The organism is Marinobacter sediminicola, assembly GCF_031157525.1.
In the GTDB taxonomy this organism is placed as follows: Bacteria; Pseudomonadota; Gammaproteobacteria; order Pseudomonadales; family Oleiphilaceae; genus Marinobacter; species Marinobacter sediminicola.
This window is the reverse complement of sequence record NZ_JAVIXR010000003.1, coordinates 57,672-115,342: the sequence shown is the minus strand read 5'-3', so window position 1 is coordinate 115,342 and position 57,671 is coordinate 57,672. Positions and strand designations below refer to the sequence as shown.

Sequence of the window (57,671 nt, the reverse complement as noted above, 5' to 3'; positions counted from 1 at the left end):
GTTGCTGCCCTAACCGTCGTGCCAGGGCGCCAACCACCAATAGCAGAATTGCAGCCGTCATAGCGAAGGTCACCCACATACCCGCGAGGTGCAGTTGGGCCAGATTGGCATCGTGATGTTCATGGGTAATGGGGGTGTGCCAGATAATCAGAGTCGTATAAACGCCGATTCCTGCCAGGGTCAGGGCCATACTCTGGCTCAGGGGAACCAGAATGATCGCGACCGCTATAGGTAGCAGCAACAGGGACACAAGAGGATTGGTGTAGCCGCCGGTGAGGAAAAGCCATCCGCCAATCAAAACCAGGTCAAGAGCAAGGCCAGCGCTTACACTTATGGCGGATTGCGGTGGCCGACGAGTAAACCAAAGCCAGCCAAGAACCGCGAGAACCCCATAAAACAGGCACAGTATGAGTGCTTCTGCCCCGTACGCCAGGGCAATAACGGTCTCTGCTACCGCCAGCGCGACAAGCTGAAGACCGGCAACGGCCAAACGCATGCCCAGCAGGTAGCGGGCAGCTTGTTGAAAACCGGTTTGAGAGTGCGTGAGCCATTCCATGGGCTGGATTCTAGCAGGGCCAGGTGGGCAGCGGGGCTGCGGTCAGGTGCTTTTGTTGAAATAGTTGATAGGTATCAAACCGGGTAGTAACAGGCCAGGTCCTGGCTGATCACGTCGCCGGTCAGCTGCAGCGGATTCTCGCGCAGGTCAAAGCTCTGAATCGCGGCCTCAGGTGAGCTCCCTTGCCTGTGTGTGTTTGTGCCGGGAAGTCGATCTGGTTGGTAAACACTGTTCCGGCCATTGGGGAAAAGAGCCGCGTAGGCGATACCGGCTTCTACCAGGTCCTGGAAAAAATGTGAGCCGTAAGAAAGATCCGGCACCATATCGCCGTCCATTTCTGCCACTTCAACCAGCACGGCCACGCCCGCGATGTCCGCAAAACGAACGGGTACGCCCAGCTCGGGGCTGCTGGTGCCCCAGCGGCCGGGGCCAATAAGCATGGTTTTGCCCTTGTCCATACGCACCAGCTCGCCTACGAGGTTGGCAACGTCGTAACGTTGGCTCACGCTAAGCTGCCTATAAACGGAAGCATCCACCCGGATAACGCGCTGGATTCCCAGGTTGATATTGCCCCCCATAAAGTGTCCCTGGGTGCGAAACAGAAGGTTCTGTGCCGGTATTTCCTCGGGTATTGCAACGGCCGTGGTTTCGCCGATAGTTGCCAGCGGCCTGCATTGCACCAGGTTAAAGGCCGGTTCTCCGGCACTGTTCAGATGCAGGGTAAATTCCACGTCCACCGGGTGGTTATAGCCTGCTTCGAGGGTTTTCAACAAGCTGGAGAGACGGTCCACAAAAAGACCATTGCGCACCAGGGGTGCAAAAGTCAGGCGCCATACCGGTGTTGGCAAGTTCAGCTCCCGAGCTCGCCTGCTGGCGGGCTGGTCTATTTCGCCCAAGTGGCTCAACGGCAGGTCGGAAACCTCCTGTGTGAGCTGGCTTAACGGGCGGGTGGCTAATTCGCCTTCTCGCAGATCCAGTACATCCAGCAGGTGCTGGGAGAACTTGTAGCTTTCATCCTGATTGCGGAAGGGCTGGCGGCGAGGGTAGTCCAACGCCATCACGCAAGCGTGGTCGCCTTCGATCCGATCAACGGCACGGGTGCCCAGCCCCATAACCAGCCGAACCATGCCAGCAGCCGGGTCCATATCGGTATCCCAGGCAAAGGTATTGCGAGAAACACCAACGCCCGCGGCATCTGGCAGGTAGTAGCGGCCATGGAAGCGACCATTGACTCGCTGGATCAGCAGAGCCATGGGTTCTTCCCGCTGGTCGAGACCGCGTTGCTTGCGGTATACCAAGGCATCTTCGCTCATGGTAGAGGCATAAACCTGGCGGATGGCGTGCTCCAGAGCGTCAAGCCTATGCTCTGGAGCACCCTGGTTGATCACAAAAACGCTGTCGTACTTGCCGGCAAACGCGTTGCCAAACCCATCTTCCTGCAGGCTGCTTGAGCGCACCAGAATCGGATATTGCCCGTAGTGATCCAGTAGCCGTTCCAGTTCACTTCGGATTTCCGGTGGGAATTCGCCTTCCAGTAAGCCCTGGCGCAAGGTCGCCGCTTCACTGAAGTACCCCTCGGGTGCACGCTGGCGCATGATTGCTGGCCACAGCCCATTGTGTACGAGAAAGGCGTAATAGGCGTCTGAGCCAAGATAGCGGGAGTCATGAGGCTCCAGGCTTTCCTGCCAGATAGCTGGCTGATTGGTAAGCAGAATGCTGCGGGCGATCAACATGCCAGCGGCCTTTCCACCAATGTACCCGCTGCCGATCATTCGCGCGCGTATCGCGAGCAAGTCTTCAAGATTCAGATAGTTTCTGGCCAAATCCAGTATGCGCGAATCCCGGCTGATCAGTACATTCAGCACGCGTTCGTGAATAGCGGCAGCCTGGTCTTGATCATCATCTTGCATGGCACTGGTAACCTGCATGAACAGACGGTCCCAGTAATCCAGAAGCGGTTGTCGATGTAGCTGCGCCACTTCCAGGCCAGCTTGTAGTCGGGTGGCATCGCTGCTGTCGGAGACCGGCAGAAAACGACCATCGCGCTCTCGATGTGGCAAAAACATGGTGGGGGATTGGCGACACCAGGCTTTGATCGGCTGAACCTGTACATCGTCCTCCAGGCGGTGCACATCCACCATTACCTGGGTTGTCTGCCGGATGCGATCCAGCGTGGTGCGGGAGTGCCGATCCGGGTAAAGAGCAAACCAGGCGACGGTATCCAGTTCAAAGAGGAAGGGGCAGACCACCCGGAAAAAATTGCCTACCATGGCGTCGGTGGCCCAGGCGTTGAGTAGATCACTCAGGCAATCGCACACATAGAATGCGCCGCGCCCATGTTCTTCAATCAGGCGCCATACTCTGCCGGTGAAAGCTTCAAAGCCATCCAGAGCATCGACGTTTTCGGTGTGGATATTGGTGTTTGCGGGCACCAGCGGAGGATGCTGGCCAAAACGCAAATAAATGATACGGCGCCCGGCGGACGCCGCAGACTCGATAAATGGAGTAACGAATCGGCGGTAGTCGTCCAGATCGCTGACTCTCCAGACCACATTGTCGCCAATTCTCAGGCCATCAAGAACGTCATCCAGCCCCGGGAGGCCGGTGGAAACCCGGTTGTTATCCTGTGAGTTTCCGCCGTTCCCGCTCATGAGGCCTACTCCATAATCAGATAACGCCCATAGACTGCATGGCGCGGGCTACCTTGATAAAGCCGGTTACGTTGGCTCCCAGTACATAGTTACCTTCGGAGCCAAACTCAGCTGAGGTTTCATAGCAGCTCTTGTGGATATCAATCATGATGTCTTCAAGGCGCTTCTGGGTGTAGTCGAAGGACCATGAATCACGGCTGGCATTCTGTTGCATTTCCAGAGCAGACGTTGCCACACCGCCGGCATTGGCTGCCTTGCCCGGGCCGTACATAATCTTGGCCTGCTGGAAGATGGCAATCCCTTCCGGCGTGGTGGGCATGTTGGCGCCTTCAGCAACTGCAATACAACCATTCTCAACCAGCGTTTTGGCATCGTTGGCATTCAGCTCGTTCTGGGTGGCGCAGGGCAGTGCGATATCGCAAGGAATCGACCAAATGCTGCCGCCCTTGACGTATTTTGCGTCTTTGTGGAACTCGGTGTAGGCGCTGAGGCGACGACGATCCACTTCCTTGATCTGCTTCAGAGCGGCCAGGTCGAGACCTTTTTCATCCACGATGATGCCGCTGGAGTCGGAGCAGGCAATAACCTTGGCACCCAGTTCGTGGGCTTTGGCAATGGCGTAGATGGCGACGTTACCGGAGCCGGAAACAACCACTTTTTTGCCTTCCATGGAGTCGCCACGGGCTTTCAGCATCTCATGTGTGAAGAACACAGTGCCGTAACCCGTTGCTTCGGTACGTGCACGGCTGCCGCCCCAGTCGAGGCCTTTGCCGGTGAGTACGCCAGACTCATAGCGGTTAGTGATGCGCTTGTACTGGCCAAACATGTAGCCAATTTCGCGCCCGCCCACGCCAATGTCGCCGGCAGGTACATCTGTGTACTCACCAATGTGACGATACAGCTCCGTCATCAGGCTCTGGCAGAAGCGCATGATTTCGTCGTCTGAACGACCTTTGGGGTCAAAGTCACTGCCGCCTTTGCCGCCGCCGATAGGCAGGCCGGTCAGGGCGTTTTTAAAGATCTGCTCGAAGCCCAGGAATTTGATAATGCCCAGGTACACGGATGGGTGAAAACGCATGCCGCCCTTGTAGGGGCCCAAGGCACTGTTGAATTCCACGCGGAAGGCGCGGTTGATGTGGATCTCGCCTTTATCGTCCTGCCAGGGCACGCGGAAAATAATCTGGCGCTCTGGTTCGCAGATGCGCTGAATAATCTTCTTCTCGGCAAATTCCGGATATTTCACCAGAACGGGCCCCAGAGTCTCCAGAACTTCGTGTACAGCTTGGTGGAACTCGTTTTCACCCGGGTTGCGGTGCAGAACGTCTTGGTAAATCAGTTCCAGTTTCTCATCAAGTCGGGCGGTCATAGAGTATTCCTCATTTCGGTTCTTGCTTATTGCAGGAAAATGAAAAGGATGGCGGAAAAATGGGGCGGTGATTTGACCATATTGCGGCAGGTTTGGCAAGCGAGCCCCTGCGGCAGGGGGCTGAAGGCATACCCCCATAGAGATGCGGCATTGTGTCTCACGCGCTGCGGCGGCTGCCTGTTTATCATGCCCGGGCACATTTGTTCTACAGCTTAATAGGCGGAAACGCCCCCGGGGAAGCAGTTGCATGAAAGAACCAGTATTTGCGAAATGCGCATGGATCGCGGCTTTAGGGCTCTCAGGAATACCTGCTCTTGCACTGGCGCAAGCCTCCGGAGATAGCCTTGTTATCCGGGTAACTGAGGGGCAGGTAGCTGATAAGGCTTCTACGGTGCTGGCAAGTGAGCCGGTCAATCGGCTGGCCTCAGACCCCGCGGTCTCACTCTCCCGCATGGGCGGTCGCGGTCTGGAGCCTGTAGTGCGCGGGCAAAGCCAGGAAAGAGTGGATGTGTTGCTCGATGGCATTCGGGTAGAAGGCGCTTGTCCCAACCGCATGGATCCACCAACGAGTCGCCTGAGCAGCGCGCTGGCACCGGCTCTGGAAGTGCGAACCAATAACCGAACCCTGCGTTGGGGCCCCATTGCCGGCGGGCAGGTGATTGCCACTACCGCAGAGCCTCGGTTCAATGGCAGCGCGACCACCGGCCAGGTAACGCTTGGTGGTTCAGACAATGGAAACGGCAGGCTGGTGAATGCGGCAGCGGCCGTGGGCAGTGAGGCGGCGTGGTTGAGGCTGTCTGGAGGATATGACGAAGCGAACGATTACGAAGACGGTGATGGCAACAAAGTACGCAGCGCCTACGAAAATGCTGAAGGCCGCGCCGACGCTACCTGGACGGCAGAGACTGGTTTCTTCATCAAGGCCATGGTGAGCCGGCAGGAAGAAAGCGATGTGAAATACGCGGGTTCCGGGATGGATGCACCGCAAACCGACACAGATATTTACCGCATGGAGATCGGCTCTCCGGTAGCAAAGGGCGAGTGGAGCCTGCTGGCCTGGCAGGCAGATGTGGATCACACCATGGACAACTTCAGCCTGCGCCCGGCCGGCATGATGAAGATGCAGACGGACTCCATTACCGAAACCCGAGGCGTGCGCTTCACGCTCGATCAAAGCCCGAATAGCGTAACTGATTGGGCCATGGGCGCTGACTTGGAGACCAACGACTGGGATGCCACCCTGTTCAACGTCAGTAACCCTATGCCAATGACGGTGTCGCTGATGTGGCCGGGGGTGGAGCGTGAGCGAGCGGGGCTTTTTGCGGAGGGTTTTCGGCGCATTGCCCGTGACATAAAAGTGGGTGCCGGCCTGCGGTATGACCGTGTGAAAATGAATGCCACCAAAGCGGACGACGTGGCGAGCATGGGTATGACTCCGGCCATGCTTTACCAGAGTGCTTACGGTACGGCGGATGTAGACGTTGAAGATAACAACGTGAGTGGGTTCGTATCGGGTGAATGGCGCCTGCCACAGAACCAGGCGTTAACCCTGACTGGCAGCCGCAGTGTGCGCAGTCCCAGCGTTACGGAGCGCTACCTGGCGCGCAATACCATGGGCGATAGCTGGATTGGCAACCCGGATCTGAATACCGAGAAACATTACAAATTGGAGCTGGCCCTGAGTGGCAGCAAGAATCAGTGGAGCTGGAAGCCCGTTGTCTGGGTCGATCAGGTGGATGACTTTGTGTTGCGTTACAAAGAAACGCAGGCTCAGTGCAGCAAGGCCAACGGCTGCACTCGCTACAAGAACATAGATGCCCGCTTGTTGGGTGTTGAGGCAATGATTGGGTGGACCGATGGCACCTGGAGTAGCAGCAGTGCCTTGGCGTCGGTTCGCGGCGAAAACCGTGATGATGATAAAGCCCTGCCGCAGATTCCTCCGGTTCAATTTGTACAAACTCTGGGCTGGCAGGCGATGGGCCATAGTATTGAGGCTGAATGGCAGCTTGCCCGCCGTCAGGATCACATCGATCCGCAATCGGGGCTGGATGCGGGGGTTTCACCCGGGTATGGCGTGTTCAACCTTTCCGGTAGCCATCCGTTAATGGAGTATCTCACCTTTAATTGGGCTCTGGATAACCTGTTTGATAACACCTGGGCGCCCCACGTGAGCCGCGCAAACACCGATCCGTTCAATCCTGGTGCGATTCGGGTGAACGAGCCGGGCCGCATGCTACGGGCAGCTTTGACGGCCAGGTGGTAGACCTTGTAATGGCGGTTGCCCGCTTCTCATAGCCGGCGGGTAACACTTTGCCCCATGGGGGATGAACTCCCGGCATGGGGTTTTTTATTCTCAGGAGCCCGGGACTGAAGCGTTAGCTGCCCGTCCAGTAACGCTGCATTTTCATGAACAGGAACGAAGCGCTCCAGGTAATCAGTACCAACCCTGTGAGCCCTTCGATTCCGGTCAGAAAACGCAGCGCGCCCAAGGGTTCGATATCACCATATCCAACGGTGGTGAAGGTGCTGAAAGAAAAATAAACGCAGTCCAGAAAACTGCCATTGAAGTTGCCGGCCAGCGAGCCCCATGCATCGGCGTGGTGCATGAAATAAAAGGCTGCTGCAAATACCCACACCTGTGCGGTGTGAGCGATCAGAACGCCAAGAACAGCAGCAACCAAGCGAAAGTGATGATGGGAATGCATGTTTTTTAACAGGCGGCTGAGGAGGACAAGCGCCTCGCGGTGCATCAGCACAACGAGAACCACAATGAAGGCGTTGATAAATGTGGCGCTTAGAAGGTTGGCATAATTTTCTGCTAACAAACGTATAGTACTCCTGACTGTACTTTTTTATAGCAATCCGGAGGTGCCTTCAGAGGTATCTCACTACCCGTTGCCGTCTTGTGGCGGAGCTTTATTTACCTTAGCTGGCCCACGCGTTATGTCCAAACGAATTATACCCGCAATTATTCTGGCCGTTGGCGTTCTTGGCTTCCTGTTCCTTAAGGTGACTCGTCCAGAGCCTGCCCCGGTCTCTGCAACTGAGCGTAGCTGGCGGGTGCAAGTTCAGTTGGTTGAGCCAACCGTGCACACGCCTGTGTTGCCTTTGTACGGCGAGGTGGTGGCCCCCGAGCAGATGTTGGTGGTTGCCTCAATGGCGGGCCGAATTTCAGAGCGGCCCGTGGCCGAAGGGCAGCGGGTGAGCGCCGGTGACCTGCTGGTGGCTCTGGATACTCAGGATGTTGAGCCGGTGTTGGCCCAGGCGAAAGCCCAGGTGGCTGATCTTGAAGCGCAGATCCGCTCGGAACAGGTACGCCACCGGAATGATCAGGCTGCGCTCAAAAGCGAGCAGGCCATCCTGGCCAATGCTCACCGGCAGCTGGAGCGCACGCGTTCTCTGGTGGACCGAAACCTTGCCTCCCGTGAGAGCCTGGAGGGCGTAACAGACGGCGCTGCCAGAGCCGAGCTCACCTTGAGCATTCGCCAGCGCGCCATTGACGAACACCCGGCACGGCTGCAAAGCCTGGAGGCCAGGCTGGCGCAGGCAGAAGCCGCACTTGCGACCACGCAGCGGGATGCCGATCGCTCCCGGGTTGTTGCCCCGTTTGACGGTGTTGTGACAGATGTTCTGGTGGCTCTGGGCGACCAGGTATCAAAACACCAGAAACTGCTCTCTGTGTATGCAATAGAGGGCCTGGAGCTTCGGGCCCGGGTGCCTGACCTGTATCGGGCAGAGCTGATGAGCGCCTTGGCGAAGGGTAAAAACCTGTATGCCTACAGCGATCAGCGCGAGATTCGCTTCCGGCTGGAGCGCTTCGCCGGAATCAGCGACCCTGCTGGAACCGAGGCAATCCTCGCACTGGCTGGAGATTCAGCGGGCTTGCGGCCTGGCGCCCTGTTGCCCGTTATCCTTGAGCGGCCAGAGCGCAGCCAGACAGTGGCCATTCCCTTCAGTGCCTTGTATGGCGCCAGCAATGTGTACCTGATGGCAGACGACAGCCGCATGCAGCGTGTGTCTGTTGAACGGGTAGGCGAAGCGCTCTCCGCCAATGGTGAGCGGCGCCTTCTGGTTGCCGGTGAGGCGCTCAAGCCTGGCGCCCAGCTGATTATTACCCATCTTCCCAATGCCCTCACTGGACTTAAAGTAGACGTGGCCAGCGATGGGAGGCCGGTTCAATGAGGCGCAGAAAAGGCGTCATAGGGTTTTTTGTCCATCACAAGGTTGCTGGCAACCTGGTGATGTTGATGATGTTGCTTGCCGGTACCCTGGGCCTTACCCGTATGAACGTCCAGTTCTTCCCCACCTTTGCGCTGGATGTGGTCAGCGTGCGCGTGGTCTGGAGCGGTGCCTCTGCGGAAGATGTGGAGCAGGGCATTACCAATCCGCTGGAGCAGCGACTGCGCAGTGTAAATGGCCTCAAGAAGATGACTTCCACTTCGGCCCAGAGCATTGCGTCTATCACTCTGGAATTTCAGGAAGGCACCAACCCGATCACCGCACTGGATGACGTGCGCCAGCAAGTGGATGAGTTCAACAACCTGCCCACAGACGCCGAGGAACCCCGGGTCGCCCGGATCGAGCGCTACGAGCCCGTGGCCCGAATGCTGGTGTTCGGTGATGTGGATCGGCGCGAACTGCGGGCGCTGGCTTACCGCTATGAAGACGAACTCCTGCAGCGGGGCATAGACCGGGTGTCTTTCCGGGGCCTGCCAGAGCAGCAAATCAGCATTGATGTTCCGGTGGAAAGGCTGGAGACGCTGGGGCTTACCCTCGGGCAGATAGCGGAAAGAGTAGCGTCGGTTTCGCGGGATTTACCTGCTGGAATCATGGCGCAGCAAGATGCGGCCCGTGAACTGCGATCCACAGAACAGCGCCGCAGCCCGCAGGCGTTTGAATCCTTGCCTGTACTCAGTGGCGAGCGTGTTCAGCTTCGGCTGGGGGACATTGCCGATGTTCGTCAGGAAGATCGTGAAAGCCAGGTGGCTCTCACCCGCAATGGTTTTCCCGCCATTGAGTTACAACTGCTGCGATCTGAAAACGGCAACTCCCTGGCAGCAGCCAAGGTTCTCGAGTTATGGCTTGATGATACCCGGGCCACGTTGCCGCCTTCGATACAGCTGGAGGTTTACGATGAAACCTGGCAGCTGCTGAACGACCGCATTTCCCTCCTCACCAGCAACGGCCTTAGTGGCCTGATACTGGTGATTTGCCTGCTGTACCTGTTCCTTCCGGGGCGTGTTGCGCTTTGGGTGGCCGTGGGGATTCCAACCGCATTTCTCGCAGCGCTTGGTGTGTTCTGGCTGATTGGCGGCTCCATCAACATGATGTCGCTGTTTGCGCTGATCATGGCGTTGGGGGTCATTGTGGATGATGCCATTGTGGTGGGGGAGGACGCAGACGCCCATGCCCGCATGGGTGAGGCCTCCATTTACGCCTCGGAAGGCGCGGCAAAACGCATGGTATGGCCAGTACTGGCGTCGTCGTTGACTACCGTTGCCGCCTTTATGCCGCTATTGGTTGTGGGTGGTGTTATCGGCAATATCCTTGGCGATATTCCCGTCATCATGATCTGCGTGCTTATTGCGTCGCTGCTTGAGTGCTTCATTGTTCTGCCAGCGCACTTGCGGCACGCGTTCACGCCTCGGAATGCGAACAAGAGTACCCCGGAACTTGCCGAGCCCAGCGGGAATCCCATTGCACGCTTCCGTAGTGGTTTTGAGCGTCGGTTTGATCGGTTTCGCGAAGGCCCCTTCCGCCGGTTTTCACAGCGTAGCCTGGATAATCGTGGCATCACCATGGCCTGTGTTCTCGCGTTGGCTCTGGTTACTATTGGGCTTTTGGCCGGTGGTCGCCTCGGGTTCAACTTCTTCCCCACACCCGAGCCCTCTGTGCTTTACGCCAATGCCAGCTTTGTTGCGGGCACCGACAGCCAAACCGTTGACCGGTTTATGGTGGATATGCAAAAAGCACTGAACGAGACGGAATCGGCGCTGGGCGGCAATCTCATATTGCATGCAGTGACCACAGAAGGCGCCACCCTGGGTGGTGGTGGAAGCTCTCGTGCCGGTGATGAGCTGGGTTCCATAATGATTGAGCTGGCGCCGTCGGATCAGCGTGAGGTGCGCAATCCGGAATTTATGAATGAATGGCGCAGCCGCCTGAGCCTGCCTGCGGGGCTGGATAACCTGTCTATCACCGAACGCCAGGCCGGGCCGCCGGGTCGGGATGTGAATGTGCGGCTTACCGGAGAGAATGCACAGAACCTGAAGTCTGCCGCAGAAGAACTGGCGCAGGCGTTATCAACATTGCCCGGCGTGCTGGATGTAGAAGATGACATGCCCTGGGGGCGTGAGCAGTTGATCTATCAGGCCAGTGCCTATGGCGAGGCGCTGGGCCTCACCACCACCGATTTGGGTAGCCAGTTGCGGGCAGCATTTGACGGCAGGGTTGCCCAGATCTATCAGGATGGGCGTGATGAGATGGAAGTGCGGGTGCAGCTGCCCCGGGACCAGCGTGAGCGCTTATCCACACTCTCTCGCGTGACCGTGCGCATACCGGATGGGCGTTTCGTGCCGCTGGGGCAGGTAATGAATCTGGATCACCGCCAGGGCTTTGAAGCTCTGCGCCATGCCGATGGCAAGCTGGCCGTAGAGGTAACCTCCGCCCTGAACACCCGGGTAAGCACCACTGACCAGATTATTGAAAGCCTGGAGGCCGACGCCCTGCCGGACATCGCCAGCCGCTACAACGTGCGCTACAGCTTTGAAGGCCGGTCGGCGGATCAGCGGGAAACCATTGCAGATATGAAAACCGGGATGCTGGTCGGTATCGCCTTGATGTACGTGATACTGGCTTGGGTATTCGCCTCCTGGAGTTTGCCGTTGATCGTGATGGCGATCATCCCCTTCGCCCTGGTGGGTGCCCTGCTGGGCCACTGGGTGATGGGGATTCAGCTGACGGTGTTATCGCTGTTCGGGTTGTTTGGATTGGCCGGCATTGTGGTGAATAACGCGATCATTCTGGTGTCTTTCTACAACCATCAGCGTGAGAAAGGATTGGGCATTAACGAAGCACTGAACGAAGCAGCCGTGCAGCGGGTGCGTGCCGTGCTGTTGACCTCGCTGACTACCATCGGTGGCTTACTGCCCCTGCTGTTTGAAACCTCACTGCAAGCGCAGTTCCTTATTCCCATGGCCACCTCGATTGCGTTTGGCTTGGGGCTGTCTACTGTTCTGGTATTGGTGATTATTCCGGCCCTGCTATCCTTGCTGGAACAGTTTCGTGAAGGGAGGCAAGGAGGGGAACCGATATGACAGAGTCTCTGCTGGCTGTTCGGGGCTTGAGCAAGCATTTCGTCAGTGGCAATGAAACGGTCCCGGTGATTGAAAAGCTGACGTTCACCCTCGGCCAAGGCCAGTCGCTGGCTTTGGTCGGTCGTTCCGGCTCCGGTAAAAGTACGCTGCTGAACCTGTTGTGCGGCCTGGAGTCGCCCGATGCGGGCACCATTGTTATGCAGGGGCAGGTTTTTGAGGCGGGCAGTGCAGCGACACGGGAAAAGGCTGCGGCATGGGCCGACTTGCGCCGGCAGCAGATTGGCGTGGTGTTTCAGGAAGCCAACCTGATGCCCGCCCTGACGCTACTGGAGAATGTGCGGTTTCGCGCCCAACTGGCAGGCCGTGATCCCGCAAACAGTGAGGACTGGCTGACACGTCTGGATATAGGTGAGCTGGCCCAGCGTTATCCGGATCAGGTATCCGGCGGCCAGCGCCAGCGTGCGGCACTGGCTATGGTTTTCTCGATGGAGCCAGCACTGATTCTGGCAGACGAGCCCACCGGCAGTCTGGATCGCCAGACAGCCGCCGAGGTTACCCAGGTATTGTTCGATCTTCAGGCCCGCTACCGTTGCGGCTTGATACTGGCGACTCACGACGCCGAGCTTGCCGCCGGTTGCCAACAGCTTCTGGATCTTGGCCACATGAGCGCCGTATGAAGGTGCTCATGTCTCTCCTTCCGTCTTTACCCGCTTTACCCATACCCCGGGCCCTGCTCAGCCACTATCGCCGTCACCCTCTGCAGTTGCTCGCCCTGGCGACCATGATCGTTCTTGCCACCATGTTGTGGACAGGGGTGAATCATCTCACCAGCCAGGCACGGGCGAGCCTTGATCAAAGCGAACAAGCGGTGGCAGAACGCCAGCAAGTGGTCAGGGATGATGGCCAGGCTCTGATGGTTGAAGACTTTGTGTCCCTTCGCCTTGTTGGTGTGTGCGTAATGCCCTGGCTGGAGGTAACCCCGGCATCGGGCAACCGTATTATCGGTATTGATCCCTTGGCGGCCCACTGTTTTGGCGCCGGGGCAGCTCGGGGGGGCGATCAACCACTGGATGGCAAGCCCTTTGTCGATATGAGCACCGCAGCTAGCGCTGGTGAAGCTCATTTGTATTTGCTGACACCTGACTCTACCCAAGACTCTGATCTACCGGCTGCCTACCACCTGAAAACCTTCGCAACCGGCCCGGAAACAGGTGAGCTCGGTGACAGCTTTTTGCTTAATCTTGAAGCCTTGGGCGTTCTGGTTCTGCTCATTACTGCTCTGCTGTTGCGCAGTGTGTACCTGCTGGGGCTGGCGCAACGCCGGGACAGCTTCGCCCTGCTGCACCGATTTGGGGTTTCGCCAGGGCAGGTTCAGCGCTGGCTGGTGCTGGAAATTATTGCGCTGGCGCTGATCTGTGTGGTGCCCGGCGTAGGGCTTGGCCGGTGGCTGGCGGCCGGGCTTGGGGGTGGTTTTGGCCAAGCTCTTGATGGGTTGTTCGATATACCTCTCTATGCCGGGCAGGGGCAGGGTTGGATAACGCCGGTCCTGGTTATGTTGACTGTGGTTGTGATTGCCTGTTTGGGGGATCTGCTGTTGCTCAGATTCCGTGAGCGCTTGTCTTTGTCTGTGCCCAATCAGGGCAGATTGGCGACGGCTTTGTTTTTGGCTGGGCTGGTTATGGCCTGGTTGGCGCCTTCGCTGCCCTGGGTGTTTGTTGCGGTGGCTCTGGTTTTCGCGGGGGCCGCCTGGCTGACCCCGACCGCGGTCACTGGCTTTGCCAATTGGCGCGCAGGTCAATCGAAAGCCCCGCTTGCCCGGTGGCGTTACAGGGAACTCGCCGTGCTGGCGCGCCGACTTACCTTGCCACTGGTTGCCTTACAGTTTGCCCTCGCCATGGTGCTTGCGATTCAGGCTCTTGTTACCACCTTCGAGGATACATTTGATCGCTGGCTGGGACAGCGGCTGGAAGCAGCCTATTACATTGAGGTACCAGCTGGGGCAGACAGCCGAAAAGCAGTCGATTGGCTCACCGGTCATCAGGCAAGTAATCCGGGCATGCAGTGGCATCAGGTAATTCGGGGCAGCACCCGGATGGCAGACAAGGCTGCCGCAAGCAGGCAGCAGGTGGATGTTTACGCACTTGCGCCAATAAGCACTCTGATAACCGGGTGGGGATTGCTGGAAGCGGAAGATCACCCCTGGGAGACGTTAGCCGGCAATAAAGGCGTAATGATCAACGAGCAGCTGGCACGCAGGCAAACGCTTGGGGCTGGGGATACCCTGCAATTGGTTCTCGACGGGCAGACTCGGGACATGCGGATTCTCGGGGTATACCCGGACTATGGCCGCCCGGTGGGTGAAGTATTGATGAACGCAGAAGCACTGCCCGAGAATTTCATTGCCCGTTCCGAGAGTTTCTCCATAACGCCGGGTGAGTTGGGGATTACGTCTGTTACCGATGGATTAAAGCGGCTCTGGGGTGTGGAAACCCTATCCATGAGAGACAACAGCACCATTCGTGAGCTGGCGACCGGCGTGTTTGATCAGACCTTTGCGTTAACCCGCGCCATGACTGTGCTTACCCTGATTCTGGCAGCGTCTGCGTTGTTGATGATGGGCTGGGTGTTTTTCACCACTCGAGCCTGGTACTTCCGGCTTCTGGTGGTGTGGGGCATGTCGCAGCGGCAGGTGGCAGGGCAGTTGCTCAGGTTAGCGCTGGCGTTGACCGGCGGTATCGCCTTACTGGCCCTGCCATTGGGTATCTGGCTGACTTGGGTGCTGGTGCACCGGATCAACCCCCTCGCATTTGGCTGGTCGCTGCCCATGGCCGTGTACCCGACTTTTTGGCTGGAGCTTGGCGCTCTTAGCCTGGCCATTGGCGTGAGCATTGCTGCGCTGATGCGCAGGCAACTTGGCAAACCCTCCGTTGCACGTGTATCTGCCAGCGCTTTGACGGGAGGCGAGCGATGAACCGGTATCTGGTATTTTCGTTAGGGCTACTGCTATTGGCTGGCTGCTCCGGCGATGCCAGCGAGGAAGGCTTTGCAGGTTTAGCGGGGCTTGAGCAAAACGCAGCGGGAGAAACACCCTATTTGCAGCCCGGCCCCGGAGATCGGTTGGCGTTCCCCGCTGATTTCGGGCCGCATCCTCAGCATCGAATCGAATGGTGGTACCTCACTGCAAACCTTGAAACGGCTGAGGGCGAACCCTTGGGTGTGCAGTGGACCCAGTTCCGGCAGGCACTTCAGCCCAGAGTTGCCTCCAAGCCAGCGCCAGATTCAACCGATTGGCCATTGCAAGCGGCATGGATGGCCCACGGCGCAGTGAGTTGGAAGGGACAGCACTACTTTACGGAAAAGCTGGCCCGTGGCGATATGGGGAATGCTGGGGCAAAGGCCGTTCCCTTTCAGGTTTGGCTGGACAACTGGCGGCTAACTGGCAATACCGACAACGATCGCTGGCAACTGCAAGCGGCAGGCGAAGGCTGGAGTTACGACCTGACGCTCACTATTCAGGGCGAGCCAGTGGGCCATGGAAATGAGGGATTCAGCGCCAAATCCGCCGGTGGAGAAGGTTCCATGTACTTCAGCCTGGTAGACATTGCCATAACTGGCGAGGTGGTGCTGGAAGGTGAGGCATTGGAGGTATCGGGTAAAGGCTGGTTTGATCGGGAATGGAGCAGTCAGCTTCTGAAAACCGGGCAAAAAGGATGGGACTGGTTTGCGCTGCACCTGGATAGCGGCGACAAACTGATGGCATTCCAGTTGCGGGACGACAGCGGCAGTTTTCGATCAGGCACCTGGCTTCCTGCAGAAGGTGATCCCATTCCCTTGAATTCTGAAGAGATTGGTGTGAAAGCACTGGAGCTGCGTAAGGGCGTGCCTGTGCGCTGGCAGCTCAGCGTTCCGGCCTATCAGGTGAATCTGAAACTGAGTGCGCCACCAGGTGATTACCTTAATGCCGGGCTCTATCCTTATTGGGAGAGCCCGGTAGAGGTGTCAGGAAGCCATTCTGGAGAGGGCTATATGGAACTCACGGGTTATGCCGATTGAGCGTGAGTTACCAGGTAATGGTGCCTGAATCTGAATCCGGGCTAACAGGGCGAATATCGATGATGGCCTCGCGCTCGGCTGTGTCTTTTTCAATTAATTCACGAAGCCGCATACGCTGCTCTTCCAAGGGCTCGGACATGTCGATGATGATCTCAACGCGTCGGTTTCTTGCCCTGTTCTCAGCGGAGGTGTTGGCTATTCTCGGCTCTGTGTCAGCCAAGCCTTTAACGGCCAGGCGTGTTGCATCAACGCCTCCGGTGGCTAACAAGGCGTTGGCAACGGCTGCAGAACGTGCCGCAGACAAGTCCCAGTTACTGTAAAACCGAGATGTACGAATGGGAATGTCATCGGTGTGGCCTTCCACAGTCAGCTCCCCGGGCATATCTGCAAGAACCTTTGCCATATCCAGAAGCAGGCTTTCAAATTCCCAGGTCAGTTCTGCTGAGCCTGAGGGAAACGACCCTTTTTCTTCAACCCGGATAACAATTCTGTGTTTGTCCAGATCCGCTTCTACAGTAATCCGCCCATCGTCAATGGCCTCTTCAAGTACCTCCTGAATACTGGATGTGCTGGTCTCTAATGAGTCCTTGGCGGCAGCATCCAGCGCGTCTTCGGTGGGGCTTTTCAGGGTTTGCAGTTCGGGTTGCTGGTCGGTGGTGGTCTGCTTGATTTCGTTAACCAGCGTAGGCTCTGGCGGCGCCGGCGAGAATTTGTCGAAAATAGGGCTGGTACCCATGGGGATTTCCAGTGCCGGTACATCCCGCTGCACGCCGAAGGCTTTGGATAGCTCACCGGCAATCTGCTTGAACTTCATGGCGTCGATTTCAGAGAACGACAGCAGAAGCACAAAGAAGCACATCAGCAGCGACATCAGGTCGGCAAAGGTGACAACCCAGGCCGGTATACCCGGTTTTTCCTCTTCTGGCAGCTCATCCATGGTGCTTATCCGCTGGCGGCCTCCGCCTCAGGCGCCTTGCCCCGCTCTTTTGGGGTCAGGTAGCTGGATAGCATCTGTTCGATAACCCGTGGGTTAATACCCTGCTGAATAGCCACCAGCGCATCGGTGTACAGCATTTGCATGCGAGCTTCTTCTGTCATCCGCAGAGATAGCTTGTCGGCAATCGGTGTGGCTATCATGGTGGCAATCATTGCGCCGTAAAGTGTGGTTAGCAGGGCAACCGCCATGGCCGGGCCGATGGATTTTGGGTCTTCCATATTCGAGAGCATTTGCACCAGGCCAATCAGGGTACCGATCATGCCCATCGCTGGTGCGACATCCGCCATGGCGGTAAACACTTTGGAGCCAGAGCGGTTGTAATCCAGTGTCATCAGGCGTTCTTTATCAAGAAGCTGCTTGATGGTGTCATCGGTTTGACCATCCACCAGCATCTGGATGCCGCTACCGAGGAAAGGCGAGCTGACCGCACGGCCTTCAAGCCCCAAGGGGCCTTCTTTGCGGGCTATGTTTGCAACTTCTACCAGCTCTTCAATACTGGTTTGGGTTTCCGGGAGCTTGAACTTGAACGCCCGGGCAGCTGCTTTGAAGGCACCAAGAAACTGCGGGATGCTGAATTTTGCGAGAACCACCAGTAGAGTTCCACCAACTACGATCAGCAATGATGCCCCGTTGAGGAAAACACCAGGCGCCGCACCAAGAACAACGGCCGTTACGATCAGTAATATGGCACCAAGAAGGCCAATCAGGGTGGCTAAATCCACGTGATCTCCAGGGAATTTTACGGTTTAAGGGGAAGTAGCTTCTTCTTTGACTTCTTTCCAGGCTGCGTACTTGTGTAAATCAGACTCGACCAGCTTCAAACATAGTGCAACCACCCCGACATCGTCCAGAAAGCCGATACCAATGATTATATCGGGTATGAAATCCAGAGGATTCATTACGTAAAGAAGGGCGCCAGCCATGGCCGCTATGCTCTTCCATGGTACATCTCGATAACTGCCGTTCCAGTAGTCGCGGATCATGGAAAACATCAGCTTTATATCGGCACTGAACCGTTTCAGCTTACCACTGCCTTTGACCTTTTTTTCAATAGCCTTCTGCCGCTCAAGTAGCGCCTCCAGATCGGCACGGTTTACCTTCTCGGCTTCGGCATCTAACTGTTTGCGGGCGTTCTTCTGGCTGAACAAGGCCATGAAAACGAGTCCTCTTTTGATGGTTAACAATCTACCGTAATGATGTCATGAAATCAGTCAACGTTCTGTATCGGTTTACCGCCCCTGGAGCATGAAGGTTTCGTACTCCAGCCGGTCGAACTTGCGTGAAAGCATTGCCAGACCGATAACGGAAGACAGGAACGTAGCACCAGCATAGCCGTAACCGTAGAAGCTGGCGCCGAGCTCGATCGTTATGATGGTGAAAATAATATTGCTGGCGAAGAAGACTGCGCACAGGGTTACGTTAATTTGGCGAGAGTCCAGGTAAAAGAGCACGTTCTGGATGGCCAATAAAATGAGCTGCATGCTAACGGCGACCAAGTCTATATAGAACATGGGCAGGTACAGAGTGGATATACCGATAGCCGACAGCAGGTCATCGGCCCAGATAAACAGAACGATCAGCGTAAAGCTCTGAACCTTGAAGATCTCGTAGATGCCACTGCGGGCTACGCGCACCATTTCATCCCGGAAACCACTGATGCGTGCCAGGGTGTCGCCTTCCCGAACGGCGGTGTAAAAACGATCATAGGCTTCTGAAAAGTCGGTTTCCATGCGAACCAGAAACACCGCCATACCAGGAATGATGGCGAGGTAAGCCAGGAAGATTGACAGGTCGTAGATGGCGGACGCTCTGAGCGTTCCTATGACATGCTGAGATGTGTCGGGGTGGAACCAGAAAATGAACTTATCGGCCCAAACCGCGGCATTGAACAGCAAGCCGGTGGCAATCAGAGCGAGGAAAATTTGTGACCGGCGAGTGAAGTCAAACTTCACCGGGCTATCGCTGGGGTATTGGCGAATGATGGTGAAAAGAAAACTGAACAGCAATAGCGCATGGCCTAACAGCAAGCCACCTAGCAAGCCCTCCAAACCAAAACCTGACAGCAATAGCGAAGCGATAATGGCAGTGGTGTAGCCAACTGCAAACAGCCCAACAATCAGGAAGTAGGATTTCATCCCTGACAAGAAAATGGTGACAGGCCAGAGGTTACACAGCACCACAAAGTTAGCCAGCATCAGCAGCTTGTACATGGTGCTGGTATCGGGCAGTAAAAACAGGACGGCAGGAAGCCCGCCCGCCAGCGCCAGCAAGGTTGAAAGCCAAAGCACGCCCATCAGGTTGGGTAGGATCAGGCCATTACGTTTTTCATAAAGCCGGTCGGCCACCCAGCGGGTAAACACTTGCTGAAAGAGCCCGGAGAGCGTGAGGGAAATCGCCATCAGATAGGTAACGGAAACCAGAAACTGAACGATCTCCAAATCACGAACTGCCAAAGTGATACTGACGATGCCAATCAGCATCACCCCGAGAACCGAGAGCACCCAAGGGCCTGAGCTGATGATACTGGCAAGGCCGTAAGCGCCAATCAGACTGCTCAGATTATCGCGCTTCAGAATGCGCCTGAGTTCGAATCCTATGCCTGCCATTAGTCTTTCCGGTCTGAGGCCATCAGGGCGGTGTCATAAATGTTGCGATACGAATCAAACATAGCGTCGAGCGTGTAATAGCGTTTTACCCGCGCGAGGCCTGTTTCGCTCGCCTTTTTCCAGAGTGGAGGGTCCAGCAAGAGGCGGATTGCGTCTCTGGCCGTTGCTTCAGGGTCGGCAATGGGAACCACTGCGCCGCTGCGCCCCAGACTTTTATCTTCATCGGTGCCGCCTTCGATAAGTTCTCGGCATCGTCAGCCAGCTGCTGGCGAGGCGAGGTTGGGGTAGAGGCGTGAGCGTGCCTGTTGGCAAGCGCTTGCTCTCAAAGTTCCCCATAGAAGGGTGTGCAGAGGCAGGTTCCAGACTGCCAGCCGGGACTGCCAGTCGTCGGCTTTGTATCAGGGCTTTGCAGGGGGTGGATGTGGGGGAGAGCCCAAAGGCAACGACCGGAAAGCCTGTGGATTGTGATTGGCCAAGCCAGCGACAAAAGGCTGATGCGTTTGCGTTGGTTTCCCGCCAAACCACGGCGCCAAGGTAACGATCGTCAAGCGGTTCGTTGAGCAAAGGCTGAAGAATAGAGCGATAAGTTGGTACCAGCCCCAAGCGCTCTAACAGGATGCCAAGGCGTCGGTGAGCTGAACTCTGATCTGCCTGGTGTTCGGGCAGATCATGAAACACCAGAATGTGGCGTTTCTTAATGGGTGGAAGTGTGGGGCCAAGGCGATTTAGATCATGGTCCGAGACATAGGGAGTAAATCCTTCTTGTGCCAGCTGCTGAGACAGCTCAACCGCCTCAGCGCCGCTTTTAGCGTAATCAATCGCAATGATGGGAGTGTTCGGGTGGTTCTCGCGCCAGTGGGAGAGCTGGCCAGATAGCCATTCGCGGTCTTGTTCCGAGGTGCGGTAGTAGCGCCGTCCGCCGGCTTCATAGCCGTTGCGCCAGGATTCAAACGCAAGGGCATCAACCTGTCGATGGATCTGCTCGGGCAGATGAAACCCGCGATTAATGATGATTCGGCTTTCTGGAAAGCGTTCGCGGATTTCTGCTATCAATAGCGCTTGGGCATCGGCGAAGGCCTGCTGATTGTTTTTGCCTTCTTCGGTAAGCAGGTGGCTGTCGAGCGTGTCCAGAAAAACACCCCTGAAACCACGCGTCATTGCAGGCGTTACCAGGTCGTCGAGCATGAAAGCCCGAACATCAGCCCTTCGGATATCCAGAACATAGCTCTTCCAGGCCGTGTTCTCGCCCAATACCCAACCTTTGCCCAGGGTTTTTATGGCTTGGTCAGAGTGGGCCATTTCTCCAGCGCTGAGGTAGGCAACGGGGCGTGTGTTGCCCAGGTTAAGAAAGTCCAAGCGAGCATCGGAGGTCTGGGTTGGTTGCAGCACCAGCCAATCATAGGCATATAGGCTGCCAATGGGCGCTTCAAACCCATAATAAAAGCCAACATTGAGGATTGAGGGAGAGCCCTGCCCAGTACTGGCTAGTAGTGACGCTGGTAGCAGTAAAAGTAAAGCGAACAGGGTATTTCGGATCATGTAAGCAAGTAGTGCATCGAAAGCGAATTGGTGTGCTGTGGTTGCCCAGCGCTTAATAACAAAGAACTGATCAGATGCTGAGCAGGTTATAGCTTTATGCTGTTTCGAACAAGGCAACTCTGTTTGCCGGCAAGGACAAGCATTATCGGTCCGTCAGCTTGATTTCGATACGTCGGTTTTTCTGTAGTGCCTCCGGCGCGGTGCCTTTCGCAACCGGGAAGAACTCGCCAAATCCGGCAGCGACCATGCGGTTTTGCGGCACACCCTGATTTGCAAGATAGCGGACGACCGCTACCGCACGGGCGGTTGATAGCTCCCAGTTGGAGGGAAACTGCGGTGTGTTGATGGGAATCAGGTCGGTGTGGCCGTCGATGCGCAGAATCCAGTCAAGATCTTTGGGGATGGTTTTAACCACATCCAGCAGCACCTCGGCCAGCTTATCCAGCTCACGTTTACCATCAGCGCCCAGGCTGGCTGAGCCGGAAGCGAACAGCAGTTCGGAAGGCAGCAGAAAGCGGTCGCCAACTACGCGGATGTTTTCATTGGCCGCCAGAATGTTCCGCAACCGGGAGAAGAATTCAGACTGGTACTGTTCCAGTTCGTTGACGCGCTCAGCCAGCAGCGTATTCAGACGCCGGCTGACGTTCTCCAGCTCGCCTTCTTTATCTGCAGCCATCTCCTTTTGCAGCTTCAAGGCAGCGGTTATCTGGCGCAACTGGTTCTGCAGCGATGCAATCTGATTGGACAGCTGCAGAATCATGTTTTGCTGGCTGACGGAGAGTTCGTCTTTGTCATCCAGCGCCTGATTCATGTTCGCCAGTCTTTCTGCGCGGGCTTCGGCATCGGCAGTCTGCTGCATCAGGCGATTGCGAGCGGCTGCCAGGCGGTCTTGCAGGTCCTGATTCTCAGCCTGGCTGTCGCTGAAGTTGCTTTGAGCCGTGAGTATTTGCTGTTCGAGCGCGTTTGTTTTGCTCTGTTCCAGCCCCAGCAGTTGCGATATTTCGTTCAGGCGCTGGTTCAATCGGGCCAGTTCGGAATTGCGGTCAGACAGTGTTTGAGACAGGAAAAGCTGGCTGACCACGTAGATCAATAACATGAAAATGACCAGCATCAGCAGGGCCGACAATGCGTCTACATACCCCGGCCATACGTTGGTGGTGCTTCGGCTTCGGCGCCTGGATCCGATCATGGTTGGCGTTCATTGCTGGTGAATGGGTCCAGCAGGTTGGTCACACCGGTTAGCCACTCTTCCAGGCCATCGTAAAAACGGTTCTGGGCGTGGCCCGCCTGAATGTCGAGAAAACCCAGGATCAGCGAGCCGCCAAGACCGAGCAGTGATGAACTGAATGCCGTGCCCATACCCTGCAAGGGCGTCAGCAATCCCGTCTGAAGATCCACAAACACCTTGCCGAAGTCACCCTGACCCATATCCAGATTGGTAATGACCTCTCCAACGGCATTGATGGTACCAAGCAAACCCCAGAAGGTTCCAAGCAGCCCGAGAAACACCAGCAAGTTAATGAAGTAGCGTGTGATTTCCCGCTGTTCGTCCATTCTTGAATGAATGCCATCCAGAACTGTTCTTAGTGACATGGTTGATAGGGTGAAACGATCACGTTTGGCATCTTCGCCTAGCTGCCGTGCCAGTGGCTTGAGCAGCCGGGGCTCTTCCAGCACCGAAAGGCCGGAATGGCCTGTGCGAAACTGGGCGATCCAGCGTAGTTCGGGGAACAGCACGAATACCTGCCGATAGGTGAGGCCGATGCCGACAATCAGAACGCCCACAATTAACAGGTTGAAGACCCAATTCGCCATAAACGCCGTGGCCAGAGGTTTGTGGACCAACACGCCAACAACGGTAACAACCGCCAGAAAAAAGGTCATCCAGAAAAGGGTGTGTTTTGGATTACTCATGAAAGAAGCCAGCCTTTTGAGTTGTTCCTCAAAAGTTAGCACAGACTGGCGAGTCTTGATGGTTAATTGCGGGACATCATGGGGGCAGGAGCGCCCCGGTCAGGTATGGCACCAAGCCGGGGCGGGCGTTACCGGATTCAGTTTTGTTGAAGCGTTTGCACCATCGCCTTGGCAGCGCCTTCAGACGACGCCGGGTTCTGGCCGGTGATCAACTTGCCATCCACAACGATGTGCGGAGCCCAGTCGTCGCCTTTGGAGTAGGTTCCGGCATTTTCTTTCAGCATATCCTCCAGCAGGAAAGGCACGGTGGTTGCCAGGCCGACCGCCTCTTCTTCACTGTTGCTGAAGCCGGTCACCTGCTTGCCGCCAACCAGATTCTGGCCTGGCTTGATTTCCACATGTTTGAACACCGCTGGTGCATGGCATACGGCACCGATTACTTTGTCCTGTTCGTAGGCGGTCTTGATCAGGGCAATGGAGGTTTTGTCGTTCACCAGATCCCACAGCGGGCCGTGACCACCCGGGTAAAAGACGGCGTCAAATTCGTTCATGTCCACGTTGCTCAGCACTTTTGTGCTGGCGAGAGCTTCCTTGGCATGGGCATCTTTCTGGAATCGGTGGGTGGATTCGGTCAGAGCGTCATCGGCTTCACTATTAGGGTCAACCGGTGGCTTGCCGCCTTTTGGTGATGCGATGGTGATGTCAGCGCCAGCATCGCGGAATACGTAATAAGGTGCGGTGAATTCTTCCAGCCAAAAGCCGGTTTTATGCCCGGTGTCGCCCATTTGGCTGTGTGACGTAAGTACCATAAGGATCTTCATAGTGCCTTTCCTTTCTGTCGTGAAGTGAGAGTCACCTGTTTTTACCAGACTTGTTACTGTGTCTTGTGTTACTTGGCTGTTAATTCAACCGCAGTGACCTAGGCCTTTTTACGCAACCAGGCCCTGTGCAGATCTGAGAGCGTCTATACTCTGTATACATTTTACTGCCAGTTGTGATTTGCAAAGGTGTTCAGGAGACAACAAACAATGCGATTACTGATTGTTGCTTTGCTGGCAGCAATAACGTTTTCTGCCGCAGCACAACAAGGTACCGAGACCGTTCGTGCCCTGACGGTTTCGGTGGGTGCAAATCACGCGCCGCCATACCGGATTATACAGGGCGGCGAGCCCTCAGGCCTTTACGTCGAGATTTTCAAGGAAATCACGGATCGGCTCGGCTGGAAAACGCACTATCGGGAAGTGCCCTTTCGCAGAGTGCTGAATCTGTTACAGAAGGGCGAGGTGGACGTTATGTTGGGCGCTCGGGAAACCTCGGAAAGGGAGGCCTATATGACCTTCGTTGTTCCGGCGTTTCCAGCGGATCGTCGACTGTTTCTGTATTTTGACGATGCCAACCGAATTGAGCGTTATTCGGACCTCTATGGCAAAACAATCGGAGTTCTTGAAGGCTCTACTTACTTTCGGAAATTTGATAACGATAGGCAGTTGCGCAAAGAGCCCGCGCCCCGCTATGAAAATTTGATGTTGATGATGGAAAAAGGTCGGGTAGATGTTGTTGTGGTGCCCGAGCTCATTGGCATCTATACACTTCGCGAGCTGGGTATGCCGGTGAAGATATCGCCTTTTTTTGTGCCAGGAGAGCGATCATGGATTGCAGTTGCCAAAGCGTCGCCGGTGTTGGAATATGAGGACGACATAAGGGCAGCGTTTAAACTGATTGAGGCCGAGGGCATCTATGAAGATCTGGTACTAAAGTATTTGGATCAGTACGCTCAGTAAGATGAGAATGCCCTCCATAATAATACTATGGTCTGGCCAGTTCAGGTGGCTTGATGCCCGGGAGCAGGATGGTCATTTACGTGTTAGCCCTTAAAAAGAAGACGCTTTCCGCCTCTGCCAGAATTGTTACTTTTCTGCTGACTCTCATGCTTGTTTGTGTGGCCAACGCAGCGCAAAAGCCCACCTGCAAAACCTTGACTGCCAGCGGCAACCCGGAGTATCCACCACTTCTATGGGAGGACCCAGGAGCACCGGAGCACCTCACGGGAGCAGCCACGGCGTTGCTGGAAGAAATACTTGAATCCCTTGGGGTAAAACTTGAAGTTCAGAACCTCGGGTCCTGGGCACGGGTTCAGCGCCTTGCCAAGATTGGTGAGCTGGATATGGTTGCCGGCGCGTTTATTACATCTGAACGCATCCAGTATATGGACTATCTGCTACCGCCCTTTACCAACCTTGCTGCGTCCATTTGGGTGCCCAAGGACAAGGTTTTCGAGTATCGCCACTGGCCAGACTTGCAGGGCAGGCGTGGAAGCACGCTGATCAACAACAGCTTCGGCCAGGGTTTCGACCGCTATGCAGAAGACAACTTGCAGATTGTTGGTGTACGAACCATAGAGCAGTCTTTTGAAATGGCAATTGCCGGGCGCATAGATTACGTTTTGTACGAGCGATTACAGGGGCAGGTGAAGCTGCAACGCTTGGGACTGGCGGATGAGTTTGTAGCTCTGGATGTACCTGTCAGTACCGAGGGGCTTTTCTTTACGTTTTCCAAGAATTCAAGCTGCAATACGTTTGAACTCCGTGAGCGCATTGCCGATCGACTGTATACACTGGTTAACGCAGGCCGCCTGGACGAACTTGTCAGCGAATATACTGCCCGTTACATGTCCCTTAAGCCTTAGCGCCCACCGGACAACTCATTCAACCCGTAAGAGAGTTTTATCAGTATGGCAATCTGGACCCGTACACCGGATCTTGAGCACATGGCCAAGGCCAGCATGAACACCGCAGTCAGTCACATGGGTATTGAATACATCGAAGTTGGTGATGACTATGTCACAGGCCGGATACCGGTGGATGAGCGCACGGTTCAGCCGTTTGGCATTTTGCATGGTGGTTCATCGGTGGTTTTGGCGGAAACGCTGGGGAGCATGGCGGCAAATTGCTGCTTGAAAGATCCCGGCACCGTGGCAGTGGGGCTGGAAATCAATGCCAATCACATACGTCCTGCTACCAAGGGCTGGGTGTACGGAACGGCCAGGGCGCTTCATATTGGCAGCACAACCCAGGTATGGGAGATTCGCATGTCGAACGAAGAGGGCAAAACCACCTGTATCTCGCGCCTGACTATGGCAGTGACCAAGCGCCCGTAATCAGCCGTTTAGAGCCGCGGGAGTACGCTGACCTTGTCCCGGCCCTTGGCCTTGGACAGGTACATGGCTTCATCGGCGCGTGAAAGCAGTGATTCAAGGCGGCCGTCATCATTAGACAGCATGGCGATACCGAAGCTGGCGGTTGGCCTTAACTCTGCGTGTTTGTACTGAACCCGGAGCGCTTGAAGTGCTTGGCGTAACAGTTCCGCCAGCTCCAGGGCTTGATCCTGATGGGTGTCAGGCAATAGCAGTGCAAACTCTTCGCCGCCGATCCGTGCGGTTACGTCAGATGCTCGCCCTCTGGTCCGTAGCAGATTTCCGATCTCTCTGAGAACCTCGTCTCCCGCCTCGTGGCCATAGGTGTCGTTGATTTGTTTGAAGTGATCCAGATCGAACATAATAGCGGCGACAGGTGTCTGGCTTCGTTTTGCCTGTTTCAGGAGTTGTTCACCAAACTGGAAGAAAGCCCGCCGATTGTTCAGGAGCGTCAGTTCATCCTGTAGGGATGCTTTTTCTGCTGCCTGCTGGGCTTCCTGAAGTGCTACTTCCATGTGCTTTCGGTCGGTAATATCGGTGGCGATTTCCAAGCGAACCAGGCGCCCATCTGTCCACTCTATGGCTTGATCACGACACTGGTACCAGCGCTTGTCTACCCGGTTCTGGAATTCCCATACATGAATGCCTGTGGCGGCGCCCGAGCTGTCGATCAGAAGGTGGTTTGTGCAGAAACTGCATGGACCATCAGTATTTTGCAGCATTTGCCAGCATTTCTGCCCCTCGGAAAAGCTGCCTAGGATGTTGCGGCCATAAGCATTCATGTAGAGCAGCTCGTGAGTCTCGAAGTCTGCCACATAAACCAGAGCGTCAAGATTGTCGAGAATCGTCTGAAGCCCTGCTGGCGCAGTAGATTCTTCAGTAGCCAGAGACGTTGAATGATAGACATCAACATTTCTGGACGGGATGCGATCCCCGGCTTTATGGGTAGTCATCGGCGTCAGTTCGTGTAAGTTTGCGGCGCAGTATATCAGCGATCAATCAAAGGATGGCAATTCCCGCTTGGCAATCGGTTTTCCGGCTTCCTGCCAGGCATCAAACCCGCCTTCAATCGATTGCACGTGCAGATAGCCCATTTCCTTCAAGACCTTTGCACTCAGCGCTGATCGGCCTGAGGTTTTGCAATACAGAACAATTTTCATATCCCGGTTTGCCAGCGTCGGGTCATTACTGAATTTAAACTCCAGCATGCCCCGGGAAATGTTTGTGGCTTGTGGAATGTGGCTTTGCCGATACTCGTCGCCATCGCGAACGTCCAATAACAGATCTGCAGCTTGAATGGCGCGGTCAGCTTGATCGAGGGAAACTTCTTGAATTTGCTGTTTTGCTTCTGCAACAAAATCCTGGGCGGTTTTCATAACAGGTTCTCTCTACTATAAGGGTGTTTGGTCAGACTAAGACATATTACCAAGGTGCGTAACCCTTCAGGTGTGTTAAATTCACCAGCAAAGCATAGTGAGGAAGCTATTTAATGGCTCTGTCGGAAACCAGTAAAGGCGTTGCCTACGGTCTGTCTGCATACGTTATGTGGGGCTGCTTCCCGCTGTATTTTGCGCTGTTTGATGGGGTGCCAGCCTGGGAGGTAGTGATTCACCGGGTGCTTTGGTCCTGCGTGTTTCTGGCCGTGATTGTTACCTTTCTCAAACGCTGGTCACCTGTGAAATCCGCGCTGGCGCGCCCATCGAAGCTTGGCTACGTTCTTGGCTGCGCAGTGCTTATTGCAATTAACTGGGGTGTGTACATCTACGCTGTGGAAAGTAGGCAGGTGCTGCAGGCAAGTCTTGGGTACTTCCTTACGCCACTGGTAAACGTCGGGTTGGGGATGTTGGTGCTGAAAGAGAGCATTTCCCGGCTGCAGATAGTAGCGGTGGTGCTGGCAACTATTGCGATTCTGTATCAGTTGTTCCTGCTGGGCGTGGTGCCCTGGATCACACTGGTGCTGGCGTTCAGTTTTGGAACCTATGGCCTGCTCCGCAAACAGGTAGCCCTTGATGGGCTTTCTGGCCTGTTTGTGGAAACGCTTCTGCTGTTGCCAGTGGGCATTCTTGCCCTTGCGACACTCAGTTATGCCGGGGTTTCCCACTTCGGGGGCAGCACTGCAACCACGCTCTTGTTGCTCTCCAGCGGCATAGTTACGGCGGTTCCCCTGTTGGCCTTTGCAGGTGCCGCCAGAAGGTTAAGGCTTTCCACTGTTGGCTTTCTTATGTACATCAACCCGACCATCCAGTTTCTCATTGCGCTACTGGTATTCAGCGAACCTCTTAGCCCTGAAAAGCTGACGAGCTTTGTGATGATCTGGGTAGCTCTGGCAATGTACTCATGGTCTGCCTGGGCCGGGCGAAGCAGGCCGAAAGTGCAGTGAGCGCTATTCCATTGTTTCGAGGTACTGCTCAAGCTCTTCAGCCAGCCATCCCACAACGGCGCCGCCTTGTGCCTGTTCGGATTCCAGTGCGCTGAATGCTTTCCACCAACGTGCACTGCGATGGTGAACAACCTTGAGCTTTTCCTGTTTCAAGGCATTTGCAATCAGGGGCAGAGGGAGATCTGCCCACCCGGCACCATCGATTACCGCATCCCGGATTAGCTCGTACATGGTGAAAGCCAGGTAGTTGGCTGTTTCCGGAGACTCGGCCTCCAGCCGATCGTTTTCCATAAAGGCCAGTGTGACTTCGGTAAAGCTGATGAGGTCGTCCTGGGTTACGCGCTTCAGTTGGCTCAGTGGATGATCCGGTGCAGCTACCGTCAGCATGCGCACATCGGCAAGCTCCCGAAACCATTGATAGCCCTCACTCACCAGCGCAGGCATAAGCCCGTAGGCGACATCTACTGACTGGTTTTTGACCAGAGGTGGCAGTTCCCTGGGTGTGGCCAGATAGACCGAAAGGCTGGTCTGAGGAAAGCGGATCTTTAGCCGGCGCATAAGATCACGCCAAACCGGTTCTGGAATCGAATCGTCCCGAGCTATCCGTAAAACCGACTCGGCACCGCTGAGATGGTGCTGGCAGCGTGAAAAGATCTGCCCGGCCACCTGATCAAATCGGCGGCAATCGGTCACTATGGCCTGGCCGATGGTGGTCAGTTGCAACTGGTTGCCGCTGCGCTCAAATAATGCCACGCCGAGTTCGTCCTCCAACGCAGCGAGGGCGGTGCTCACAGTGGTGCGGCTTCGGCTGAGTTCCCGGGCGGCTGCGGCGATGGTGCCATTGCGAACCACGGCCAGAAAAACCTGTATTTGCGATGTTTTCAAAAGAAATCTCCCGTTCCGCCGGTTTTTCCGTCGGTGACCGACTCACACTGTCAGCTATGTGGCGATAATATGCTGGTAATTCACGGGAGATCAAAATGTTTAAGTTTATAGCGCGGGAAAACATGGCGCTGAGTTTGTCTGCGGTAGCTGCTGGTTTGTTTGCTCTGGCCGGTATTACCTGGGGTTTGTGGATTGATTCGCTGGTTATTCTGTTTGACGGCGCCTATTCACTGGTCAGCCTGTTGCTGTCGCTGCTGTCACTATACGCTGCGCGGATTATTCGCCGCCCGGCCAGTAAGGAATACCCGTTCGGCCGCGGAGCGGTTGAGCCTTTGGTGATTGCTATTAAAGGCTTGGTGATAACGCTGGTGTGTGTATTGTCTCTGGCCTCTGCCATTGCTGCGATGCTTGAAGGTGGTCGCGCGGTGAGTGCCGACAAAGCGCTGGTATTTGCTGGCGTGAGTGTTTTGGGGTGTGCCGCAGTGTGGGTGTACCTGAAGTGGGCCGAGCGTCGCCAGTCTTCGGGCTTGCTGGTTGCAGAGCAGGGTCAGTGGTTTATGGATTCTGTACTCAGCGCAGCCGTGCTGATGGGGTTTGGAATAGCCTGGTGGTTGGAGCAGAGCGCTTGGTCCGCATGGGCTGTGTATGCCGACCCGGTGATGATGATCGCTATTTCCGCCTATTTCATCATTGTGCCTGTGAAAATGACCGTTGGTGCCGTGCGTGAGTTGTTGCTGGCAGCGCCTCCGGCGGAATTTGCAGAAGAGGTTCATGAGGCCCTTAGCTCTGTGGGGCTTGATCCGGATCAGGTGAAAATGGCGAAAGTTGGCCCCAACCTGATGATGGAAATCAGTCTCCCTGCCAACTGGCCGGGGCGCACTGAGCGCTTGAAGCGGAGTCTGTTAAAACACCTGTCGGATCTTCCGGTGCGCCCGGCGATTTTTATCCGCAGCCTGGTCAGTTAACCTAGGCGGTATGAAACAACCGATAACCGCCTACCATAAAGATGAAGAAGACCATTGGGTCGCCCGGTTGGCTTGTGGCCATAATCAACATGTGCGCCACACTCCACCCTGGGTGAACCGGCCATGGGTAATTACGGAAGAGGGACGGGCGTCCATGCTGGGTTTTGAGCTCGACTGCCGTAAGTGTGACGAGGGAGCACCTGCAGATTTTTGATAAGCTCCCTATTAAGTCGTATTCAAGGTATCGAGGGTTTGGTCGATAATACACAAACCGACTTAATCATCAGGAACTGCCTCCATGAAGTTTTTGAACTCCCTACGCATTCGAACCCGCCTGCTTCTTGCAGTGCTAATACCTGTTTTGGCGACCGCTGTCACGGTTTCCTGGGTTGCTGTCAGTCAAATCCAAGCCGATGGAGATGCTGAGCTAAAGCGGCTTGAATCAAGCCTTATGGTGTCCCGAAAACAAGGCCTTAAGAACCTTGTTGATGCAGCGAAGGCTGTAGTGGAGGAGGCCAGAAGTAACCCCGAGCTGACAGAGCGCCAAGCTAAAAATACGGCGGCAGACAGGCTGCGGGCAGTCCGGTTTGAAAAAAATAACTATGTGTTTGCCTTCGACCGTTCAGGGCAAGCTGTCTCCTATTCACCTGATCCCTCTATCGAGGGTACACAAGCCGGCCCCGCGTTCGCCAGAGTGTTGTCGCAACTGTTCCGGGCGGTCGAATCCGATGGTTATTACTCATATAGCTGGTCGAATCCTGCCTCGGGTAATGAAGAGCCAAAAATTAGTTACGCTGCCGTCATACCCGAATGGGATTGGTTAATAGCAGCGGGTGTGTATGTAACCGATATAGAGAGGCAAATAGCTTCCACTCGCGTAGAGATTGAAGCAAGTATCGCCCGCACCATTTGGTTTGGCGTTTTGGTTACCCTTGCCGTAGTGGTCGTCTCGATATTGGTCGGCGTATTTGTTGGCCGCACGGTCACCCGCCCACTAAAGAACGTTAGCGACATGATGCAAGAAATTGCTGATGGTGAAGGCGATCTTCGCCAGCGTTTGCCTGATGCAGGCACGGATGAGCTCGCTGAATTGGGGCGTCGATTCAACGCGTTCGTAATCAAAATCCAGACAACGATTCAGGAAGTCGGCTCCACAACAGATCAGGTGGCTTCTGCCGCGGAAGAATTGAGCCGTGTGGCGAATGAAACGCGTGCGTCTGTGCAGGAGCAGGGCGCGGAAACAGACCAGATTGCGTCTGCGATTAACGAGATGGCTGCAACCATTCAGCAAATCGCTGGCAATGCCAACGAAGTTGAGAGTGCCGCATCTAATGCTGATCGTATGGCTCGCGATGGTGGTGAGACTATTACCAATGCCCAGGGTGCTGTGAATAAACTATCTGAAGAAATTCAGGAGAGTGCTCGAAGCATTAATGCCCTTGCTGAAAAATCGGACGATATTCAGCAGGTTCTGGACGTGATTCATGCCGTTACCGAGCAGACTAACCTGCTTGCACTGAACGCTGCCATAGAGGCGGCACGGGCTGGCGATCATGGCCGAGGGTTCTCTGTCGTTGCGGATGAAGTGCGACAGTTGGCGCGGCGCAGCGCAGAATCCGCAGATCAGATCCGGGGAATGATTGACGGCTTTGTGAGCGAGTCACGATCTGCTGTTGAGCGTATGAATCGATCCCGGGATTATTCATCCGATACGGTTGAACGTATCAATCATGCGACCGGCGCCCTCTCGACCATCGAGAAATCAGTGGGTCAGATTCACGATCAGGTTACCCAGATCGCCACGGCTGCAGAGCAGCAAAGCCAAGTGGCAGAGGAAATCAACCAGAATGTGGTGCGTATTGTAGAAGCAGCGCAGCGTAGTGATGCAGGCGTTACCCAGACTAATGAGGCCAGCAATGAGCTGGCTCGGTTGGGCGAGAATTTGCGGGATCTGGTGAGCCAGTTCAAGGTTTGATAAACGGCTTGACGGTGTTGAGAATACAGTGCGAGGTATGAAGCATTTTCCGGCAGGGTGGTTTTTAAGGCCACCCGTGGCGCGGAGTGTGTTCACGGGCTAGTATTGCAGGCGTTCAAACGATAACAACGCAACAAGGTAAATGGTGTTAACGATGATGACACGTCTGTTCAAGATGGTAGCGGTAACGCTGCTGCTTACGGTTAGCTCTTTTGGCATGGCTGCAGATAAATATACGCTACGACTTGCGCAAACCTGGGGCCCGAATTCTCCGATTCTTGGTGAAACCACCACAAATATGGCGAAAATGGCCGAAGAAATGTCCGGTGGCCGCTTGAGAATCCGCATAGATAGCGCCAACAAACACAAAGCACCCTTTGGTATTTTTGATCTGGTGCGCAATGGCCAATACGATATGGGCCACACTGCCTCTTATTACTATAAGGGCACCATTCCCAATGCCATGTACTTCACCACCGTGCCCTTTGGCATGATTGCGCCTGAAATGTACGCCTGGTTCTATCACGATCAGGGTATGGAGCTGATGCAGAAGGTTTACGAACCTTTCGGTCTGATGTCCTTTCCGGGCGGCAACACTGGTAACCAGATGGGCGGATGGTTCAACAAGGAAATCAATTCGGTAGCAGATCTCAAAGGCCTGAAAATGCGCACGCCCGGGTTTGCCGGCGAAGTGATGGCCGAGTTAGGCGTTGCTGTTACCAATTTGCCACCCGGTGAGCTTTACACTGCACTTGAGCGTGGCACAGTGGACGCTGTGGAATGGGTAGGTCCGGCTTTGGACTTCCCCATGGGCTTTCACCAGATTGCCAAATATTACTATTCTGGCTGGCAGGAGCCGGGCGCAGAAGTTCAGTTCCTCATCAACGATAAAACCTGGAATAAACTGCCGGAAGATCTGCAGGCAATCCTTCGCATCGCCATGCGCACAGCGGCTTACGACATGTATATTCAGACCACCCACGAAAGCGGTGTGGCCTGGGACCGCATGAAAGAAGACTACCCGAACGTGACCCACAAGACGTTCCCGCCGGAAGTCATCAACGCTATGCGTGATGCAACAAATAAGTTGTTGGCTGAGGCAGCTGAGAAGGATGATCTTGCAAAAGAGATCATAAATTCCCAGCGTGACTATCTGAAACAGGTTCGACAGTGGACCAATATTTCCGATAAAGCCTACCTGAACAGTATTGCCACCGACTGACTCCTCTACACTGCACCCTGACTACTGAGGTAGACAGGGTGCTCTCATTGCAGAACAATCCCCATGAATGCAGTGCGTAAATCCTGCACACTGCTTTTTATGTAGCCTCCTTTCTGGAAAAATACGCCGCAACAGGGGCTTTTTCAGAAGCTCTCTTATTTTTGGGCAGGGTTGATGACTAAAACACTCTTATCGCTAAGCGGTATCAGCAAGCAGTTTGATGGCAAGACCGTGCTGGATGAACTCAGCCTTACCATTGATGATGGCGAATTCATTACCCTTTTGGGGCCCTCCGGTTGTGGTAAAACCACCTTGTTACGCATGATGGCGGGTTTTGAACACCCGGATGAGGGTACTGTTACGCTGTCTGGTGTTGATATCACTCAGACTCCGCCGGAACACCGCCCGCTCAATACCGTCTTCCAGAACTATGCTTTGTTTCCGCACATGTCGGTTTTCGACAATGTGGCCTATGGCCTGAAAATGGAAAAACGGCCGAAAGCTGAAATAGCGGAGCGAGTTGAAGAGGCGCTGGCTATGGTTCAGTTGGAGGACTTTGTCAGGCGCAAGCCTCACCAGCTTTCCGGAGGCCAGCAGCAGCGGGTTGCGATTGCCCGGGCGGTGGTCAAACGGCCCAAGATGCTGCTGCTGGATGAGCCCCTGTCTGCACTGGACTACAAATTACGGCGCACCATGCAGGTGGAACTCAAACGTTTGCAGCGGGAGCTGGGCATAACCTTCGTGTTCGTCACCCACGATCAGGAAGAAGCGCTGTCCATGTCTGATCGAATTGTGGTGCTTAAAGACGGGCACATTCAGCAGCTAGGCACACCTCGCGAAGTCTATGAACGCCCCGCCAATGTGTTTACCGCGCGCTTTGTGGGCCAGACCAACTTTTTCCCTGGCCGTGTGACGAAAATCGAGGGTGAGCGCATCAGTGTGGATGTGTTTGGCCTGACCCGGGATCTGAACAAGCCTTCGTTCCGTGTTGCGATGAATCAGTCGCTGCACGTTTTGCTGCGCCCGGAAGATATTCGAGTGCTTGCACCGGATGATACAGACGGTGTGGCTGGCAAGATTGTAGAGCGTAACTACAAGGGCAGTACTCTGGATTCGGTGATTGAGCTGGAAGACGGCAGCCATGTGATGGCGAGCGAGTTCTTTGATGAGGACGACCCCACATTCGATTACAGCATTGGTGAGCGAGTGCGTGTTAGCTGGGTAGATGGCTGGGAATGGTTGTTGGCGGAAGAGGGCGACGAGCCGCTCACCGATGAGGAGGAGCTGGCAGCCGATGATGCGGAGCATTAAACAGCAGCCGTTCAGAGCGGCTGTACTGGTATTGGTGTGGGGTTGGCTGCTGTTCCTCGTACTCGCGCCCAATATATTGGTGGTGGGTGCCAGCGTGATGACGCGGAACCCCTCTACCTTTATCTCGCTGCCCTTGAACCTGGATGCATACCGGCAACTGTTTAATCCCCTGTATCTGGACGTGTTTCTTCATTCCTTATACATGGCAGCACTAACAACTCTGATTTGTTTGCTGATCGGTTACCCTTTTGCATGGGCCTTGTCGCGGGTGGAAAAGCGCCGGCAGATGCTACTGATATTCCTGTTGATTGTGCCCTTCTGGACAAACTCTCTGGTGCGCACCTACGCCCTGAAGCTAATCCTGGCGACCAACGGCCTTTTGAACAGCGCACTTATGTCTCTGGGTGTGATTGACGAACCGGCGCAGCTTTTATACACCGAAGGCGCCGTGATCGTCGGCCTGGTGTATTTGCTGCTGCCCTTTATGATCCTGCCCCTGTACTCGGTATTCGAAGATTTGCGGCAGGATGTCCTGCTCGCCTCCCACGATTTGGGTGCGGGTCGCTTTGCTACCTTTAAAAATGTCGTGGTGCCGCTGACGCTGCCGGGCGTGCTGGCGGGTGTGATGCTGGTATTGCTGCCAGCGATGGGCTTGTTCTTTGTGCCGGACATTCTGGGTGGTTCGCGCAACCTGCTGGTGGGCAACGTGATCAAAAACCAGTTTCTGGATGCCCGCAACTGGCCCTTTGGTGCCGCAGCCAGCATTGTGCTCACTCTTACCATGGCGTTGTTGATGTTTGCGCACCGCCTGAGTAAACGCCGCCTGGGCGAGGAGGGTGCCTGATGCGCTGGCTATCTCGTAGTTACCTCACCCTCGTGTACTTGCTGCTGTACGTGCCCATTGTGGTGCTGGTGGTGTTTTCCTTTAACGACTCCCGCACGGGTTACAATTGGGGCGGGTTGAGTCTGCGCTGGTACGATTCATTATTTAACAATCACGCCATGGTACAGGCCATGTGGAATTCGCTGTGGCTGGCACTTACCGCGGCTACGGTCTCCACCATCATTGGCGCGCTCACCGCACTGGCCCTGCATCGCTATCGCTTTCGTGGCAAAAGAGTTCTGAACGGCATGCTTTTTGTGGTGATGATGTCGCCTGAAATTGTGCTGGCCATTTCGTTACTTGGGCTGTTCCTGCTGCTGGGCCTGAAACTTGGCTACGTTTCATTGCTGCTTGCGCACGTGACATTCTGCCTGCCGTTTGTAGTGATTACCGTTATGGCACGGCTGAGTGGTTTTGATGAACGCTTACCAGAAGCAGCTAGAGATTTGGGCGCGAGCGACTTCACCATGACCCGCACCGTATTGCTTCCGGTTATCATGCCGGCCTTGATGGCAGGCTGGTTGCTCGGCTTTACGCTCTCCATGGACGATGTGGTGGTGAGCACCTTTGTGAGCGGCCCAAGTTACGAAATTCTGCCACTGCGCATCTACTCCATGGTGCGCGTAGGGCTTAAACCTGAAGTAAACGCACTTGGCACTCTGCTGCTAGTGTTCTCACTAGTGATGTTGATGTTGTCGCAACGGATTCTTTCAAGGAGCAAACAATGAAGAAACTCGCACTGGCCGGCATTCTGGCCCTTGGCCTGACTGGCTGCAGTTCCGATGACCCGCAGGTACTTAATCTGTACAACTGGTCTGAATACATGCCTCAGGAAGTGCTGACCCGCTTCGAAGATGAGACCGGCATCAAGGTGGTATACACCACCTACGACAGCAACGAGGCCATGTACGCCCGTTTGAAGTTGCTGGATGAGAGCGCCGCATACGACCTTGCCGTGCCTTCTACTTACTATGTCAGCAAAATGCGCAATGAAGGACTGCTGTTGCCAATTGATCAAAGCAAGATCAGTGGCTTTGATCAGCTTGATCCGGAGCTCACTGGCCTGGATATAGACCCGAGCAACCAGTACAGCGTGCCTTATCTCTGGGGCACTACCGGTATTGGCGTGGATACTGCTGATATTGCCGGCGACCCGGTGACCGCATGGGCAGACCTTTGGGACGAGCGCTTCAAAGGCAAGGTGAACCTTACGAACGACATGCGTGAAGTCTTTCATATGAGCCTGCGGGTACTGGGTTACCCCGGTAACAGTACCGATCCTCAGCAAATTGAGGAAGCCTATGAAAAGCTCACGGAACTCATGCCCTCCGTGCGTACGTTTAACTCGGATGCACCCCGCATGCCCTTCCTTGAAGGTGAAGCTGATGTGGGTATGATCTGGAACGGCGAAGCCGTTATGGGCAAGGAGAGTATGGAAGCACTGGAGTACGTGTATCCAGAAGAAGGCGTTATTGCCTGGCTCGACAGCTTCGTGATTCCAAAGAATGCCAAGAACCCGGAAGCGGCCCACGCGTTCATCAGCTTTGTGCTACAGCCGGAAATTGCGGCGTTGATCAGCGAAGATATTGGCTACGCCACGCCGGTGCTATCCGCCAGGGAGCTGTTGGACGATGAAGTCGCCGGAGATCGGGCCAGCTATCCAACGCCGGAAGACATGGTGAATGCCGAGTTTCAGACCGACATAGGGGATGAAGCCTTGCAGGTCTATGCCAAATACTGGGAAAAGTTGAAATCAGGGCTGTAAATCCCAGCTTCCGAGTGTGACATTGCAGGGCCAGTCCTTGGCCCTGCAATTCTTCTGACTAACACAAAATTTTGGTGTCTATTTTTTGTACATGTCGGGGCGCGGGTGCTCTATACTGTCCTTTATAGCCCCTATTGGCCGAATATCCGTGTCTACACCTGCACTCTTTCTCAAAATCCTCATTATCCTGTTCGGAGCCCTGTGCGGACTTGCGCCGGTTGCATCCTTGGCGGCACCACAGCCATTAACTGAAGGCTGGGAGTACCGTTGGGGCGACTTACCCTTCACTGTGGAAGGAGCACCTGACTGGGCCCTTGCACAGCAGCCAGAACAGTGGCACGCCATTGATTTTCCTTCTAACCCCTCAGGCCGGAATGGCCAGGACCAGGTGTGGTATCGGGTAACCCTGCCTGCGGGTGACTGGCAAGATCCCGTGCTCTATATCTTGAGCGTCGATTTGATTGTTCAGGTGTGGCTGGATGGTGAAAACATCTATCAATACGGCACCTTCGACAAGGATGGCCGGGGAAAATTCGAAGGCTGGCCCTGGCACAAAATCACCCTGCCAGAGGGTTACGAGAATAAAACGCTGTATTTCCGCGTGTTTTCTGATTACACGGATATCGGTCTTTGGGGTGAAGTGAGCCTCATGGATCACTCCGAGTTGATTCTGCATATCCTCAACAGCTCACTGGAGGCTCTACTTGTAGCAGGGTTCTCGCTGCTGGTGGCTGTGCTCGCACTGATACTTTCCCTGCTGCAGGGCGGCAGGAAAACCTTTACCAGCATTGCTCTTTTTTCGCTGGCTTCGTCAGTGATGCTCCTCTCCGAAAGCGCAGCCAGCCAGTTGCTTGTGCCCGATGCCTTGATGTGGGATTACCTGGCCGCCGGTAGCTACTTTCTGCTACCTGTTGGTCTTTGGCTTATGCTCGACCAATGGCTGGGTGACGCCCGCCCGCCGCGAGCCATTTCAGTGATCTGGAAGCTGCATCTTGTATACGCGCTAGGGGCGCTGAGCCTGGCGTTGACAGGTGTTATAGGCCTTTCGTTTACCTTCCCGCCCTTTGATGCTCTGTTTTTGTTGTCCCTCTTTTCGATGGCGCTGATAACCGCTCCCCGGATGCGCTTAATGACCACTGAGCAGCAAGTTCTTGTGCTGGCGTGTGGCGTGTTCGGTGCTTTGTTGGTTGCAGACATGGCGGTAGCCCATGGTTTTATGCCTTGGGTTCAGGTGCCCGTTGGCCTGGGTCTTCTCGTGCTTATATTGGCCGTTGTAATAATCTCGTTAAGACATTACGGGATGACCCAGCGAGCCCTGCAGGAGCTAACTGTCACACTTGAACACCAAGTGGCTGAGCGAACCGAAAAAACAGAGAAGCTTTTGCAGCGAGAGCAGACCAGGGCTGAGGTTCTGGCGTTTGAAAATCAGAAAAGCCGGGTATTTGCCGAGGTTGTTTCGGAACTGCAAGCATGCGTTAGCCTTGATCAGGCGTGTCAACGGCTCGCTGAGGATATGCCCAGTTTGTGCAGTCCTATCAAGGGCATGGTATACCGGAGAACGGCCTTTGGTGGGTATGAGCGCCTTGCGCTTTGGGGCTACGGAGATTCACTGCCTGATCTGCCTCCTGCTATTGAGACGCTCAGTCATATGCCGCCCCCGGTTCATCTTCTTGGCGGTTCCATCGAGGAGGCTGAGGCGGCTTGCAAGAACTGCCAGGGACTTGTGTGCTTCTCTATCAATGTGGAGTTTATGGGCCATGGGCCAGCGCCGGAATGCTTGTTGCTATTGGATGCTGACAGCATAAGCAGCTCTGGGAAAACTGAAGGTGGCGCCGCAAGGTTAATGGCTTCAATCAACCTGGCGGTTGAACGAATTGGGGTAACGCTTTCAGGCATTTCACTCAAGGAAGACCTGCGCCGCTTCTCTTATGAAGACGCCCTCACGGGGCTTAAGAATCGCCGCTATTTTGATCAGTTGTTTGAACACGAAGCTACCGTAGCCCTACGCAAAGAATTGCCACTGTCGCTGTTGCTGGTTGATATAGACCACTTTAAGCAGTTTAACGACACCCATGGGCACGAAGCAGGTGACGCCGCACTGAAAGCATTCGCTGCAATACTGGAATCGCGTTTTCGTGGCAGTGATGTTGTCTGCCGTTACGGTGGCGAAGAGTTTGTGGTGATTCTGCCCGCTTCGGATATAGCTGGAGCAAGAGAACGAGCTGAGCAACTGCGCGAAGCCGTGCGAAAAGAAACGGTGATATTTGAGGGCAAAGATCTCGGATCCCTGACCATATCCATTGGCGTTGCGTCATGGCCGGGCAGTACCAACAATCCCGAGAAGCTGTTGAAGCTGGCAGATGAGATGCTATACAAAGCTAAAGCTGGCGGGCGAAATAAGGTTGAGGCGTTCCCGGATATCTAGCCGACCGGCACAAGGCCGGCCCATGAAATGGGGCTCAAACCACCAGAACCGGGCACTTGGCCTGAGAGGCCACCCGGTGTGAAACACTACCGAGAAGCATCCCGTCTTTGTCGCTATGAGTGCCTCGAGTTCCCACCACGATCAGATCTGCTTCTTTGTCTTGGGCAAATTTCACAATAACCTTTGATGGACGCCCGGATTTCACAAAGCCGCGAATCTTCGTTGCCCCGTGGTCGATAGCCATATCCTTGGCATGTTTGACCACTTCTTTAGCGTAATCAGACAGCACTTTGTCTGGAATATCCATGTCCGCAGGCCGGCCAATGGAGAGAGACGCTTCGAACAGGCTGTGGTGCTTGTACACGCAGAGAATGAAGATCTCGGTTTCAGGCATCAGTTTTTGAAACCCGATAGCCTTATCCAAAGCCTTGAGTGAAGTTTTGGACCCATCCACCGCCACCAGTATCCGTTTGAACATGCTTGTCTCCTTATAAATTCAGATCCAGGTGTGCGTCAGTCTGCAAAGGCAAGGTCACGCAGGAACAGAGCAATCTGGGGGAAGGCAATGATCAGGCCGGCCGCCAGGATCAGCATGAAAATAAACGGAGGCGTGCCCCGGATAACTTCAAGGTAAGGCCGTTTGAAGATCGCGATGGCTGTGAAGATGTCACAACCAAACGGCGGTGTTGCAGATCCGATTGCAACCTGCAGGGTGATGAGTACGCCCACCAGCACTGGGTCCAAACCCGTTGCCTGAATGGCAGGAGCAAATATTGGCGTTAATACCAGGATGACGACAATGGGGTCTACAAACATGCAAGCGACAAAGAAGGCCACGCAGATAGCGATAAGCACGCCGACCGGGCCGGCCTCGTTTACACCAACAGACTCCAGGATTGCCTGGGGGATCTGGGCAAAGGAAATGATCCAGGAGAAGCCGTTACCTACGGCCACCAGAATAAAGACCACGGCGGTGATCAGGCCGGTAGATTTGGCAATCTTGTAAACTTCACCAATCTTCAGGGAGCGGAATATGATGAATTCCAACAGGAATGCATAGAGTACGCACACCGCTGCGGCCTCTGTAGGGCTGAAAATACCGCCATAGATACCACCCACAATGATAACCGGGAAAAACAATGGCCAACTGGCATCACGAACTGAAAGCGCACGCTGGCGCCAGCTTGCCTTGGGCTCCGTTGGTACGTTGTTTTTGTAGGCGTAGAACAGGCAATAAAGCGAGAACATGAACAGGATCAGGATGCCCGGGCCGACACCCGCAATGAATAGCTCTGCAATGGAGGTTTGGGAGATAACCCCATAGATGATCATGCCGATGCTGGGAGGTATCAGGAAGGCAATGTCACTGGCGTTTATGATCAATGCCAGCGTAAACGAATCGGAATAACCGGCCTTGAGCATTTTGGGACGTAATGGCGAGCCAACCGCCACAACGGTCGCCTGGGTGGAGCCGGAAACGGCGCCGAAGAGCGTGCAGGAAGTTGCGGTACTGATCGCCAGGCCGCCCTTAATATGGCCGATAAAGGCCATAACCATGTTGATCAATCTATCCGCAGACTGGCCACGGGTCATTATGTCTGCAGCAAGAATGAACATGGGTACGGCAATCAACGAAGCGGGTCGAATGCCCCCCATCATCTGCTGAATAAACGTGCCCATCTGGCCGAAGCCGTCGAACATCATAACAAAGCCAACGACGGCGGCGGTCGTCAGTGGGATCATCATCGGGAAACCGAGCAGCAGTAGCCCGATCATGATGATCATTAGAATAGTCGCCATAGGTGTGCCCTTTTTTATCGTGCCCGGTGTAAAACCGGATCAGACTTCCGATTCTGAATCAGCGTATCCGTCGATCACTCCGGTGGAGAGATAAACATCCTCAGTAGTGAAGTTCTTGATTGCTGTGAGGAAATACTGAATGCCAGTCACGGCAAAGCCCACAGGCACCCAGATATAAATCCACCAGATCTCAAAACCCAACGCCGGCAAAATACGGCCACGGCTGTAAAGAGTCTCGATGTATCCGTAGGAGTGGTAGCACAGGAAGAACATTACCGCAGAAGTAAACAGGGCGATGAGGATCATCAGCACCTTGCGGCCTTTGGCTGGTAGTGCATCGTAAACTGCAGACATTCGTATGTGACGCCCGTAACGCGCCGCGTACCCGATGCCGGCAAAGGTCACGAGAATAATCAGGATGCGATTGATTTCGCCCGAGAAGAAAAAGCCCTCTCCAAAAACAAATCGCGCAATAACGTTTACAACGGTATTGATGGCCATGAGGATAATACCTGCGGCCAATATGACGGCCTCGGCATTGGCAATCCAACCGTCTATGGTTCCCAGAAACCCGGGCAGACCGGACTCAAAAGTACCGGTGTCGTCATCTATCTCCGGGGTGTTCTCCGACATGGGATCTGCTCCGGTTCATGTCGCTCCCGACCGGTCACTCATGCTTGGCGGGGCGGGGTTGGTTCTATGGAGTGTCCGCCGGCGAGTGCCGGCGGACACAGGAGCAATGCAAGAATTTTACTTTTGCACGGCTTTCAGGTCTTTCTTGAACTGGTTTAGCAGTTGTTCGCCGCCCTTGCCAGTCATCTCAATGAACTTTTTCTCAACTTGAGGAGCGCGAGCTTTGAACGCCTTGATCTGCTCTTCATTCAAACGCGTTACAGTAACCTCGTCACTGGCTGCCTGGATCTTTGCAAGAGCTTCATCCGCCAAACCATCGATATGGGTGATGATTTTTTCAAAAGCATAGTCTGCTGCATCCTGGATGAGCTTCTGGTCTTCTTTTGACAAGCCGTCGTAGAAGTCCTTGTTGGCCATTGCCGCAGTGGTGAACCAGCCGTGACCGGTGTAAATCAGGTTAGGTGACACTTCGTACAGCCCGCCTGACTCGATCCAGAAAATCGGGTTTTCCTGACCGTTGATCATGTTGGTCTGCAGAGCGCCGTAAACTTCACCCCAGGGCAGTGGCGTTGGGGTCGCGCCGAACGCAGAGTAGGTTTCAGACAACAGCGGGTTGGTCATAACCCGGATCTTCTTGTTCTTCATGCCTTCGGGTGTTGTGACTGGCTCATCCAGCGTGATAACAAACTCGCCTTCCGGGTACATCTGCAGAAGCTCAAGGCCTTTCTCGGAATAAAGCTTAGGAAAGTCTTCGTTGATGGCCTTACTCTCACGGAAGAAATCAATAACCGTGCTTATGTCTGTGGGCATCAGGTAGGGGATAAAGAAAATTTGTGCTTCAGGAATCAGAGCACCGGTAAAGCCAGGCGACTGGTTAACAAAATTCAGAATGCCTGCCTGGGTTTGTTCCATGATGTCATCAGACTCACCCAGCTCGCCAAAACGATAAACCTGGAGGGTGTGGTCGGAGTTCTCTTCGATGTATTCCTTGAACTTATATGCGTATACATCCTGTACGTCGCCTTCATACTCTTCGTGAGCGTAGCGCCAGTTGGCTGCGTTCACAGAGTTTGCTGCGGTCATTGCCGCGAATGCGAACGCTGAAATTCCGGCCAGTTTCTTGAGTTTTCTCATGCTGCTCATCGGGTTTTCTCCGTTCATTTTTTTTCAGACATTTATTGTTACATTAGTAGAGACTGGCAAAACTTACCGACTTTCGCAAGAAAATGGCCTGTTTGGTTCCATATTGGCCAATATGTGTTCGATTACTGGATGCCGGCTCTTGAAAGGAATCCCTCGAACTCGTTGGTGATCCGTTCAAGACTGTTTGCAAGGCGGTGACCATCGGGGAGTAGCAGCGTTGGCAATGCCTGTTTTCGGGCCAGCTCAATAACGGGCATTGGGGGCACTACGTCGTCATCCCAGCCGTGGATGATCTGCACGTGTTTGGCTTGTATGCGCGGGCTGGATTGCGGGTAGCCCTCCATTGCCAACGCCGGTGCCAGCAGAAAGCAACCCAGGACCGGGGTTTGCTCACTGGTTTGCGCGCAAACCCAGCCGCCCATGCTGGAGCCTGCAAGAATAATGTTGCGGGGGTTTGCACCACTGGCGGCTATGGCGTCTTGCATCTGGGTAAGGCGAGCGGCCGGGTCTTTGGTGCTTCTATGGTCTATGGCGTGCGCCCGGACGTTTTCAAAGGACTCGGCCAAGGCTTTGAGGGCCTGAATTTTGGTTCCCCCCGGACCGCTCTCCAGACCATGGGAGAGGAAAACGTGTGTAATGCTTTTATTCATGGCGTTTTAGCCTTTCCGGGTTTCATTAAGTATGTCGAGTGCATGCCGCCGTTTTTCCGGATCATAAATATCCACGGTAAACATAAGCTCATCCACGTCCACACTGGCCAGTAGTTCATTGATTTGTGTTTTGATAGCCGCGGCATCGCCAAGCAGTTGCAGCCCAAGAAAATCCTTAACAGTCGCCTGCTCAGCTGGATTCCAAAGGCCATCCATTGATTCCACCGGCTCTTTCATCCAAAGGGGCTGTCCCCGGAAAAGCGCCAGAATTCTCTGGTAGCTGGTGGTCGCAAGGTACTTTGCTTCCTCAGGGCTTGCAGCAGGCACGGCGGGAACCGCCAGCATGCTATAAGGCTTTTGCAGTTGCTCGGAAGGCTGGAAGTTGTCCTGGTACACCTTCAAAGCCTCACGGTACAGCCGTGGAGCAAAATGCCCGGCAAAGGCATAGGGTAGGCCTCGCATGGCAGCCAGTTGGGCGCTGTAGAGGCTTGAGCCCAATAGCCAGATCGGCACCTTTGTGCCTGCACCAGGAATGGCCTTTACTGCTTGGCTGGGGTTAAGGGGGCCAAGCAGAGACTGTAATTGCGCAACATCTTCCGGGAACTGTTCCGCCCCCAATCCTTCCCGGCGCAGGGCGCGAGCCGTTATTTGGTCAGTGCCTGGCGCTCGGCCAAGGCCCAGATCAATGCGGCCGGGGTAAATGCTTTCGAGCGTTCCGAATTGCTCTGCAATCACCAGAGGTGGGTGGTTAGGCAACATGACACCGCCGGAGCCAACCCGAATGGTTTGGGTTTTGCCGGCAATGAGACCAATCAGCACGGAGGTTGCCGAGCTGCTGATACCCTCCATATTATGGTGTTCAGCCAGCCAGAACCGCTTGAAGCCGAGATTTTCGGCATGCTGGGCGTAAGCCACGCTGTTCGCCAGTGTGTTGCCAACGGTATCGCCTTCGCGAACCGAAGCGAGTTCGAGTAATGAGTAGTCAGGATAATTGTTCATAGTGCTAGGATAGCATTTGAAGCTCCACTACAGAGAAGGAAACCATTGTGCAGCAAAGTGCCTATTATGAAGACGACACCACACTGGCCCAGTACCTGGAGTTTCACTTTGGTGAGCAGTGGCATGGCGAAGCAAACTTTCCCAGGGGCCTGGCAAGAGTAGCTATTGAGGCCATGGACGGGCGCACTATGGGGAAAGCTCTGGATATTGGCTGTGCCTGTGGGCGCACCAGTTTTGAGTTGGCCCGGGTGTTTGCGCATGTGGATGGCATCGACTTCTCCACCAAGTTTGTGGAGCAGTGCCAGGTGATGGCCAGAGATAAAGTGGTTCGCTACGCCCGGCCGGAAGAAGGCTCACTGGTGACGTATCAGGAGCGTACTCTCGCGTCCTTGGACCTGGAAGAGACTGCTGAGCGGGTGGCGTTCCATCAGGGCGACGCTTGCGACCTGAAGCCTGAGTTCACAGGGTACGACCTGGTGCTGGCGGGTAACCTTATCGACCGGCTTTACGACCCTTCACTCTTTTTAACCCGCATTCACGAGCGCATGAGTGACAACGGGCTCCTGCTGATTGCCTCTCCTTACACCTGGCTGGAGGAGTACACACCTAAAGAAAAATGGGTGGGCGGCTTCCAGAAAGATGGTGAGAGCTACAGCACGTTTGACGGCCTGCGCGACATGCTGGCACCGCACTTCACCTTGGTGAAGGAGACCCGAAGCCTGCCATTTGTGATCCGTGAGACGCGCAACAAGTTCCAGCACAGCTTTTCCGAGCTGACAATCTGGGAGAAAAGCAGGGCGGATTAGCTATAGATACACTTTGGGTACGGTTCAAAAAGTACGAGTGCCGGGCAAGCGCAAAATATAATAGCTTACGAACGACTTAGATCACGTCGACTTGACGGAAGCTATGGTGCGTAAAGTGCACTTTGATTGATAATGTGCGCCCCAAACTTTTGAGCCAGATCCCATGACTGAAAACAGTAGTTCCGAAAAACTGCCGTTCCGGCGTTTTTCCAATCGTGTAATTGTCCCTTCCAGCATTTTTGCAAAAGTAACTTTAGTCTTTTTTGCAATCTTCTCATTTGGTTTCAGTGCGCTGGCAAGCGCTGCAGAATCCAATGCTCAAAGCCTTACCCATCATCCGGTTGGCTATATTTCTATCATCATCTTTGTCATTGCCATGGCATTCGTGATGCTTGAAGAAAAGCTGCACCTGCGCAAATCCAAGCCGGTGTTGCTGGCGGCGGGTTTGATCTGGTTCCTGGTTGCCGGCGCGGCAGCCATGAGTGGCGATACGGAAAGCGCTAATGCAGCCTTGAAGCACAACCTGCTTGAATACTCAGAGCTTCTTCTATTCCTGTTGGTGGCCATGACTTACATAAATGCCATGGAGGAGCGTCAGCTGTTTGATGCCTTGCGTGGCTGGCTGGTAAGCAGAGGCTTTAGCTATCTCAGCCTGTTCTGGATTACCGGCCTGTTGGCATTCTTCATCTCACCTATCGCAGACAACCTGACTACCGCTCTATTGATGTGTGCTGTGCTGCTGAAAGTCGGTGAAAACAGCCCAAGATTTATCGGTCTCGGTTGTATCAATATTGTGGTCGCAGCAAACGCCGGTGGTGCCTTCTCGCCGTTTGGTGATATCACCACACTGATGGTTTGGCAGAAGGGTGTGGTTGAGTTTACGGAGTTCTTCAGGCTGTTTATTCCGTCGGCTGTTAACTTCCTCGTGCCAGCCATTATCATGAGCTTTGCTATCCCGCGCGAACAGCCTCAGGATGCATCGGATGCCGTAATCATGAAGCGTGGCGCTCGTCGCACAGTGGTGCTGTTTTTGCTGACCATTACCACGGCCGTGCTAGGCCACAACTTCCTGCATCTGCCCGCAGTGGTAGGCATGATGATGGGCCTCGCCTATCTTCAGCTCCTGAGTTATTACCTGCAACTCAGCTTCAAGCGTGGCGTTGCCCGTGAGCGGGTTTGGGCTGAAAACCATCAGAATACACGCCTGCTCGCACGGCTCGACAAGGCGGTGCCTTTCGACATATTCAACCCAATGGCACGCACAGAGTGGGATACGCTACTGTTCTTTTACGGGGTTGTGCTGTGTGTGGGCGGGCTTGGGTATATCGGCTACCTCGCCGAGATTTCCCAGTTGCTGTATACCGACTGGAATGCAACGGGTGCGAACATTGCGGTGGGTGTGATCTCAGCCATCGTGGATAACATCCCGGTGATGTTTGCGGTGCTTTCAATGGGGCCGGATATGTCCCATGGCCAGTGGCTTCTGGTTACGCTGACTGCAGGGGTGGGTGGATCTATGTTGTCGATTGGTTCTGCCGCAGGTGTCGCGCTGATGGGCCAGGCGAGGGGTTACTATACCCTTATGTCACACCTGCGCTGGACGCCAGTGATTGCCCTTGGATACGCAGCATCCATTGCAACCCATATGTGGTTTAACGCCCACCTGTTTTGATAGGCCAAGCACGGAGCCCTCAAGGGGCTCCGTTGCTCAAGCCGTATTGCCCAGCGCCTATTAGCGCATTGTCTTCAGGGCTGTTGCCCACTTCTCCATTTCTGTCAGCATAGTTGTTGCTGAATGGTCGATGTGCTCGTTGGAGCTGAACACCTTGTTGTCGTCCAGGTGGTTCCAGGCCATGGGCACCATCACGCCTTCAACCATCGGCATCATCTTCAGGGTATTGACCAGCTGGCGAGCCAGTGTTGCTGCGCGAATACCGCCCGCAGCGCCGCCATAGCTAACGAAGCCGCAGGGCTTGTAGTTCCATTCTGTGTAAACGTAATTCAGAGCGTTCACAAAGGCTGGCGGTGGGCAGTAGTTGTATTCTGGCGTTACAAACACAAAGGCATCGGCTGAGTTAACGCTTTCAGACCAGCGTTTCGTATGTTCGTGTTCATAAATGCCTGAGCGCGGGTGGTTGGCTTCGTTGTAAACGGGAAGATCAAAGTCAGCCAAATCTATTAGTTCGCAGTCGAAGCTGGAGTTGTTTGTCGCAAACTCGTGAAACCAGGTTGCGATGGATGGGCCAATACGGCCAGGGCGTGTGCTGCAAATTACGATATTCAGTTTAAGTGCCATGAACAATGTCCTGAATGGATGTGAGTGCCGTGCCAAAACCGGCGGTACAAGATGTGCTTTAAATCAAGATGTTCGCGTCCATTACTTCAAACGAAGCATTTTGAGAGAGATGAACAGGAAATCCGATCAAGTGCGTAAACCGGGTTAGAGTGTTTGGCGCACGCGTTCCTCAAGTGTGCGTGCCGACATCGGCCTGCCAAATGCCCACCCCTGCCCAAACCTGATGCCCATGCCAGCCACGATCTTTGCCTGAGCATTTGTTTCCACACCTTCCGCAACAACGTCCATGCCCAGTTCATGTGCAATGCGGACCATTAACGGAACAAGCGCCGCGCCCAGCCCACCGGTATCTATATCGAATACAAAACTGCGGTCAATCTTCAGCGTGTTGCATCCCAGATCCCGCACCTTTGCGAGATTGGAGTAGCCGGTGCCAAAATCGTCGACCGCCAGCTCGAAGCCATTCTGTTTGATCCAATGTATGCAGTCTTTGGCAGTGGCCGTATCCAGGTTCTCGTCCTCGGTAATCTCAAAGGTAATGTTGAACCGGGATGTCGCAAGAGCCAGAGAAATATCGGCATCTTTCATTCTGCTTTGGGCAATATCGGAAGGGAACAGATTGATGTTTACCTTGAAGCCTGCGGGCAGGCCTGTTCTGGCGTTCAGGTCGTCCAGAGTCTTCTGCATGACCAACTGGGTAAACCGCCAACTCTCGCCAACACTGGCCAGTACCGGGATGAATTCTTCCGGATCAATCGCGCCATAAGCATCACGAAATCGCGCGAGAACCTCACACCCGATGATGCTTCCGTGTTCTAAATCGACAATGGGTTGATACAGTGGGAAATAAGCTTTGTGCTTTAGCCCTCTTATTATCCTCCGCGATGTACTCAATCGTCTTTTCAGAACAAGCCAGCTCACCAGGCCTGACCCTGAGCCTAAAATCAGACCGGTCATTACAAGAAAAGCCGCAAGTGATGGGTTGCGTCTTAGAACATCCATGTGTTCTATTTCTGTGCTTGCGCAATAGGGGATCGTGTTACTACAAGTTTGCGAGTAGATGGATGTGAGCGTGGTCGCATGTGCGGATTTGTCGCCCAAACTGCGGTATACCCCCGAGTCTCCGAAGGCATGCTGGATTTGCGCAAGCCTGTTGCGGAAAGTCAGTTCCCAGCGACCGTTAACGGTTACTAACTGTTCCAGCCAACGGGTGTCAAAAACCACGTTAAACCGGCCTTTCCCCACGATGGGGGCGGTCATATCACCATTAAAGAGGATAAGACGAACAGCCGGCCAGTATCGGAAACCGTCTTCGCTGGTAAAGTCCCACGGCCCCTGCTGGTAGGGAGATTCCAGAATGCCTTGGCCCGTTGTGCACAGAACAGCGTTGTCTCTGACAAAACCAATATCCCGTACACGGTTGGCAAGGAACAGCTCCCGCCGCATGACCGCCAGCATCGTTTCGTTGCATTGATCAATGCCCTGAGCGTTCAGCCGATTTATCACAGAACGGCTTTCCAGCGCAATCTTTTCAGCCTCAGAAATCAATGCATCGAGTTCTACCGATTGGGATGCCAAGGTGCCCTGAACGGCTACAACAAGCGTTATCAGCACATACACGCAAAAGGCGCTGAGGCCTGAGGCCATAACGATCAAGACCTGCGTCCAGCGAAAGGAGTGGCCAACGTTGGGCATATACAAGGCTTTCTTGAGGTGTTTCGATCACTATAGTTGAAAGTGACGGCAGGATGAAAACAGTCGCACCTTGTGTTGCTTCCCATAGCGTATCTGCAGTGAAAATCGATGTGCATAATCTCCAAAATTCCGTATTTGAAAAATCAGTCAGTGTCGATTTAGGTGCTCTGTAACCCTCGGGGTTTGTGGCATTTAAGGAATTGCCCAGAGGTTCGGCGTTTCTGAATATCGTTTGTTCTCGCTTTGTTTGATGTTCATCAATAGTGTTTTCTGTGGCGCGTCACCTTCCACAGCGAATGCGTGCCAGCTCAAAACCAACAATAAACAAGCAGGAATCATCATGCGTCAGAGAACGAAGCTCTCACAACTCTTTACGGTTTCAGCATTAGCCAGCGGGTTGCTGCTGGCTGGCTGTGGCGACGACGGTAAGGATGGCAAAGATGCCGTTGCCGGAAATGTAGGCCCGACTGTTGTGGCAACAACCACTTCTGGCTTTACCATCACCAACGATGCCATTTTTGTGGCACCAGATGCGGTTACGGGTGATGACATCACCGAAGCGCTTTCCCTCGCGTTGTTTAATCTTCCAGAAAATGCCTTGGTGGTTCTGCCTAAAGGGCGCTTTACTGTTACCGAGGGCATTATCGTTAACAGTGCGCAGGGACTTACGATTGCCGGGTACGGCATTAATGAAACCATTCTTGATTTCGGCACATCCAATGGCGACGACGCGTTTCGTTTTCAGGGTGGAAACGGAATTACAGTGCGAGACTTGGGAGTCTATGAGGCTCCGAAAAATGGCATCAAGACAACCAACGTTGATGGCATCCATATCACTTACACCGCTACGGTTTGGGAAGGTGAACTAGAAGCCGACAACGGTGCCTATGGTCTCTACCCGCTCAACAGCAAGAACGTGTTGATGGAGAACAACTACGCTTATGGCTCCGCTGACGCTGGAATCTACGTTGGTCAGTCCGAAAACATCGTGGTGCGGAATAACACGGCCAAAACCAATGTGGCTGGCATTGAGATAGAAAACTCCAGCATGGCAGATGTTTACAACAACATTGCTGTTGGGAACTCTGGCGGTATTTTGGCGTTTGATTTGCCTGGGCTGGTAAAAGCCTATGGCGGCAATGTGCGAATCTTTAACAATCAGGTTTATGCCAATAACGCAACCAACGTAGGGGCCAGCGTGGTTGGTGCTGTGCCACCGGGGACTGGTGTTATCGTGCTTGCTGCCAGCGATGTTGAGATCTACAACAATCAGATTACAGACAACGACACTACTGCGATTGCGATCACCAGTTACTTCCTGATTGATGACGAGGTGGCAGGGTACCCGGCCAACTATGGTCCGACAATGACGGATGGCTGGAGCCCGACAGTGAAAAACGTCTACTTGCACAACAACACGATTGCTCGGAATGGCAACGCCCCGCGGGGTGATCTGCTTGTGGATGTTATCGCTGGGTATACATCCACTATGAACAGTACGGGTATGGCGCAAACCTTTCCGGCCATTCTTTACGATGGTATTGGTGAGTTGTTATCGAATCTTGGTGCTCAGGGAATCGGAGGTTTTGATGCGCTTGTTGGTCCAGACGCAGCTGCCGATGGGGTGAACTATGATCCTTATGGCACCAGCGATCTGATTTGCGCCAACAGCAATATCAACGGCAACCCCGCACCTGAGTACGACGAGGTCAATACCGGCTTGGTCTTTCCGGTCGATCCGGCAACAGCGACTTTCACCAATGGCGAGCCTGATCCGCAGTTGCTGATCGAACCGATGATCGGCACCAATTACTTGTCCTGTACCCAGCCTCGCCTTGCACCAGCCGTGGTGACCTTCAAAAACAATGTATACGGCTGTACCGGGGATGATCTGGCAGAAGCAGCGTGCGCACTGTAAACAAGCATCCTGAGCTTTTAGCTACATTGTAATAATAAATAGCGATGGGGCGTCGGCGGCTATATCACCTGACGCCCTGCCGCTGCACGAGAGCATTACACATGAGAAACACAAGCAAAACGACAGCATTGGCTCTGGTTACGTCTTTTTTTCTGGCCGCGTGTGGCGGTGGTGGGGATGACGCCGGCGGCGGCACGCCTCCATCCGCAGGCGGTGCCCTGAATTCCGGAGCTGGATCCCCCACAGGTGCTCAGGGCAGTTGCAGTGCCACGACTTCCGGCGTTAACTGGAATGCGTTAATGACAGAAACCTGCCCAAAACTCTCTGACTACAAGCTGTTCACCAATGCCAGCGACCCGACCAGTGGGCCTACCCCTGGTGGCGTACCCTATGATTTGTCGACTGCACTGTTCTCGGATTACACCAGCAAGTACCGCTTCATTTTCGTGCCAGAGGGTGAGAAAGCCAGTTACAGCGTTTCTGAAGTGCTGGATTTCCCCGTGGGCACAGTTATTGCGAAAACGTTTGCACTACCTGAGAACACCGCATTGCGTGATGGTAACGAGTTGGTGATTGAGACCCGCCTGTTGATTCATCGTGCTGACGGCTGGTTTGCACTCCCTTATTATTGGGATTCAGAATCTGACGCGTCATTGGCCATAGCAGGTAAGCGCTTGCCGGATCTCAGTACCATTAACAATCAGGGGCAAGAGATCACGTTTGACTACTCTGTTCCTAAAGCAGCGGACTGCAGCTCCTGTCATGCTATCTTGCCCCGGGATGGGGGCGATCAGATCTTCTTGCCTATCGGACCTAAAGCGCGCTACTTGAATACGGATCATACCTACCCTGACGGCACCGTGTATAACCAGCTTCAGTACATGGCTGAAGGTGGGTTATTGGCCGATCTGCCATCCAATTTCCAGAGTGTCGAAAAAGCGCCTGTATTTAATGATGAGGTATCTATTCCGTCGCTCAGTTCGAACGAGCTAGACGATGCTGCTCGCGCCTATCTCGATATAAATTGCGCACATTGTCATCGCGCAGACCTGACTCTACCAGCCGGTTATGCAGGCGCAGCTGGCACCAGCGGTGTGCAACTGGAATACGGTCGGGATTACGCAACAGATCCAGGCAAATTTGGTGTCTGCAAGACCCCGGTTGCCGGGGGCAAGGATGGCTATCCGTTCGATGTGATTCCAGGTAACCCTGATGACTCTTATCTGTTATTCCGTATGACAACAGTGGATAACCGCCACAAAATGCCCGAGCTAGCTCGTAACACTCCCCACCAAGAAGGAACGGCGCTTATTCGTAGCTGGATTGATCAACTGCCTTCGGCAGGATGTTCTCCTTCCACGCCATAAACCTCACGTATAGCCTGAAATATACAGTGCCGAACGAGGGCTTCAGTTAGCCGTGTTGTTCTGGCGAAATTCAGTAGGCGTACACTGCTGGATTTCCCGGAACGCTCGGTTGAATGAGCTCAGGGTTCGGTACCCCACATCCAGCGCAATATTGAGGATTGGAGTCTCTGGTTCGGCGATCAGGCGCTCTGAAGCTTCAGCAATTCGGAGCTGGTTAATGTAGTCGTTAAAGTTGCGATAGCCCAATTGCTTGTTGATCAGCGCCCGAGTGCGATATTCGGGAAGTTCGAGTTTTCCCGCCAGCATCTTTAACGTCAGGTGTTCTGTTCGGTAATACCTTTCGTCCATCAAGCTTGTGAGGCGAGCTATGTGCTCATGTTGGGGGGGTGCCTGGGTGTCGGTTTCCGGTGCCTGCACGGGGTGTTCGGTTTTCACAATCGGGGGAGGGCCACTGCGGAACGAGAGGTCGCTGAACCGGCCTTTTAGAAGGAAGGTCGCTATAGCAACTCCCGTAACCGAAACCACCAGTGCCCGGTTAACGGCATAGGCAGCGTCCAGATTGAATGCCAAAGCTACAAGTGCCACGGCGGTGCCGGCAACAACCAGAACGAACGCGCGAAGCTTTCGGCGGGGTTCCATCAGGTCAGCCGACCAATCAGCGATAACCGCCCAAAATCCGTTGGCGATGATAAAGAACTCGAACACTTCCCCCAGATCCCAGCCAAAGAAAAGCAGAAGCCCTTCCGCGCTCTGATGGGTGGAAAATAACCTTGCTATGGAGGGCGCAATCACACTATAGAGTGCCATCGCGCTCCACACGGAAAACACGTGTAACCGCTGGCGGAAGGTTGCCTGGCAGAGCAACCAGAACAGGGCCGGCAGCATGCCTTGCAGGTTCAGGGTGAGCCACTGCCAGTGAACAGGCGTGAGCGGGTGGAGCAGAAAACCGAAACTGGCGATGAGAAAAACCGCGAATACCCGCGCTGCAGATGAATGTTGCAGTTCCCGGGTTGTTGCGATCAGAAGAATAACCAGACAAGCCAGACCAAAGCCGGTCAAAATCAGCATGCTTAAAATACTCGACGCTGTTTATTGTTGTTTGTATGAGACGGATGCAAACATGTCACTCAGGCGTGCCGCTGTCAATTACGACATGCGATACGTCACGTACCGGCCCGGCTGAGAGACTTTGCAGGAAAGCGAAAGGGAGAGTGGTAGTTTGGGCCAGGCTACGTCAGCCCGATATTTTGAGCACAACCGCGTGCCCTTCTTCATTGCCCGACCCCAGTTTCACCACGCTTCCCGGCGTGGTGCCGAGCAGTGCAAGCCCGAATGGTGAGCCTATGCAGACGTCATCTTTTTCGGCTTCCGGGCAGGAGCCAGAATCTGTTAGGCGAAAGGTAAGTTCCGATGAGTCCAGGCAGTTGATCAGCGTTACCGTGCTGCCAATCATGGCAGTGTTTTCGGGGGGAATAACGGGGTTTCTGTAAAGCCTTCCCAGTTTTGCATTAAGCGTTGCGATATCACGTGAACCCAGGTTAAAACCCACATTCATCATCATGTCTGTATCTCTGCTCACCGGCTAATTAAAGGAAATCGAAAGGAGGCATAAAGAAACTATGGAAAGCTCCTTCACTGAGGTTGCCGGCACCATAGCACCTTTGGATTTAAAGGCAAGGGTGGGTCATGTTGCCGCGCCAGAGTTGAACCAACCCGGCTCTGAACTAAACTGCAGTTTGATCAAAAGCGCGTATATCGTGGGAGTTGTCAGTTAGATGAGCGTAGGTGGGAGGGGTGTAATTCAGGATTTGAAAGGCTTGTCACCAGCTTATTTTGGCATGGTGATGGCAACGGGTATTATCTCTTTAACCGCCCACATGCTGGGTTTTGATGTGGTTGCCAAGGGTTTGCTCTACCTTAACCTTTGTTTCTACGTGGCATTATGGGCCGCCACACTCTCACGCTTGGTGCTCTTCCGTCAGGCGTTTTTCCTCGATGTGATAGACCATCTTCGTGGCCCTGGTTTTTTTACGCTACCTGCTGGCTCCAGTGTGCTTGGCAGCCAATTTATCATGCTCACGGATTTTACCCTGGCCGGGCGCGTGCTTTGGGTGTTTGCGATTCTGTTGTGGCTGGCGCTGACCTACACCATCTTTACAGCGTTTACCGTAAAAGAAGAAAAGCCGTCGCTGGACAAGGGTATTACCGGCGGGTGGTTGCTGGCGGTCGTAGCAACCCAGTCCATTGCGGTGCTCAGTGCGTTGATTGCCGTGGATATGCCCCAACCCTACAAGTTGGGCATCAACTTTCTGGCGCTGTCCATGTGGCTTTGGGGTGGCATGTTGTACATCTGGATGATGTCGCTGATTTTCTACCGCTACACCTTTTTCAAATTCTCTCCCGGCGATCTTGCGCCGCCGTACTGGATCAACATGTGCGCCATGGCCATCTCGACGCTGGCGGGTTCGTTGTTGATCATTAATGTGAAAGACGCGCCGTTTCTTGATTCCTTGCTGCCCTTTCTGAAAGGCTTCTCCGTTTTCTACTGGGCCACTGGCACCTGGTGGATACCCATGCTGTTTATCCTCGGTATATGGCGGCATGTGTATAAGAAATTTCCGCTGGAATATGACCCTTTGTATTGGGGAGCCGTGTTTCCATTGGGTATGTACGCCGCCAGCACCCATGAGATGGCAGGCGCAATGGGCTTTCACTTTCTGGACTTCATCCCCATCAGCTTTTTCTACCTTGCCCTTGTTGCCTGGGCCATTACGTTTATTGGCCTGGTGCGATCGTTCAGGCCGGCGAAGTTGCGTGGCTGACGGCAGGCGTTGTGGCTGGCGCATCACCGGCAAGCTGCCTTTGCATGCGCAGGCTGTTGAACAGAACACAGAGGCTGCTGAGTGACATGGCAATGGCGGCAATCACCGGCTGAATCCAGCCCATCACCGCCAGCGGTATCACCAGGGCGTTGTAGCCCACTGCCCAGAACAGATTCTGGTACATAAGCTTGCGTGCCCGTTGTGCCAACTGCAGGGTGGCGGGCACCTTGCCGATGCTTTCCGTTAGGTAGACAGCCGCTGCTGCGCCAGTGGCGGAGGCCGCATTGCCCACCGCAATACCCAGCCTTGCACCGGCCAAAGCCAAGCCATCGTTAAGGCCGTCGCCGACAAATACGGTGGGTGTCTGCTTTTCCAGGTTATTGATGAAGTTGTGTTTCTGCTCGGGGGAATACTCTGAGAGCACATGTTCCGGCGCAATGCCAAGGCGTTTGGCCAAATCCAGGCAGGCTTTTCGGGTATCGCCGCTGAGCAGGTAGATGGCATAACCCTGGCGCTGCAGTTGGTGGATTGTGGCGGCCGATTCTGGCCTGAGGGTTTCCTGAAACCCGATCTTGCCGGCATAAAGCTCGTTGCAGGCCAGATGAACGCTCATTCCTGTATCTTCGGTGGGTGGTACGCCGATGCCCTGTTCCCTCAGCCAGTTGGCGCGCCCGGCCAGAGCGACCGTCTCCCCGTTTACCCAGCGTGTTCCAAGCCCAGAAAAACTCTCCCGTGTGCCTTCAGGGGCTGGCTCAGGCGCCGAAGGCATCTTCGCCATCAGGCCCCGGGCAACCGGATGTGCTGACTCCTGGAGCGTGTTCTGAGCCAATTGCAGCAGGCTGCTTTTTGTCCATTGGCCGACCGGTGTGATTCTGTCTACGCTGGGTTCGCCGGTGGTTAAGGTGCCGGTTTTATCGAAGACAATCGCACCCACTTCGGCCGCTGCCTCAAGGGCGGCGGGGTCTTGTAATACTATGCCGCGATTAATCATATTGGCGTGCCCCATGGTGATCACCAGAGGGATGGCCAGGCTAAGGGCGCAGGGGCAGCTGATGATCATAACGGCCAACCCACGTGCCGCAGCCTCTGGAACCGGAACGCCTTGAACAAGGGCAAGGCCTGCGGCCAGTGTGGCAGCGATCAGAATCACTGGTAGCAGAATACGCGCAATGCGATCAGTCAGGCGTTGAAGAGTGGTTTTACGGCTGAGCAGGGCGCTGATAGAGCGGGATAATTGGTCGATGCGGCGTTGGCCAGTGCTGGCCGTTACGGCCAGTTCCAGCTCGCCTTCCACCAACTGGCAGCCTGCGAGCAGTTCTGCGCCTGGTCCGAGCGCCTGGGGCATGTGTTCGCCGGTCAACATGGAGAGATCGGCTTGGCCATGGCCGTGCACAATCCGGCCATCCAGAGCCAGTTGTTCGCCAGCCCTGAGCACAATGTGTTCGCCGGCTTTGATGTCGTTTGCTGGGCGGGTGTCGAGTTTTCCTTCAGGCGTTTTGAGGGTTACCTGCTCGGGTACATGCTGAAGGTAGCGACGAAT

General features: G+C 54.6%; 51 protein-coding genes (2 of these 51 cut by a window edge). 24 read left to right on the top strand and 27 right to left on the bottom strand.

The window, feature by feature from the left end; translation table 11 throughout:
- The 3 genes from RG807_RS05485 to gdhA form a co-directional block, all read right to left on the bottom strand.
- Positions 1-556, bottom strand: the beginning of a protein-coding gene (locus RG807_RS05485) for a sensor histidine kinase (protein WP_309043999.1). It extends 710 nt beyond the left edge of the window; the window shows 556 of its 1,266 coding nt (coding positions 1-556); its start codon is at positions 554-556; its stop codon lies beyond the left edge, outside the window.
- A 74-nt stretch (positions 557-630) separates the two neighbouring features.
- On the bottom strand, positions 631-3,207 hold the full coding sequence (locus RG807_RS05480; RefSeq protein WP_309043998.1) for a PEP/pyruvate-binding domain-containing protein: 2,577 nt from the start codon (positions 3,205-3,207) through the stop codon (positions 631-633).
- A 16-nt stretch (positions 3,208-3,223) separates the two neighbouring features.
- Positions 3,224-4,573, bottom strand: coding sequence for an NADP-specific glutamate dehydrogenase (gene gdhA / locus RG807_RS05475; RefSeq protein WP_298450972.1), 1,350 nt, complete (start codon positions 4,571-4,573; stop codon positions 3,224-3,226).
- 247 nt (positions 4,574-4,820) lie between these two features.
- Here gdhA and RG807_RS05470 point away from each other — a divergent pair, with 247 nt between their 5' ends.
- The gene (locus RG807_RS05470) at positions 4,821-6,836 is read left to right on the top strand and encodes a TonB-dependent receptor domain-containing protein (protein ID WP_309043997.1); all 2,016 of its coding nucleotides are present in this window, start codon (positions 4,821-4,823) and stop codon (positions 6,834-6,836) included.
- Between the two features lie 112 nt (positions 6,837-6,948).
- Here RG807_RS05470 and RG807_RS05465 read toward each other — a convergent pair whose 3' ends face one another.
- The gene (locus RG807_RS05465; RefSeq protein ID WP_410803548.1) at positions 6,949-7,323 is read right to left on the bottom strand and encodes a potassium channel family protein; all 375 of its coding nucleotides are present in this window, start codon (positions 7,321-7,323) and stop codon (positions 6,949-6,951) included.
- A 193-nt stretch (positions 7,324-7,516) separates the two neighbouring features.
- Between RG807_RS05465 and RG807_RS05460 the strand changes: the two genes are divergently transcribed.
- The 5 genes from RG807_RS05460 to RG807_RS05440 are packed head-to-tail and all read left to right on the top strand — an operon-like array spanning position 7,517 to position 15,942.
- Positions 7,517-8,755, top strand: coding sequence for an efflux RND transporter periplasmic adaptor subunit (locus RG807_RS05460; RefSeq protein ID WP_309043995.1), 1,239 nt, complete (start codon positions 7,517-7,519; stop codon positions 8,753-8,755).
- Complete coding sequence (locus RG807_RS05455) at positions 8,752-11,889, top strand: efflux RND transporter permease subunit (RefSeq protein ID WP_309043994.1); 3,138 nt, start codon at positions 8,752-8,754, stop codon at positions 11,887-11,889. Before RG807_RS05460 ends, RG807_RS05455 begins: the two co-directional genes overlap by 4 nt.
- Complete coding sequence (locus tag RG807_RS05450; protein WP_309043993.1) at positions 11,886-12,566, top strand: ABC transporter ATP-binding protein; 681 nt, start codon at positions 11,886-11,888, stop codon at positions 12,564-12,566. Before RG807_RS05455 ends, RG807_RS05450 begins: the two co-directional genes overlap by 4 nt.
- On the top strand, positions 12,563-14,860 hold the full coding sequence (locus tag RG807_RS05445) for an FtsX-like permease family protein (RefSeq protein WP_309043992.1): 2,298 nt from the start codon (positions 12,563-12,565) through the stop codon (positions 14,858-14,860). The genes RG807_RS05450 and RG807_RS05445 overlap by 4 nt, the downstream gene beginning before the upstream one ends.
- Positions 14,857-15,942 carry a lipocalin-like domain-containing protein gene (locus RG807_RS05440; protein ID WP_309043991.1) on the top strand — a complete coding sequence of 362 codons (1,086 nt, stop codon included), beginning with the start codon at positions 14,857-14,859 and terminating at the stop codon, positions 15,940-15,942. The genes RG807_RS05445 and RG807_RS05440 overlap by 4 nt, the downstream gene beginning before the upstream one ends.
- Before the next feature lie 7 nt (positions 15,943-15,949).
- On the opposite strand, the gene RG807_RS05435 is transcribed toward RG807_RS05440, so the two are convergent.
- From RG807_RS05435 to RG807_RS05395, 9 genes are all read right to left on the bottom strand, one after another.
- Positions 15,950-16,879 (bottom strand): flagellar motor protein MotB, encoded by a 930-nt coding sequence (locus RG807_RS05435; protein WP_309043990.1) that lies wholly within the window; start codon positions 16,877-16,879, stop codon positions 15,950-15,952.
- Between the two features lie 5 nt (positions 16,880-16,884).
- The gene (locus RG807_RS05430; protein ID WP_309043989.1) at positions 16,885-17,661 is read right to left on the bottom strand and encodes a MotA/TolQ/ExbB proton channel family protein; all 777 of its coding nucleotides are present in this window, start codon (positions 17,659-17,661) and stop codon (positions 16,885-16,887) included.
- Positions 17,662-17,685: 24 nt separating this feature from the next.
- Positions 17,686-18,093, bottom strand: coding sequence for a YkvA family protein (locus RG807_RS05425; RefSeq protein WP_309043988.1), 408 nt, complete (start codon positions 18,091-18,093; stop codon positions 17,686-17,688).
- Positions 18,094-18,168: 75 nt separating this feature from the next.
- Complete coding sequence (pelG, locus tag RG807_RS05420; RefSeq protein WP_309043987.1) at positions 18,169-19,545, bottom strand: exopolysaccharide Pel transporter PelG; 1,377 nt, start codon at positions 19,543-19,545, stop codon at positions 18,169-18,171.
- A complete protein-coding gene (locus tag RG807_RS05415) occupies positions 19,545-19,736 on the bottom strand; it encodes a hypothetical protein (protein ID WP_309043986.1) in 192 nt (63 codons plus the stop codon). Before RG807_RS05415 ends, pelG begins: the two co-directional genes overlap by 1 nt.
- Before the next feature lie 28 nt (positions 19,737-19,764).
- On the bottom strand, positions 19,765-21,084 hold the full coding sequence (locus tag RG807_RS05410; protein WP_309043985.1) for an endo alpha-1,4 polygalactosaminidase: 1,320 nt from the start codon (positions 21,082-21,084) through the stop codon (positions 19,765-19,767).
- Positions 21,085-21,226: 142 nt separating this feature from the next.
- Complete coding sequence (locus tag RG807_RS05405) at positions 21,227-22,273, bottom strand: peptidoglycan -binding protein (protein ID WP_309043984.1); 1,047 nt, start codon at positions 22,271-22,273, stop codon at positions 21,227-21,229.
- Complete coding sequence (locus RG807_RS05400; RefSeq protein ID WP_309043983.1) at positions 22,270-22,998, bottom strand: flagellar motor protein MotA; 729 nt, start codon at positions 22,996-22,998, stop codon at positions 22,270-22,272. The genes RG807_RS05405 and RG807_RS05400 overlap by 4 nt, the downstream gene beginning before the upstream one ends.
- Before the next feature lie 137 nt (positions 22,999-23,135).
- Entirely contained in the window at positions 23,136-23,819 is a 684-nt protein-coding gene (locus RG807_RS05395; RefSeq protein WP_309043982.1) for a type 1 glutamine amidotransferase domain-containing protein, read from the bottom strand.
- A 207-nt stretch (positions 23,820-24,026) separates the two neighbouring features.
- On the opposite strand from RG807_RS05395, the gene RG807_RS05390 reads away from it, so the two are divergent.
- Genes RG807_RS05390 through RG807_RS05380 form a run of 3 tightly spaced genes read left to right on the top strand, consistent with a single transcriptional unit; the run spans position 24,027 to position 26,155 of the window.
- Positions 24,027-24,779 (top strand): substrate-binding periplasmic protein, encoded by a 753-nt coding sequence (locus tag RG807_RS05390; protein WP_309043981.1) that lies wholly within the window; start codon positions 24,027-24,029, stop codon positions 24,777-24,779.
- 53 nt (positions 24,780-24,832) lie between these two features.
- Entirely contained in the window at positions 24,833-25,684 is an 852-nt protein-coding gene (locus RG807_RS05385; protein ID WP_309043980.1) for a substrate-binding periplasmic protein, read from the top strand.
- Between the two features lie 45 nt (positions 25,685-25,729).
- Positions 25,730-26,155, top strand: coding sequence for a hotdog fold thioesterase (locus RG807_RS05380; RefSeq protein WP_309043979.1), 426 nt, complete (start codon positions 25,730-25,732; stop codon positions 26,153-26,155).
- A gap of 8 nt (positions 26,156-26,163) precedes the next feature.
- Here the strand turns inward: RG807_RS05380 and RG807_RS05375 are convergent, their stop codons facing one another.
- Positions 26,164-27,144 carry a sensor domain-containing diguanylate cyclase gene (locus RG807_RS05375; protein ID WP_309043978.1) on the bottom strand — a complete coding sequence of 327 codons (981 nt, stop codon included), beginning with the start codon at positions 27,142-27,144 and terminating at the stop codon, positions 26,164-26,166.
- A 42-nt stretch (positions 27,145-27,186) separates the two neighbouring features.
- On the bottom strand, positions 27,187-27,567 hold the full coding sequence (locus RG807_RS05370; RefSeq protein WP_309043977.1) for a rhodanese-like domain-containing protein: 381 nt from the start codon (positions 27,565-27,567) through the stop codon (positions 27,187-27,189).
- A gap of 113 nt (positions 27,568-27,680) precedes the next feature.
- Here RG807_RS05370 and rarD point away from each other — a divergent pair, with 113 nt between their 5' ends.
- Positions 27,681-28,571: an EamA family transporter RarD gene (rarD, locus tag RG807_RS05365; protein ID WP_309043976.1), complete on the top strand. Its 891-nt coding sequence runs from the start codon at positions 27,681-27,683 to the stop codon at positions 28,569-28,571.
- A 3-nt stretch (positions 28,572-28,574) separates the two neighbouring features.
- Here the strand turns inward: rarD and RG807_RS05360 are convergent, their stop codons facing one another.
- Positions 28,575-29,456 carry a LysR family transcriptional regulator gene (locus tag RG807_RS05360; RefSeq protein WP_309043975.1) on the bottom strand — a complete coding sequence of 294 codons (882 nt, stop codon included), beginning with the start codon at positions 29,454-29,456 and terminating at the stop codon, positions 28,575-28,577.
- Between the two features lie 95 nt (positions 29,457-29,551).
- Between RG807_RS05360 and RG807_RS05355 the strand changes: the two genes are divergently transcribed.
- From RG807_RS05355 to RG807_RS05315, 9 genes are all read left to right on the top strand, one after another.
- Positions 29,552-30,421: a cation diffusion facilitator family transporter gene (locus RG807_RS05355; RefSeq protein ID WP_309043974.1), complete on the top strand. Its 870-nt coding sequence runs from the start codon at positions 29,552-29,554 to the stop codon at positions 30,419-30,421.
- A 10-nt stretch (positions 30,422-30,431) separates the two neighbouring features.
- A complete protein-coding gene (locus RG807_RS05350; protein ID WP_309043973.1) occupies positions 30,432-30,635 on the top strand; it encodes a DUF3565 domain-containing protein in 204 nt (67 codons plus the stop codon).
- A gap of 84 nt (positions 30,636-30,719) precedes the next feature.
- Positions 30,720-32,396, top strand: a complete 1,677-nt coding sequence (locus tag RG807_RS05345) for a methyl-accepting chemotaxis protein (RefSeq protein WP_309043972.1) — start codon at positions 30,720-30,722, stop codon at positions 32,394-32,396.
- A 175-nt stretch (positions 32,397-32,571) separates the two neighbouring features.
- Positions 32,572-33,618 (top strand): TRAP transporter substrate-binding protein, encoded by a 1,047-nt coding sequence (locus RG807_RS05340; RefSeq protein ID WP_435404659.1) that lies wholly within the window; start codon positions 32,572-32,574, stop codon positions 33,616-33,618.
- Positions 33,619-33,792: 174 nt separating this feature from the next.
- Positions 33,793-34,929, top strand: coding sequence for a spermidine/putrescine ABC transporter ATP-binding protein PotA (gene potA, locus RG807_RS05335; protein ID WP_309043971.1), 1,137 nt, complete (start codon positions 33,793-33,795; stop codon positions 34,927-34,929).
- Positions 34,913-35,773 (top strand): spermidine/putrescine ABC transporter permease PotB, encoded by an 861-nt coding sequence (potB, locus tag RG807_RS05330; protein WP_309043970.1) that lies wholly within the window; start codon positions 34,913-34,915, stop codon positions 35,771-35,773. The genes potA and potB overlap by 17 nt, the downstream gene beginning before the upstream one ends.
- Complete coding sequence (potC, locus tag RG807_RS05325; RefSeq protein ID WP_309043969.1) at positions 35,773-36,540, top strand: spermidine/putrescine ABC transporter permease PotC; 768 nt, start codon at positions 35,773-35,775, stop codon at positions 36,538-36,540. The genes potB and potC overlap by 1 nt, the downstream gene beginning before the upstream one ends.
- The gene (locus tag RG807_RS05320; protein ID WP_309043968.1) at positions 36,537-37,577 is read left to right on the top strand and encodes an extracellular solute-binding protein; all 1,041 of its coding nucleotides are present in this window, start codon (positions 36,537-36,539) and stop codon (positions 37,575-37,577) included. Before potC ends, RG807_RS05320 begins: the two co-directional genes overlap by 4 nt.
- Positions 37,578-37,725: 148 nt before the next feature.
- A complete protein-coding gene (locus RG807_RS05315; RefSeq protein ID WP_309043967.1) occupies positions 37,726-40,002 on the top strand; it encodes a GGDEF domain-containing protein in 2,277 nt (758 codons plus the stop codon).
- 34 nt (positions 40,003-40,036) lie between these two features.
- On the opposite strand, the gene RG807_RS05310 is transcribed toward RG807_RS05315, so the two are convergent.
- From RG807_RS05310 to RG807_RS05285, 6 genes are all read right to left on the bottom strand, one after another.
- On the bottom strand, positions 40,037-40,480 hold the full coding sequence (locus RG807_RS05310) for a universal stress protein (RefSeq protein ID WP_298450872.1): 444 nt from the start codon (positions 40,478-40,480) through the stop codon (positions 40,037-40,039).
- Between the two features lie 35 nt (positions 40,481-40,515).
- Positions 40,516-41,802: a TRAP transporter large permease gene (locus RG807_RS05305; RefSeq protein ID WP_298450869.1), complete on the bottom strand. Its 1,287-nt coding sequence runs from the start codon at positions 41,800-41,802 to the stop codon at positions 40,516-40,518.
- A 39-nt stretch (positions 41,803-41,841) separates the two neighbouring features.
- Positions 41,842-42,435: a TRAP transporter small permease gene (locus RG807_RS05300; RefSeq protein ID WP_309043965.1), complete on the bottom strand. Its 594-nt coding sequence runs from the start codon at positions 42,433-42,435 to the stop codon at positions 41,842-41,844.
- Between the two features lie 117 nt (positions 42,436-42,552).
- Positions 42,553-43,578, bottom strand: coding sequence for a TRAP transporter substrate-binding protein (locus RG807_RS05295; protein WP_309043964.1), 1,026 nt, complete (start codon positions 43,576-43,578; stop codon positions 42,553-42,555).
- A gap of 122 nt (positions 43,579-43,700) precedes the next feature.
- On the bottom strand, positions 43,701-44,228 hold the full coding sequence (locus RG807_RS05290) for a YqiA/YcfP family alpha/beta fold hydrolase (protein ID WP_309043963.1): 528 nt from the start codon (positions 44,226-44,228) through the stop codon (positions 43,701-43,703).
- Positions 44,229-44,234: 6 nt separating this feature from the next.
- A complete protein-coding gene (locus tag RG807_RS05285) occupies positions 44,235-45,227 on the bottom strand; it encodes an LLM class flavin-dependent oxidoreductase (RefSeq protein WP_309043962.1) in 993 nt (330 codons plus the stop codon).
- A gap of 47 nt (positions 45,228-45,274) precedes the next feature.
- Here RG807_RS05285 and RG807_RS05280 point away from each other — a divergent pair, with 47 nt between their 5' ends.
- Together RG807_RS05280 and nhaD are read left to right on the top strand one after the other, a co-directional pair.
- Positions 45,275-46,033, top strand: a complete 759-nt coding sequence (locus RG807_RS05280) for a putative 4-mercaptohistidine N1-methyltransferase (RefSeq protein ID WP_309043961.1) — start codon at positions 45,275-45,277, stop codon at positions 46,031-46,033.
- Positions 46,034-46,196: 163 nt separating this feature from the next.
- Positions 46,197-47,705 (top strand): sodium:proton antiporter NhaD, encoded by a 1,509-nt coding sequence (gene nhaD / locus RG807_RS05275; RefSeq protein ID WP_309043960.1) that lies wholly within the window; start codon positions 46,197-46,199, stop codon positions 47,703-47,705.
- Between the two features lie 60 nt (positions 47,706-47,765).
- Here the strand turns inward: nhaD and RG807_RS05270 are convergent, their stop codons facing one another.
- Positions 47,766-48,329, bottom strand: coding sequence for an NADPH-dependent FMN reductase (locus RG807_RS05270; RefSeq protein ID WP_309043959.1), 564 nt, complete (start codon positions 48,327-48,329; stop codon positions 47,766-47,768).
- Positions 48,330-48,473: 144 nt separating this feature from the next.
- Positions 48,474-50,024, bottom strand: coding sequence for an EAL domain-containing protein (locus tag RG807_RS05265; RefSeq protein WP_309043957.1), 1,551 nt, complete (start codon positions 50,022-50,024; stop codon positions 48,474-48,476).
- Between the two features lie 340 nt (positions 50,025-50,364).
- Between RG807_RS05265 and RG807_RS05260 the strand changes: the two genes are divergently transcribed.
- Both RG807_RS05260 and RG807_RS05255 read left to right on the top strand, forming a co-directional pair.
- Positions 50,365-51,942, top strand: a complete 1,578-nt coding sequence (locus RG807_RS05260) for a parallel beta-helix domain-containing protein (protein WP_309043956.1) — start codon at positions 50,365-50,367, stop codon at positions 51,940-51,942.
- A 101-nt stretch (positions 51,943-52,043) separates the two neighbouring features.
- Positions 52,044-53,309, top strand: a complete 1,266-nt coding sequence (locus tag RG807_RS05255) for an SO2930 family diheme c-type cytochrome (protein WP_309043955.1) — start codon at positions 52,044-52,046, stop codon at positions 53,307-53,309.
- A gap of 42 nt (positions 53,310-53,351) precedes the next feature.
- Here RG807_RS05255 and RG807_RS05250 read toward each other — a convergent pair whose 3' ends face one another.
- Both RG807_RS05250 and RG807_RS05245 read right to left on the bottom strand, forming a co-directional pair.
- Positions 53,352-54,377, bottom strand: a complete 1,026-nt coding sequence (locus RG807_RS05250) for a helix-turn-helix domain-containing protein (protein WP_309043954.1) — start codon at positions 54,375-54,377, stop codon at positions 53,352-53,354.
- A 166-nt stretch (positions 54,378-54,543) separates the two neighbouring features.
- Entirely contained in the window at positions 54,544-54,870 is a 327-nt protein-coding gene (locus tag RG807_RS05245) for a GreA/GreB family elongation factor (protein WP_298450829.1), read from the bottom strand.
- 214 nt (positions 54,871-55,084) lie between these two features.
- Here RG807_RS05245 and RG807_RS05240 point away from each other — a divergent pair, with 214 nt between their 5' ends.
- Positions 55,085-56,131, top strand: a complete 1,047-nt coding sequence (locus RG807_RS05240; RefSeq protein WP_309043953.1) for a tellurite resistance/C4-dicarboxylate transporter family protein — start codon at positions 55,085-55,087, stop codon at positions 56,129-56,131.
- Here RG807_RS05240 and RG807_RS05235 read toward each other — a convergent pair.
- Positions 56,106-57,671, bottom strand: the 3' portion of a protein-coding gene (locus RG807_RS05235; RefSeq protein WP_309043952.1) for a heavy metal translocating P-type ATPase. 675 nt of this gene lie beyond the right edge of the window; 1,566 of the gene's 2,241 nt are visible here — the last part of the coding sequence; the start codon falls outside the window, past its right edge — the gene reads right to left on this strand; the stop codon is at positions 56,106-56,108. The genes RG807_RS05240 and RG807_RS05235 overlap by 26 nt on opposite strands.

Bases quoted from the DNA above. Each gene is read 5' to 3' on its own strand.
- RG807_RS05480 (WP_309043998.1), bottom strand. From the start codon at position 3,207: ATGAGCGGGAACGGCGGAAACTCACAGGATAACAACCGGGTTTCCACC.
- RG807_RS05270 (WP_309043959.1), bottom strand. From the start codon at position 48,329: ATGGCACTTAAACTGAATATCGTAATTTGCAGCACACGCCCTGGCCGT.
- rarD (WP_309043976.1), top strand. From the start codon at position 27,681: ATGGCTCTGTCGGAAACCAGTAAAGGCGTTGCCTACGGTCTGTCTGCA.
- RG807_RS05260 (WP_309043956.1), top strand. From the start codon at position 50,365: ATGCGTCAGAGAACGAAGCTCTCACAACTCTTTACGGTTTCAGCATTA.
- RG807_RS05380 (WP_309043979.1), top strand. From the start codon at position 25,730: ATGGCAATCTGGACCCGTACACCGGATCTTGAGCACATGGCCAAGGCC.
- RG807_RS05300 (WP_309043965.1), bottom strand. From the start codon at position 42,435: ATGTCGGAGAACACCCCGGAGATAGATGACGACACCGGTACTTTTGAG.
- RG807_RS05435 (WP_309043990.1), bottom strand. From the start codon at position 16,879: ATGGATGAGCTGCCAGAAGAGGAAAAACCGGGTATACCGGCCTGGGTT.
- RG807_RS05350 (WP_309043973.1), top strand. From the start codon at position 30,432: ATGAAACAACCGATAACCGCCTACCATAAAGATGAAGAAGACCATTGG.
- RG807_RS05290 (WP_309043963.1), bottom strand. From the start codon at position 44,228: ATGAATAAAAGCATTACACACGTTTTCCTCTCCCATGGTCTGGAGAGC.
- RG807_RS05265 (WP_309043957.1), bottom strand. From the start codon at position 50,024: ATGCCCAACGTTGGCCACTCCTTTCGCTGGACGCAGGTCTTGATCGTT.
- RG807_RS05465 (WP_410803548.1), bottom strand. From the start codon at position 7,323: ATGCACCGCGAGGCGCTTGTCCTCCTCAGCCGCCTGTTAAAAAACATG.
- RG807_RS05345 (WP_309043972.1), top strand. From the start codon at position 30,720: ATGAAGTTTTTGAACTCCCTACGCATTCGAACCCGCCTGCTTCTTGCA.
- RG807_RS05460 (WP_309043995.1), top strand. From the start codon at position 7,517: ATGTCCAAACGAATTATACCCGCAATTATTCTGGCCGTTGGCGTTCTT.
- RG807_RS05405 (WP_309043984.1), bottom strand. From the start codon at position 22,273: ATGATCGGATCCAGGCGCCGAAGCCGAAGCACCACCAACGTATGGCCG.
- RG807_RS05440 (WP_309043991.1), top strand. From the start codon at position 14,857: ATGAACCGGTATCTGGTATTTTCGTTAGGGCTACTGCTATTGGCTGGC.
- RG807_RS05425 (WP_309043988.1), bottom strand. From the start codon at position 18,093: ATGGCCTTGTTCAGCCAGAAGAACGCCCGCAAACAGTTAGATGCCGAA.
- RG807_RS05385 (WP_309043980.1), top strand. From the start codon at position 24,833: ATGCCCGGGAGCAGGATGGTCATTTACGTGTTAGCCCTTAAAAAGAAG.
- RG807_RS05305 (WP_298450869.1), bottom strand. From the start codon at position 41,802: ATGGCGACTATTCTAATGATCATCATGATCGGGCTACTGCTGCTCGGT.
- RG807_RS05400 (WP_309043983.1), bottom strand. From the start codon at position 22,998: ATGAGTAATCCAAAACACACCCTTTTCTGGATGACCTTTTTTCTGGCG.
- nhaD (WP_309043960.1), top strand. From the start codon at position 46,197: ATGACTGAAAACAGTAGTTCCGAAAAACTGCCGTTCCGGCGTTTTTCC.
- potA (WP_309043971.1), top strand. From the start codon at position 33,793: ATGACTAAAACACTCTTATCGCTAAGCGGTATCAGCAAGCAGTTTGAT.
- potB (WP_309043970.1), top strand. From the start codon at position 34,913: ATGATGCGGAGCATTAAACAGCAGCCGTTCAGAGCGGCTGTACTGGTA.
- RG807_RS05295 (WP_309043964.1), bottom strand. From the start codon at position 43,578: ATGAGCAGCATGAGAAAACTCAAGAAACTGGCCGGAATTTCAGCGTTC.
- RG807_RS05375 (WP_309043978.1), bottom strand. From the start codon at position 27,144: ATGACTACCCATAAAGCCGGGGATCGCATCCCGTCCAGAAATGTTGAT.
- RG807_RS05470 (WP_309043997.1), top strand. From the start codon at position 4,821: ATGAAAGAACCAGTATTTGCGAAATGCGCATGGATCGCGGCTTTAGGG.
- RG807_RS05240 (WP_309043953.1), top strand. From the start codon at position 55,085: ATGAGCGTAGGTGGGAGGGGTGTAATTCAGGATTTGAAAGGCTTGTCA.
- RG807_RS05285 (WP_309043962.1), bottom strand. From the start codon at position 45,227: ATGAACAATTATCCTGACTACTCATTACTCGAACTCGCTTCGGTTCGC.
- RG807_RS05395 (WP_309043982.1), bottom strand. From the start codon at position 23,819: ATGAAGATCCTTATGGTACTTACGTCACACAGCCAAATGGGCGACACC.
- RG807_RS05370 (WP_309043977.1), bottom strand. From the start codon at position 27,567: ATGAAAACCGCCCAGGATTTTGTTGCAGAAGCAAAACAGCAAATTCAA.
- RG807_RS05355 (WP_309043974.1), top strand. From the start codon at position 29,552: ATGTTTAAGTTTATAGCGCGGGAAAACATGGCGCTGAGTTTGTCTGCG.
- RG807_RS05450 (WP_309043993.1), top strand. From the start codon at position 11,886: ATGACAGAGTCTCTGCTGGCTGTTCGGGGCTTGAGCAAGCATTTCGTC.
- RG807_RS05255 (WP_309043955.1), top strand. From the start codon at position 52,044: ATGAGAAACACAAGCAAAACGACAGCATTGGCTCTGGTTACGTCTTTT.
- gdhA (WP_298450972.1), bottom strand. From the start codon at position 4,573: ATGACCGCCCGACTTGATGAGAAACTGGAACTGATTTACCAAGACGTT.
- RG807_RS05250 (WP_309043954.1), bottom strand. From the start codon at position 54,377: ATGCTGATTTTGACCGGCTTTGGTCTGGCTTGTCTGGTTATTCTTCTG.
- RG807_RS05410 (WP_309043985.1), bottom strand. From the start codon at position 21,084: ATGATCCGAAATACCCTGTTCGCTTTACTTTTACTGCTACCAGCGTCA.
- potC (WP_309043969.1), top strand. From the start codon at position 35,773: ATGCGCTGGCTATCTCGTAGTTACCTCACCCTCGTGTACTTGCTGCTG.
- RG807_RS05245 (WP_298450829.1), bottom strand. From the start codon at position 54,870: ATGATGATGAATGTGGGTTTTAACCTGGGTTCACGTGATATCGCAACG.
- pelG (WP_309043987.1), bottom strand. From the start codon at position 19,545: ATGGCAGGCATAGGATTCGAACTCAGGCGCATTCTGAAGCGCGATAAT.
- RG807_RS05340 (WP_435404659.1), top strand. From the start codon at position 32,572: ATGGTAGCGGTAACGCTGCTGCTTACGGTTAGCTCTTTTGGCATGGCT.
- RG807_RS05445 (WP_309043992.1), top strand. From the start codon at position 12,563: ATGAAGGTGCTCATGTCTCTCCTTCCGTCTTTACCCGCTTTACCCATA.
- RG807_RS05455 (WP_309043994.1), top strand. From the start codon at position 8,752: ATGAGGCGCAGAAAAGGCGTCATAGGGTTTTTTGTCCATCACAAGGTT.
- RG807_RS05390 (WP_309043981.1), top strand. From the start codon at position 24,027: ATGCGATTACTGATTGTTGCTTTGCTGGCAGCAATAACGTTTTCTGCC.
- RG807_RS05320 (WP_309043968.1), top strand. From the start codon at position 36,537: ATGAAGAAACTCGCACTGGCCGGCATTCTGGCCCTTGGCCTGACTGGC.
- RG807_RS05310 (WP_298450872.1), bottom strand. From the start codon at position 40,480: ATGTTCAAACGGATACTGGTGGCGGTGGATGGGTCCAAAACTTCACTC.